At 68.3% G+C, this 53,973-nt stretch carries 52 protein-coding genes; 17 read left to right on the top strand and 35 right to left on the bottom strand.

Translation table 11 applies throughout. From position 1 onward, the window contains the following. Positions 1-117: 117 nt before the first annotated feature. The 3 genes from ACZ5IK_RS08175 to ddaH form a co-directional block, all read right to left on the bottom strand. Entirely contained in the window at positions 118-795 is a 678-nt protein-coding gene (locus tag ACZ5IK_RS08175; RefSeq protein ID WP_465487107.1) for a glycoside hydrolase family 75 protein, read from the bottom strand. A 116-nt stretch (positions 796-911) separates the two neighbouring features. Next, positions 912-1,568 carry a polysaccharide deacetylase family protein gene (locus tag ACZ5IK_RS08170; RefSeq protein ID WP_465487106.1) on the bottom strand — a complete coding sequence of 219 codons (657 nt, stop codon included), beginning with the start codon at positions 1,566-1,568 and terminating at the stop codon, positions 912-914. A gap of 91 nt (positions 1,569-1,659) precedes the next feature. Next, on the bottom strand, positions 1,660-2,502 hold the full coding sequence (ddaH, locus tag ACZ5IK_RS08165; RefSeq protein ID WP_465487105.1) for a dimethylargininase: 843 nt from the start codon (positions 2,500-2,502) through the stop codon (positions 1,660-1,662). A 74-nt stretch (positions 2,503-2,576) separates the two neighbouring features. Here ddaH and ACZ5IK_RS08160 point away from each other — a divergent pair, with 74 nt between their 5' ends. From ACZ5IK_RS08160 to ACZ5IK_RS08145, 4 genes are all read left to right on the top strand, one after another. Beyond that, on the top strand, positions 2,577-3,023 hold the full coding sequence (locus tag ACZ5IK_RS08160) for an Lrp/AsnC family transcriptional regulator (RefSeq protein WP_005151923.1): 447 nt from the start codon (positions 2,577-2,579) through the stop codon (positions 3,021-3,023). A 13-nt stretch (positions 3,024-3,036) separates the two neighbouring features. After that, entirely contained in the window at positions 3,037-3,789 is a 753-nt protein-coding gene (locus ACZ5IK_RS08155) for an enoyl-CoA hydratase (RefSeq protein ID WP_465487104.1), read from the top strand. A 289-nt stretch (positions 3,790-4,078) separates the two neighbouring features. Next, complete coding sequence (locus ACZ5IK_RS08150; RefSeq protein ID WP_465487103.1) at positions 4,079-5,986, top strand: 2-oxoacid:acceptor oxidoreductase subunit alpha; 1,908 nt, start codon at positions 4,079-4,081, stop codon at positions 5,984-5,986. Continuing rightward, complete coding sequence (locus ACZ5IK_RS08145) at positions 5,983-7,050, top strand: 2-oxoacid:ferredoxin oxidoreductase subunit beta (protein ID WP_465487102.1); 1,068 nt, start codon at positions 5,983-5,985, stop codon at positions 7,048-7,050. The genes ACZ5IK_RS08150 and ACZ5IK_RS08145 overlap by 4 nt, the downstream gene beginning before the upstream one ends. A gap of 70 nt (positions 7,051-7,120) precedes the next feature. Here the strand turns inward: ACZ5IK_RS08145 and ACZ5IK_RS08140 are convergent, their stop codons facing one another. Together ACZ5IK_RS08140 and ACZ5IK_RS08135 are read right to left on the bottom strand one after the other, a co-directional pair. Next, positions 7,121-8,434, bottom strand: coding sequence for a sunset domain-containing protein (locus tag ACZ5IK_RS08140; protein ID WP_465487101.1), 1,314 nt, complete (start codon positions 8,432-8,434; stop codon positions 7,121-7,123). Positions 8,435-8,447: 13 nt separating this feature from the next. Continuing rightward, positions 8,448-9,473: a polyprenyl synthetase family protein gene (locus ACZ5IK_RS08135; RefSeq protein WP_101612072.1), complete on the bottom strand. Its 1,026-nt coding sequence runs from the start codon at positions 9,471-9,473 to the stop codon at positions 8,448-8,450. A 159-nt stretch (positions 9,474-9,632) separates the two neighbouring features. Between ACZ5IK_RS08135 and ACZ5IK_RS08130 the strand changes: the two genes are divergently transcribed. Together ACZ5IK_RS08130 and ACZ5IK_RS08125 are read left to right on the top strand one after the other, a co-directional pair. Next, on the top strand, positions 9,633-10,571 hold the full coding sequence (locus ACZ5IK_RS08130; RefSeq protein WP_465487100.1) for a neutral zinc metallopeptidase: 939 nt from the start codon (positions 9,633-9,635) through the stop codon (positions 10,569-10,571). A 152-nt stretch (positions 10,572-10,723) separates the two neighbouring features. Then, positions 10,724-11,836: a Fic family protein gene (locus ACZ5IK_RS08125; protein ID WP_465487099.1), complete on the top strand. Its 1,113-nt coding sequence runs from the start codon at positions 10,724-10,726 to the stop codon at positions 11,834-11,836. On the opposite strand, the gene ACZ5IK_RS08120 is transcribed toward ACZ5IK_RS08125, so the two are convergent. Further along, positions 11,808-12,122 (bottom strand): DUF6204 family protein, encoded by a 315-nt coding sequence (locus tag ACZ5IK_RS08120; protein WP_465487098.1) that lies wholly within the window; start codon positions 12,120-12,122, stop codon positions 11,808-11,810. The two genes, ACZ5IK_RS08125 and ACZ5IK_RS08120, sit on opposite strands and share 29 nt — an antisense overlap. Before the next feature lie 180 nt (positions 12,123-12,302). Between ACZ5IK_RS08120 and ACZ5IK_RS08115 the strand changes: the two genes are divergently transcribed. Together ACZ5IK_RS08115 and ACZ5IK_RS08110 are read left to right on the top strand one after the other, a co-directional pair. After that, complete coding sequence (locus tag ACZ5IK_RS08115) at positions 12,303-12,962, top strand: hypothetical protein (protein ID WP_465487097.1); 660 nt, start codon at positions 12,303-12,305, stop codon at positions 12,960-12,962. A 114-nt stretch (positions 12,963-13,076) separates the two neighbouring features. Beyond that, positions 13,077-13,712 carry an SRPBCC family protein gene (locus ACZ5IK_RS08110; protein ID WP_465487096.1) on the top strand — a complete coding sequence of 212 codons (636 nt, stop codon included), beginning with the start codon at positions 13,077-13,079 and terminating at the stop codon, positions 13,710-13,712. Here ACZ5IK_RS08110 and ACZ5IK_RS08105 read toward each other — a convergent pair. The 3 genes from ACZ5IK_RS08105 to ACZ5IK_RS08095 are packed head-to-tail and all read right to left on the bottom strand — an operon-like array spanning position 13,688 to position 16,787. Further along, the gene (locus ACZ5IK_RS08105) at positions 13,688-14,428 is read right to left on the bottom strand and encodes an HNH endonuclease (RefSeq protein WP_465487095.1); all 741 of its coding nucleotides are present in this window, start codon (positions 14,426-14,428) and stop codon (positions 13,688-13,690) included. The two genes, ACZ5IK_RS08110 and ACZ5IK_RS08105, sit on opposite strands and share 25 nt — an antisense overlap. Beyond that, positions 14,425-15,612, bottom strand: coding sequence for an AAA family ATPase (locus tag ACZ5IK_RS08100; RefSeq protein WP_101612066.1), 1,188 nt, complete (start codon positions 15,610-15,612; stop codon positions 14,425-14,427). The genes ACZ5IK_RS08105 and ACZ5IK_RS08100 overlap by 4 nt, the downstream gene beginning before the upstream one ends. Before the next feature lie 26 nt (positions 15,613-15,638). Continuing rightward, complete coding sequence (locus ACZ5IK_RS08095; RefSeq protein ID WP_465487094.1) at positions 15,639-16,787, bottom strand: hypothetical protein; 1,149 nt, start codon at positions 16,785-16,787, stop codon at positions 15,639-15,641. A gap of 305 nt (positions 16,788-17,092) precedes the next feature. Here ACZ5IK_RS08095 and ACZ5IK_RS08090 point away from each other — a divergent pair, with 305 nt between their 5' ends. Genes ACZ5IK_RS08090 through ACZ5IK_RS08075 form a run of 4 tightly spaced genes read left to right on the top strand, consistent with a single transcriptional unit; the run spans position 17,093 to position 20,226 of the window. Then, complete coding sequence (locus tag ACZ5IK_RS08090; protein ID WP_465487093.1) at positions 17,093-17,509, top strand: hypothetical protein; 417 nt, start codon at positions 17,093-17,095, stop codon at positions 17,507-17,509. Next, positions 17,509-18,135, top strand: a complete 627-nt coding sequence (locus ACZ5IK_RS08085) for a DUF3558 domain-containing protein (protein WP_465487092.1) — start codon at positions 17,509-17,511, stop codon at positions 18,133-18,135. Before ACZ5IK_RS08090 ends, ACZ5IK_RS08085 begins: the two co-directional genes overlap by 1 nt. Then, the gene (locus ACZ5IK_RS08080; protein ID WP_465487091.1) at positions 18,135-19,445 is read left to right on the top strand and encodes a PPE domain-containing protein; all 1,311 of its coding nucleotides are present in this window, start codon (positions 18,135-18,137) and stop codon (positions 19,443-19,445) included. The genes ACZ5IK_RS08085 and ACZ5IK_RS08080 overlap by 1 nt, the downstream gene beginning before the upstream one ends. A 28-nt stretch (positions 19,446-19,473) precedes the next feature. After that, positions 19,474-20,226 (top strand): ESX secretion-associated protein EspG, encoded by a 753-nt coding sequence (locus tag ACZ5IK_RS08075; RefSeq protein WP_465487090.1) that lies wholly within the window; start codon positions 19,474-19,476, stop codon positions 20,224-20,226. Here ACZ5IK_RS08075 and ACZ5IK_RS08070 read toward each other — a convergent pair. From ACZ5IK_RS08070 to ACZ5IK_RS07960, 23 genes are all read right to left on the bottom strand, one after another. Next, positions 20,223-21,053 (bottom strand): helix-turn-helix domain-containing protein, encoded by an 831-nt coding sequence (locus ACZ5IK_RS08070; RefSeq protein ID WP_465487089.1) that lies wholly within the window; start codon positions 21,051-21,053, stop codon positions 20,223-20,225. The two genes, ACZ5IK_RS08075 and ACZ5IK_RS08070, sit on opposite strands and share 4 nt — an antisense overlap. A 56-nt stretch (positions 21,054-21,109) precedes the next feature. Further along, the gene (locus ACZ5IK_RS08065) at positions 21,110-21,706 is read right to left on the bottom strand and encodes a hypothetical protein (protein WP_465487088.1); all 597 of its coding nucleotides are present in this window, start codon (positions 21,704-21,706) and stop codon (positions 21,110-21,112) included. Positions 21,707-21,757: 51 nt separating this feature from the next. Next, positions 21,758-23,377, bottom strand: coding sequence for an alpha/beta hydrolase (locus tag ACZ5IK_RS08060; RefSeq protein WP_465487087.1), 1,620 nt, complete (start codon positions 23,375-23,377; stop codon positions 21,758-21,760). Next, on the bottom strand, positions 23,377-23,697 hold the full coding sequence (locus tag ACZ5IK_RS08055) for a hypothetical protein (RefSeq protein ID WP_465487086.1): 321 nt from the start codon (positions 23,695-23,697) through the stop codon (positions 23,377-23,379). The genes ACZ5IK_RS08060 and ACZ5IK_RS08055 overlap by 1 nt, the downstream gene beginning before the upstream one ends. A 137-nt stretch (positions 23,698-23,834) precedes the next feature. Next, the gene (gene nuoN / locus ACZ5IK_RS08050) at positions 23,835-25,400 is read right to left on the bottom strand and encodes an NADH-quinone oxidoreductase subunit NuoN (RefSeq protein WP_465487085.1); all 1,566 of its coding nucleotides are present in this window, start codon (positions 25,398-25,400) and stop codon (positions 23,835-23,837) included. Positions 25,401-25,403: 3 nt separating this feature from the next. Then, positions 25,404-26,954 carry an NADH-quinone oxidoreductase subunit M gene (locus tag ACZ5IK_RS08045; protein ID WP_465487084.1) on the bottom strand — a complete coding sequence of 517 codons (1,551 nt, stop codon included), beginning with the start codon at positions 26,952-26,954 and terminating at the stop codon, positions 25,404-25,406. Next, a complete protein-coding gene (gene nuoL / locus ACZ5IK_RS08040) occupies positions 26,954-28,852 on the bottom strand; it encodes an NADH-quinone oxidoreductase subunit L (protein WP_465487083.1) in 1,899 nt (632 codons plus the stop codon). Before nuoL ends, ACZ5IK_RS08045 begins: the two co-directional genes overlap by 1 nt. 12 nt (positions 28,853-28,864) lie before the next feature. Then, a complete protein-coding gene (nuoK, locus tag ACZ5IK_RS08035) occupies positions 28,865-29,164 on the bottom strand; it encodes an NADH-quinone oxidoreductase subunit NuoK (protein ID WP_101612053.1) in 300 nt (99 codons plus the stop codon). Continuing rightward, on the bottom strand, positions 29,161-30,006 hold the full coding sequence (locus ACZ5IK_RS08030; RefSeq protein WP_465487082.1) for an NADH-quinone oxidoreductase subunit J: 846 nt from the start codon (positions 30,004-30,006) through the stop codon (positions 29,161-29,163). The genes nuoK and ACZ5IK_RS08030 overlap by 4 nt, the downstream gene beginning before the upstream one ends. After that, positions 30,003-30,554 (bottom strand): NADH-quinone oxidoreductase subunit NuoI, encoded by a 552-nt coding sequence (gene nuoI / locus ACZ5IK_RS08025; RefSeq protein WP_465487081.1) that lies wholly within the window; start codon positions 30,552-30,554, stop codon positions 30,003-30,005. The genes ACZ5IK_RS08030 and nuoI overlap by 4 nt, the downstream gene beginning before the upstream one ends. Beyond that, complete coding sequence (gene nuoH / locus ACZ5IK_RS08020) at positions 30,541-31,878, bottom strand: NADH-quinone oxidoreductase subunit NuoH (RefSeq protein ID WP_101612050.1); 1,338 nt, start codon at positions 31,876-31,878, stop codon at positions 30,541-30,543. The genes nuoI and nuoH overlap by 14 nt, the downstream gene beginning before the upstream one ends. Further along, complete coding sequence (locus tag ACZ5IK_RS08015; protein WP_465487080.1) at positions 31,875-34,346, bottom strand: NADH-quinone oxidoreductase subunit G; 2,472 nt, start codon at positions 34,344-34,346, stop codon at positions 31,875-31,877. Before ACZ5IK_RS08015 ends, nuoH begins: the two co-directional genes overlap by 4 nt. Next, the gene (nuoF, locus tag ACZ5IK_RS08010) at positions 34,343-35,623 is read right to left on the bottom strand and encodes an NADH-quinone oxidoreductase subunit NuoF (RefSeq protein ID WP_101612048.1); all 1,281 of its coding nucleotides are present in this window, start codon (positions 35,621-35,623) and stop codon (positions 34,343-34,345) included. The genes ACZ5IK_RS08015 and nuoF overlap by 4 nt, the downstream gene beginning before the upstream one ends. After that, positions 35,623-36,495 carry an NADH-quinone oxidoreductase subunit NuoE gene (nuoE, locus tag ACZ5IK_RS08005; protein WP_465487079.1) on the bottom strand — a complete coding sequence of 291 codons (873 nt, stop codon included), beginning with the start codon at positions 36,493-36,495 and terminating at the stop codon, positions 35,623-35,625. The genes nuoF and nuoE overlap by 1 nt, the downstream gene beginning before the upstream one ends. Next, complete coding sequence (locus ACZ5IK_RS08000) at positions 36,492-37,823, bottom strand: NADH-quinone oxidoreductase subunit D (protein WP_465487078.1); 1,332 nt, start codon at positions 37,821-37,823, stop codon at positions 36,492-36,494. The genes nuoE and ACZ5IK_RS08000 overlap by 4 nt, the downstream gene beginning before the upstream one ends. Further along, positions 37,820-38,581, bottom strand: a complete 762-nt coding sequence (locus ACZ5IK_RS07995) for an NADH-quinone oxidoreductase subunit C (RefSeq protein WP_101613688.1) — start codon at positions 38,579-38,581, stop codon at positions 37,820-37,822. The genes ACZ5IK_RS08000 and ACZ5IK_RS07995 overlap by 4 nt, the downstream gene beginning before the upstream one ends. Positions 38,582-38,586: 5 nt before the next feature. After that, complete coding sequence (locus ACZ5IK_RS07990) at positions 38,587-39,135, bottom strand: NuoB/complex I 20 kDa subunit family protein (RefSeq protein WP_005151847.1); 549 nt, start codon at positions 39,133-39,135, stop codon at positions 38,587-38,589. A gap of 6 nt (positions 39,136-39,141) precedes the next feature. After that, a complete protein-coding gene (locus ACZ5IK_RS07985; protein ID WP_076164505.1) occupies positions 39,142-39,549 on the bottom strand; it encodes an NADH-quinone oxidoreductase subunit A in 408 nt (135 codons plus the stop codon). A gap of 526 nt (positions 39,550-40,075) precedes the next feature. Beyond that, positions 40,076-41,362 (bottom strand): geranylgeranyl reductase family protein, encoded by a 1,287-nt coding sequence (locus tag ACZ5IK_RS07980; protein ID WP_465487077.1) that lies wholly within the window; start codon positions 41,360-41,362, stop codon positions 40,076-40,078. A gap of 10 nt (positions 41,363-41,372) precedes the next feature. Further along, on the bottom strand, positions 41,373-42,062 hold the full coding sequence (locus ACZ5IK_RS07975; protein ID WP_465487076.1) for a demethylmenaquinone methyltransferase: 690 nt from the start codon (positions 42,060-42,062) through the stop codon (positions 41,373-41,375). A gap of 68 nt (positions 42,063-42,130) precedes the next feature. Next, positions 42,131-42,901 carry an AfsR/SARP family transcriptional regulator gene (locus tag ACZ5IK_RS07970; protein ID WP_465487075.1) on the bottom strand — a complete coding sequence of 257 codons (771 nt, stop codon included), beginning with the start codon at positions 42,899-42,901 and terminating at the stop codon, positions 42,131-42,133. A 67-nt stretch (positions 42,902-42,968) separates the two neighbouring features. Then, on the bottom strand, positions 42,969-44,072 hold the full coding sequence (locus ACZ5IK_RS07965; RefSeq protein ID WP_465487074.1) for a glycosyltransferase family 4 protein: 1,104 nt from the start codon (positions 44,070-44,072) through the stop codon (positions 42,969-42,971). A gap of 1 nt (position 44,073) precedes the next feature. After that, positions 44,074-45,192 carry a glycosyltransferase family 4 protein gene (locus tag ACZ5IK_RS07960; protein WP_465487073.1) on the bottom strand — a complete coding sequence of 373 codons (1,119 nt, stop codon included), beginning with the start codon at positions 45,190-45,192 and terminating at the stop codon, positions 44,074-44,076. 111 nt (positions 45,193-45,303) lie between these two features. On the opposite strand from ACZ5IK_RS07960, the gene ACZ5IK_RS07955 reads away from it, so the two are divergent. Next, positions 45,304-46,134 carry an inositol monophosphatase family protein gene (locus tag ACZ5IK_RS07955; protein ID WP_465487072.1) on the top strand — a complete coding sequence of 277 codons (831 nt, stop codon included), beginning with the start codon at positions 45,304-45,306 and terminating at the stop codon, positions 46,132-46,134. Between the two features lie 85 nt (positions 46,135-46,219). Here ACZ5IK_RS07955 and ACZ5IK_RS07950 read toward each other — a convergent pair whose 3' ends face one another. The 3 genes from ACZ5IK_RS07950 to menD all read right to left on the bottom strand — a co-directional run bounded on the left by ACZ5IK_RS07950 (position 46,220) and on the right by menD (position 50,019). Continuing rightward, positions 46,220-46,690 (bottom strand): DUF3592 domain-containing protein, encoded by a 471-nt coding sequence (locus ACZ5IK_RS07950; protein WP_465487071.1) that lies wholly within the window; start codon positions 46,688-46,690, stop codon positions 46,220-46,222. A gap of 22 nt (positions 46,691-46,712) precedes the next feature. Beyond that, positions 46,713-48,233 carry a M1 family metallopeptidase gene (locus ACZ5IK_RS07945; protein WP_465487070.1) on the bottom strand — a complete coding sequence of 507 codons (1,521 nt, stop codon included), beginning with the start codon at positions 48,231-48,233 and terminating at the stop codon, positions 46,713-46,715. A 109-nt stretch (positions 48,234-48,342) separates the two neighbouring features. Continuing rightward, positions 48,343-50,019: a 2-succinyl-5-enolpyruvyl-6-hydroxy-3-cyclohexene-1-carboxylic-acid synthase gene (menD, locus tag ACZ5IK_RS07940; RefSeq protein ID WP_168214481.1), complete on the bottom strand. Its 1,677-nt coding sequence runs from the start codon at positions 50,017-50,019 to the stop codon at positions 48,343-48,345. A 57-nt stretch (positions 50,020-50,076) separates the two neighbouring features. Between menD and ACZ5IK_RS07935 the strand changes: the two genes are divergently transcribed. The 4 genes from ACZ5IK_RS07935 to ACZ5IK_RS07920 all read left to right on the top strand — a co-directional run bounded on the left by ACZ5IK_RS07935 (position 50,077) and on the right by ACZ5IK_RS07920 (position 53,410). Next, the gene (locus tag ACZ5IK_RS07935) at positions 50,077-51,000 is read left to right on the top strand and encodes a 1,4-dihydroxy-2-naphthoyl-CoA synthase (RefSeq protein WP_101612035.1); all 924 of its coding nucleotides are present in this window, start codon (positions 50,077-50,079) and stop codon (positions 50,998-51,000) included. Between the two features lie 101 nt (positions 51,001-51,101). After that, positions 51,102-52,226 carry an o-succinylbenzoate--CoA ligase gene (gene menE / locus ACZ5IK_RS07930; protein ID WP_465487069.1) on the top strand — a complete coding sequence of 375 codons (1,125 nt, stop codon included), beginning with the start codon at positions 51,102-51,104 and terminating at the stop codon, positions 52,224-52,226. Between the two features lie 62 nt (positions 52,227-52,288). Then, on the top strand, positions 52,289-52,447 hold the full coding sequence (locus ACZ5IK_RS07925; RefSeq protein WP_168214479.1) for a hypothetical protein: 159 nt from the start codon (positions 52,289-52,291) through the stop codon (positions 52,445-52,447). 93 nt (positions 52,448-52,540) lie between these two features. Continuing rightward, positions 52,541-53,410 carry a 1,4-dihydroxy-2-naphthoate polyprenyltransferase gene (locus tag ACZ5IK_RS07920; protein WP_465487068.1) on the top strand — a complete coding sequence of 290 codons (870 nt, stop codon included), beginning with the start codon at positions 52,541-52,543 and terminating at the stop codon, positions 53,408-53,410. The last annotated feature ends 563 nt before the right edge of the window (positions 53,411-53,973 follow it).

Raw genomic sequence — 53,973 nt, 5'->3', positions numbered from 1 at the left:
GGGGGGGGGGGGGGGGGGGGGGGGGGGGGGGGAGAGGGGGGGGGGGGGGTGGGGGGGGGGGGGGGGGGGGTGACTCCCCTCCCCCCCCCCCCCCCCCCCCCACGACCACCCCGACCGTTACCCCTGGACGAACTTCGCCGCCAGGCCCTCCCCCACGGAGGTCGACTTTCCGTTGTCCTCGATCGGCGACACCTTCGAGTTCTTGAAGCAGATGTAGGTGACCCCGGAGTCGACGCCGCCGTTCGCCGGGTCCGGGTTGATGCCCAGCGCCTTCGCGGCCGCGTAGGACGCTTCGCCGATGATGTCGTTCGGGCCGGTGTCACCGATGACGGCGTAGAGCACCTTGTTGTTGTAGATCACCGCGCACGAGCCGGCGCCCTTGAGCCCGGAGTTCCCGAAGTTCCACGTGCTGCTGACGCTCGGCACGACGACGTAGGGCGTCTGGTCGGCGATCAGCGCTTTGCCGTCGGAGCGCGGGAACGCCGTGCCGTCCTGGAACCACGGGTCGGTGTTCTTGTTGCACCGCGCGGTCGGCTGCCCGTCGCAGTCGATGTCCATGTCGGCCTTCCAGAACACGGCGCCGCCCGCGTCGCAGACCGCGATGGTCCGGCCGGTTTCGTCGTCGGTCTTGTACTTGCCGTTCGAGACCTGCTTGCAACCGGTCGTCTTCGCCAGCAACTGCTGCGCGGTCGGGCCCGCCTGGATGGCGGCCGGAGCCGTCGAAGCCACGGCCGTCGCCGCGGGGGCCAGTCCTGCGGCCACCACCATCGCCGAGAACAGGAGCAACTTCCGCATACCGTGCACCCCTTAGTTAATAAGGCTTCTTATCGAGGGTGCCCAGGATGCAGTCGTCGGTGGCCGGACTCAAGGGCCGGCGGGGTGTTGTTTTCCCACTACGCAACGAAAACCGGTCAAAAGCGGACAAGCCTGGAGACTCGCGCCATCACCCGTCCCGCTCGGCGGTACAGGCCGTCCCGATCACCGAGCACGCCGTCGATCCAGTCCTGGTCGACGTCATGCCTGATCTTCGTCCGCGGTCGCACCAAGCCGTCGCGTGACGCCACGCCACCTTCCGCGGCGTAGACCCTCGTCGCACCGGAACGCCGGAGCCTGCTGAGCACCCGCCGGTCGTAGGCGCCGAACGGCGGCACATACGCGCGGACGGGCTTCCCGCTCAAGTCGGCGAGCAGGTTCGGCGCGGTCTCCAGTTCACGCCGGGCGTGCCTGTCGTCGAGTCGCCGCCAGTCGCGGTGCTCCCAGCCGTGCGAGCCGATCGACATGCCCGCCTCGACCAGTTCGCGCAGGCCGTTCGCGTCGAGGAAGCCCCGCTGGCCGATCCGGCCTGCCAGCGGGAAGAACTCCGCCGTGAGATCGCGCTCCACCAGTCTGGGGAGCGCGATCTCGACGTCGGACGAATTGCCGTCGTCGAAGGTGAGCCCGACGTCTTCACGTCCGGCCACCGCGTCGAGCACCCGCTCGAACTGCTCGACCGTCACCCAGGTTTCGTTTTCGCCTGGATCCAGCGCGCGCACGGGCCTGCCCACGCCGCCAATCGCCAGGATCACCATCCGCGCCTCATTCGGGACCGAGTGTGTTTCCCGATTAATCGAGTTGGCGAATGGAGTAGTTACATGATCGAGCAAGATGGCCACGAACGGATTATTTGCGGATCTCCAGGGTGCAGCACTTCGGGCCGCCGCCCGCCTTCCTGAGCTCGGAGATGTCCAGGAAGACGACCTCGTAGCCGCGTTTGGTCAGCCGCGCGGCCAAACCGGTCGCTTCGAGCGGCAGGACGACGTTGCGGCCGTCGGACACCCCGTTCAGGCCGAAACACTCCGCGTCGGCCCGGTCCGCGATTACCGCGTCCGGGAACATCCGCGCCAGCACCTTCCGCGACCCGGCCGAGAACGCCTCCGGGTAGTAGGCGATCTGGGCGGGCGTGGCGTCGGTGGCCTCGGCGAGCACGAACAGCGCGGTGTCGAGGTGGTAGTAGCTCGGGTCGATCAGCCGCAGCGAGACGACCGGGACGCCGAGGACCTCTTGCGCTTCGGCGTGCGCGGCCGGGTCGGTCCGGAAACCGGTGCCGGCGAGCAGGACCTTGCCGGTCCAGGCGAAATCGCCTTCGGCCTCGTTGATCTTCTCGGGCATGGTGATGTCGCGGTAGCCGTGCTCCACGAACCAGCGGCGGAAGTGCTCGGCCTCGGCGGTGCGCTGCGGGGCGCGGAACCGGGAGCCGAGGACCCGGCCGTCGACGACGGTGCCGGAGTTCGCGGCGAACACCATGTCGGGCAGGCCGGGCTGGGCGTCGATCTCCTCGACCGTGTGGCCGAGACGTCGGTAGGTGTCACGGAGTTCGGTCCATTGCGCCATCGCGGCGTCGACGCTGACCGGGACGGACGGGTCCATCCAGGGGTTGATGACGTAATCCACCGCGAAGTACCGCGGCGGGCACATGAGGTAGCGGCGCGTCGTGGGCACACGGGGCTGCTCTAGTACCGGCATACACGAAGGGTAAGGCTCACCTAATTCCGCAATCAATCGCTGTTCGCTGCGCGTATACCTGCTAAACATTGCGTGTGAACACCATCGACCAGCGAATCGTTTCATGTCTGATGGCCAACGCGAGGTCCAGCTACGCCGACATCGGGAAAGTCGTCGGCCTGTCCGCGCCCGCGGTGAAGAGGCGGGTCGACAGACTGCTCGAAACCGGGGTTCTGCGCGGCTTCACCGCGGTCGTCGACCCCGAGGCCTTGGGCTGGGGCACCGAGGCGTTCGTCGAGATGACCTGCAACGGCAACATCACCCCGGCCCGGATCCGCGCCAGGCTGGAGCCGTTGCCGGAGGTCGTCGCGGCCTACACGGTGTCCGGCGCGGCCGACGCGATCGTCCACCTGCGGGCGTCGGACATCCACCATCTGGAGACCGCGCTGGAGCGGCTGCGCGGTCTGGAGATCGTCGACCGCACGGTCTCCACCGTCGTCCTTTCCCGGTTGCTGGAGCGCCCGCCGACGCCCGAAGCGTGAAACCCTCGGCACCGTGACCGATCAGATCCGCTCCAGCCATGACGGCGGCGTCGCCGTGCTCACCATCGACGCGCCCAAGACCCGCAACGCCCTCACCCTCGACCTGTCCGCCCAGCTGGCCGACGCCGTCGCGCGTGCCGAAGCCGACGAGAGCGTCCACGCCGTGGTCGTCACCGGCGCGCCTCCGGCCTTCTGCGCGGGCGCGGACCTGGACACGCTCGCCGGCGCACGGGAGGACGGGCTCCGCGCGATCTACGACGGCTTCCTCTCGATCGCCCGCTGTTCCCTGCCGACGATCGCCGCCGTCGGCGGTGCCGCGGTGGGCGCCGGGCTGAACCTCGCGCTCGCCGCGGACGTCCGCATCGTGGGACCGAAGGCGAAGTTCGTGGCCAGATTTCTTGATCTCGGCATCCATCCCGGCGGCGGGATGACGTGGATGATCCAACGGCTCGTCGGCCCGCAGAAGGCCGCCGCGATGACACTCTTCGGCGAGGTCGTCGGCGCCGAAGCCGCTGTCGAATCCGGGCTCGCGCTCCGGCTCGCCGACGGAGATCTGCTCGAAGCCGCCCTTGAACTGGCGAAACCCGCCGTCGACGCCCCTCGCGACGTCCTCCTGGTGACGAAGCGCACGCTTCGGCACACCGCTTCACTGACCGACCATTCGGCCGCCGTCGACGCCGAGATCGAGCCTCAGCTGGCGTCGCTCACCGCGCCCGCCTTCACCGAGCGGCTGGCCAGGTTGAGGGCCGCAATGACCGGCCAATGACCGTTCCTCGAGCGGACTTCCGTACGCTTGAAGGAGATACGGCTCACAATCGGGACGTACTGTTAACCGTTACCATCGGTAACACATAAACCGGATAATCCCCGCTCAGCGCCGAGCTCAGGACACTCGAGGAGTAGGTCCAGGCCGTTGATACGGCAACCTGGGACGTGTGCCGGGGACTAACCTCGGGACACGGCACCTGTGACCTGGCCGACATCGCCGGGCGAGGCACCGGATCTCCGGCGCTGCCGGGGACGACGCACGTCGGGAGAGAGGGAATCCCTGACCTATGAGCACGAGTGCGAACGGCAACAGCTCTTTGTCGGCCGTGAGGCCCACTGAGGTCGCCAAGCTGGACCGGGTGGTCATCCGGTTCGCCGGCGACTCCGGTGACGGCATGCAGCTGACGGGCGACAGGTTCACCTCGGAGGCGGCCGCCTTCGGCAACGACTTGTCCACCATGCCGAACTTTCCCGCGGAGATCCGCGCGCCACAGGGCACCATCCCGGGCGTCTCGAGCTTCCAGGTGCACTTCGCCGACTACGACATCCTGACGCCGGGCGACCGGCCGGACGTCCTGGTCGCGATGAACCCCGCCGCGTTGAAGGCGAACCTCGCCGACGTCCCGACAGGTGGGACGATCATCCTCAACACCGACGAGTTCACGAAGCGGAACCTGGTCAAGGTCGGCTTCGAGAACGACCCCCTCGACGACGACACCCTTTCGGCCTATCAAGTCCACCGGGTGGCCATGTCGACGTTGACCAGAGGCGCGCTCGAAGAGACCGGACTGTCCAAAAAGGACGCCGAACGCGCGAAGAACATGTTCGCGCTCGGGCTGCTCTCTTGGATGTACCACCGGCCGACCGAGGGCACGGAACGCTTCCTGCGCGAGAAGTTCGCGAAGAAGTCCGACATCGCCGAGGCCAACATCCTGGCCTTCCGCGCCGGCTGGAACTACGGCGAGACGACGGAGTCGTTCGCGACGACGTACGAGGTCGCGCCCGCGAAGCTGAACCAGGGCACGTACCGCCAGATCACCGGGAACACCGCGCTGGCGTACGGGCTGGTCGCCGCCGGGCAGCAGTCCGGCCTGCAGATCCTGCTGGGCACGTACCCGATCACCCCGGCGTCGGACATCCTCCACGAGCTGTCCAAGCACAAGAACTACGGCATCCTCACCTTCCAGGCCGAGGACGAGATCGCCGGCATCGGCGCGGCGCTCGGCGCCTCCTACGGCGGTGCGCTGGGCGTCACCTCGACGTCCGGGCCCGGTGTCGCGCTGAAGTCCGAAGCCATCGGCCTCGCGGTGATGACCGAACTGCCGCTGGTCGTCGTCGACGTCCAGCGCGGTGGCCCGTCCACCGGTCTGCCGACCAAGACCGAGCAGGCCGACCTGCTGCAGGCGATGTTCGGCCGCAACGGCGAGTCCCCGGTCCCGATCATCGCGCCGCTCTCCCCCGCGGACTGCTTCGACGCGGCGCTGGAGGCGACCCGGATCGCGCTGAAGTACCGGACCCCGGTCTTCCTGCTGTCGGACGGCGCGATCGCGAACGGTTCGGAGCCGTGGCTGATCCCGGACGTCGAGACGCTGCCGGATCTGCGGGTGGAATTCGCCACCGAGCCGAATGCCGAGGACGGTTCCGGGGAATTCTGGCCGTATGTGCGCGATCCCGAGACCCTCGCCCGCGCGTGGGCGGTGCCGGGCGCCGCCGGTCTGCAGCACCGGATCGGCGGTCTGGAGAAGGCCGACAAGACCGGTCACATCTCCTACGACCCGGACAACCACGAGACGATGGTCCGCCTGCGGCAGGCCAAGATCGACGGCATCGACGTCCCGGACCTCGTCATCGACGACCCGAGCGGCGGCAAGGCACGGGTGCTCGCGCTCGGCTGGGGCTCTTCCTACGGGCCGATCGGCGCCGCGTGCCGCCGCGTCCGCAAGGAAGGAATGCCGATCGCGCAGGCGCATCTTCGGCATCTCAACCCGTTCCCGGGCAACCTCGGTGACGTACTCCGTTCGTACGACACCGTGGTCGTCCCTGAAATGAACCTCGGCCAGCTTTCGATGCTCCTAAGGGCGAAGTACCTCGTAGACGTGAGGTCGTACACGAAGGTCGCCGGGCTGCCTTTCAAGGCGGAGGAGCTGCAAGGCGTGTTCACGGAGATCATCACCAGTACGGAGGCGGCGAAGTGACCGCGATTGACCTGGGGATTCCCACTCTCGGCGGCTTAGACCTTGTACCGACCGAAACCGAGCCGCAGAAGGCGAAGGACTACAAGTCGGACCAAGAGGTCCGCTGGTGTCCCGGCTGCGGGGACTACGTCGTCCTCAACGCCGTGCAGTCGTTCCTGCCGACGCTCGGCCTCAAGCGCGAGAACATCGTGTTCATCTCGGGCATCGGGTGCTCGTCCCGGTTCCCCTACTACCTGAACACCTACGGCATGCACTCGATCCACGGCCGCGCGCCGTCGATCGCGACCGGGCTCGCCACCGCGCGGCCCGATCTGTCGGTGTGGGTCGTCACCGGTGACGGCGACGCGCTGTCCATCGGCGGCAACCACCTGATCCACGCGTTGCGGCGCAACGTGAACATCAAGATCCTGCTGTTCAACAACCGGGTCTACGGCCTCACCAAGGGCCAGTACTCGCCGACGTCCGGGCCGGGCATGGTCACCAAGTCCACCCCGATGGGCTCGGTCGACACCCCGTTCAACCCGCTCTCGCTGGCGATCGGCGCCGAGGCGTCGTTCGTGGGCCGCGCGCTCGACTCGGACCGCAAGGGCCTGACCGAGGTACTGGAGGCCGCTGCGAAGCACCGCGGGTCGGCGCTGGTGGAGATCTACCAGAACTGCCCGATCTTCAACGACGGCGCTTTCGACGTCCTCAAGGACAAGGACGAAGCCGCGTCCCGGCTGATCCCGCTGCGGTCCGGCGAGCCGATCAAGTTCGGACCGCAGGGCGAGTTCGGCGTCACACGTGGCGGCTGGGGCGGGCTCGAGGTCGGGAAGGTCGCGAACATCGGCGAGGAGAACCTCGTCGTGCACGACCCGGCGATCGAGGACACCGCGTACGCGTTCGCGCTGTCGCGGATCGGCGACCAGAACCTGAACCACGTGCCGACCGGCATCCTGCGCCAGGTCGAGCGGCCCACCTACGACGACCAGGCGCGTGCCCAGGTCGAGGCCGCGCGCGCGACTCGCAAGCCGGACCTGCAGGGGCTGCTTCGCGGCAAGGACACCTGGACCGTCGTGAGCTAGCCGGTCCCGAACGCTATGAAAGGCCCGTTACTTGCAAAATTTGCAAGTAACGGGCCTTTCATAGCGTTTGTCAGCTGAGAGGCCGGAACCCCACGCGCTCCGCGTCGGTGGCGGTGCGGAACCAAACCTCCGCGACCATCTTCGGGAACTGCGGCGAGTCCTCGGTGCAGTACCGCAGGGCCGTCACGCTGGCCTTGACCGCGAAGTCGTCGGCGGGACGGCCACCACCCGGCCGCGGCATCGCCGAACCGGGACCGAACGGGCCGGGCGGAACGGACTCCGCGACAGGAGCGGCGGCTTCCCGCGCGGGCGGGGGCTCCGGGGCGGGCATCGCGTCGCCCGGCTGGACGGCGGGCTCGAACAGCGAACCGCTCTGACCGCCGGACAGGTCCGGCTCACGACGTTCGATCGCCCGCATCGACGGCTGGATCGGCTGCGGCGGCTCGAAACCGCCGCGCACCATGCCCCTCGGCGTGCGCTTGGGCAGCACCTGGGTGGCTTCGGCGGGTGTCTCGGGCTCCGAGTCGAGGAGGCCGGCCCGCGCCTCTTCATCGGAACCGAAGGCGTACGCGGGCGGATCCTGAAGCTCTTCTTCCCGCTCGAACCAGTTGGTCTCGACGGGCGCCTGCTCCGTGTCCACGCGCGAGGCGGGGCTGAACAGCGAGACCGGCTCCGGCTGCGTCTCGACGCCTTCGGGGTCCAGCTGGATCTCCAGGCGGGACCGGTACGGCCCTTCGCCAGGCAAAACCGGCTGCGGTTCGGGCTCGGGCTCCGGTTCGGGCTCGACGTCCAGCTTCGACGCGGGCTGGAGGTACTCGGTCGCGGCGGCCGCGTACGGGTTCTCCGGCTCGGGTTCGGGTTCGGGCTCCAGCTGGGCCGCCGGGATGAACTGCGTCCGCTCGGCCGCGGGCTCCGGCTCCGGCTCGACTTCCACGTCGGGCGCGGTGCGGTACTCGGCCTCGTACTCGTCTTCCGGCTCGAAGGTCTGCGTTTCGGCGGGGGGCTCTTCGACGACGTGCTGGACGGGCTCCGGGGCCTGCTCCTGGACAGGTTCGGTCCACACCTGCGCGGGCTCGTGCTCGGTGAGCGTCTCGGGGTAAGCGGGCTTCGGCGCTTGCGGCTCTTCGGCGGCCGCGAACTCCTCGTCCAGCTCGTCGTCCGTCGGCTTCGTGAAGTACGCGGTCCCGCCCGCGGCGGCCGCGGCCCCCGCGCCGAGGCTCACCCCGGCGGGCAGCCGGGACGTCTCGGCGTGCACGGTGGCCAGCGAGCCTTCAAGCTCACGGATGCGCTTGCGCGCGGGAAGCACTAGTACCAGCCAGGTGAGCAGCGCGCCGACGACGAACGCCAGCAGGCTCCACAGCCAAACCTGTCCGAAAATGGACATCTATCTTGCCCCTTTAATGCGTTCGCGCGACCAGGTAGTCGGCGACCGATTCGCAGGCGTCCCGGGCTGGCGACGCGGGCAGCGACGCGAGCTCGGCACGCGCCCGACGAGCGTAGTCGGAAAGAGTTTCGCGTGCGCGTTCGAGTCCGGAGGAGGCCCGCAGCAGGTCCAGGGCCTCGGCGACGAGTTCGTCGTCGGAGATCGGGCCCGACAGCAGCTCGACCAGACGCGGGTCGGTGGCCGGGTCGGCGAGCGCGTACAGCATCGGCAGCGTGCTGACACCTTCACGCAGGTCCGTGCCCTGCGCCTTGCCGAGCTCGTCCGAGGCCGACGCGATGTCGATGACGTCGTCGGAGATCTGGAACGCCGTGCCGATGATGTCGCCGAAGCGGCGAAGCGCGTCGATGTGCTCGTCGGCGGCGCCGGACATCATCCCGCCGAAGCGGCCGGATGTGGCGATCAGCGAGCCGGTCTTCTGCGCGATGACCGTGAGGTAGTGCTCGACGGCGTCGTCGCCGTCGGCCGGGCCGACCGTCTCGCGCATCTGGCCGGTGACCAGCTCGCCGAAGGTCTCGGCGATGATCCGGGCGGCGTCGGTGCCGAGGTCCGCGACCAGCCGTGAGGCGTGCGCGAACAGGAAGTCGCCGGTCAGGATCGCGATGGTGTTGTCCCAGCGGGCGTTGACGCTCTCCGCGCCGCGGCGCATCGTCGCCTCGTCCATCACGTCGTCGTGGTACAGCGTCGCGAGGTGCACCAGCTCGACCGCCGCGGCGGCGATGACCACCTGGTCGCCCTGCTTCGGCCCGAACTGCGAGGCCAGCAGCGTGAACAGCGGACGGAAGCGTTTGCCCCCCGCCTCGACCAGGTGCGAAGCGGCGTCCTCGACGGCCTTGACGTCACTGCGCACGACGTCGCGAAGCAGCGTCTCGACGTCGGCGAGGCCGGCCGCGAGGGTGCGCAGGAGCTGTTCATCGGCGATCTGGAGCCCCACGGACGCGCGCAGGTCCTCGATGGCACCACCTGGGGCAGGTGAAGACACAGACACGTCGGCTCCGCTCTCTTTGACACCGTTCGGGATTGCTTCCAGCGTAGTGGCTACCCACTGAGGCCTGTTGACGTGCTGTCCAGGGGAAACGGTGACGAACATGACACCCCCGCCGAGTATCCTGCTGCTCTTCACGCGAACTGGGGAAAAAGCATGACGACACCGGATGATTCCGGCGAAAGACCGGCGTGGGCGCCTCCCGCCGAAGACCACCGGGAGCGGCGTTCGACGGTGTGGATCACCGTCATCCTGTTCGCCGTGTTCATGACGGTGATGCTGGTCGTCGCCGCGCTCGTGGTGGGCGGCATGAAGGACTCGAGGGCGGGCGCCGTCCAACCCCGGCAGCAGCCGACCGTCTCGCCGTCCTCCGCGCCTTCGGTCTCACGCCCGCCCGTACCGACCCGCAAGTACGAGACGGCGAACAATCCGCTCGTCGCCCCCGGCGCGACCATGCCGAAGGTGACCTGCGAGCTGCCGAAGCTCGGCCGTGCGAAGGAGAAGCTGGAGGCCTTCTACCTGGCCTTGGTCCCCTGCCTGGAGCAGGCGTGGCACCCCGTCCTGACCCAGGTCGGCGAACCGCGGATCCCGGTCAAGGTCAACGCGGACGACGTCCAGAACACCGCTTGCGGCCCTCCTCCGCCCGCCTCGGAGGCCATGGGCTTCTACTGCTCGGACGGCGCGACGATCTTCGTCCCGCTGCCGAGGCAGCTCGAGGACCGCGGCCCCGACCTCCTGACCCAGCTGTTCCTGCTCGCCCACGAGTACGGGCACCACGTCCAGGAGCAGTCCGGCATCCTTTCGAAGCACGACTCGCTCTACCGCGAGGCGGACGGCGACCAGCCGAAGATCCTCGACTTGAGCAGGCGACTCGAACTCCAGGCCGACTGTTTCAGCGCGATGTTCCTCGCCAACGCGGCGGGCCGCGGTTCGATCGGCGCCGGGATGGTCTCCGAACTCAGGCGAAGCACGTTCGAAGACAGCGACACCCACGGCTCGTCGAAGAGCGCCGCTTTGTGGCAGAAGCGCGGCTTGAACGCCAAGGACACGTCGGCGTGCAACACCTTCGCGGCCCCGACGAGCGAGGTGTCCTGACCGGCGAACTCAGCGGCGCCGGAGGCGAAGCCAAGTAGCACACTCTCTTCACTGTGATACTTTTGACGCTTCAAGTATCACAGTTGGCTAGCCGGGAGAGGTAAGTATCAATGCGGACAGCGACCGTCTCAGAACGCCAGAGGGTGAACCTCGTGCGTTCGGAGCGCGGCTATAACGCCTTCGTCCCGCCGCCTCTCCCCCCGGACATCGACTTCGACCTCGGTCTGGCGAGCGCGCTTTCCGCCGCGGACCGTGCCGTCGGGGAGCTCGCGGGCGTCGGGAGCACCCTGCCGAGCGCGGCGTTCCTGGTCCACTCGATGATGCGTCGCGAGGCCGTGAATTCCAGCCGGATCGAAGGCACGGAAGCGACCATGTCCGAACTCGTGCTGTTCGAACTGCAGCCGACAGCTTCGAAGCAGGGCTCCGACGTGGAGGAAGTGCTCAACTATGTGAACGCGCTGGGACACGTACTCGCCCCCGAACGCAGGTTGCCACTGAGCCTTCCCCTGCTCCGCGAAGCCCATCAGGTCCTGCTCACCGGAGTTCGCGGTGGATACGCCACACCGGGCGAGTTCCGCAGGTCACAGAACTGGATCGGCCCTCCTGGCTGCGTACTCGACACTGCGAGCTATGTTCCGCCGCCACCGGAGCAGCTCTGGGGCTGTCTCGACGCCTTCGAGAAGTACTTGCACGCGGAGCATGTGCTGCCACCACTGATCACGATCGCCTGCCTGCACTACCAGTTCGAAGCGATCCACCCCTTCATCGACGGCAATGGCCGCGTCGGACGGCTTTTGGTGACTCTGCTGCTCGTCGAATGGGGCCTCTTACCCGCCCCGCTCCTGGACCTGTCCGCCTACCTGGAGCCGCGACGCGACGAGTATCACTCTCGACTGCTCGCGGTCAGCACCCAAGGGGATTGGACCGGCTGGATCCACTTCTTCCTTTCGGTACTGGAGAACCAGGCGATCGACGCGCGCAACCGGGCCGTCGCACTGCACTCACTCCGGCAGGACTATCGGACGAGGGCGACCTCCGCGCGCACTTCCAGCCTGCTCCCACAGCTGGTCGACGCGCTTTTCGAGACGCCAGCGATGACGATCAACCGGGCAGCGGGGATCCTCGGAGTCACACATCGGGCCGCGACCCAGAACGTGCTCAAGCTGGTCGACGCGGGAGTGCTGACAGAGATCGAGTCACCGGGCCGCGTGCGACTCTTCCTGGCCGCGGAAATCCTCAGGACGCTGGACGGCGCCGGATCTTGATGTCGTCCATGCAGGTCGCCTTCCCCGCGACATCGCGGTACGGGTAGCCCTTGGCGTCCAGCAGTTCCATCACCTTCAGCTCGGCCTCGTCGAGCACGTCGCGTTCCTCTTCGCCCACCAGCGTGACGCGGAAGGTGAACGCGCCGAGGTGCGCGCTGTAGGTGAGCAGCCCGTCCTCGGTGAAGCCGATCGCCTGGTGCTGATCGAGCCCGGCCACGAGCCGGGCGCGGGTGTCGGCGTCGGGGTGGTCGAACTTGCCGTTGACGAGGACGCGGTAGGTCGGCATGCGCTCGAATATACAGAACTGTATCCGGATACGAACCCGAATATCCAACGGGTGCCCATGATCCACGGTCGAGTGAAACGACCGTCACGCGCGCAACGGTCGAATCCGACACGCAGATAGTGATCACAAAGGGAAGAACGGCCGATCCGGCTCGCTCTCCATCACGTGAGGAGGAAGCCCATGCGCATCACCATCGCAAGCCGGGCCGGCCTGGTCGGCGCACTGCTGCTGGCGGGTCTCGGCGCCGGAGTGGCACCGGCCGCCGCGTCGAACCCCGCGGGCGTCGCCTCGCTCGGCTCCGCCGCCTTCACCAAGGGCAACTCGGCGCCGATCTCGGTCTCGTCGCTCGCCGACTGCGCGGTCGAGGGACCGACGAGCAACTCGTCCGGGGTCGTGACCAGGACCGGGATCACCTTCGGTGGCGGCACGTCGACCTGCACGACCACCGTCGTCGACCCCGAAAACGACGTGACCACGACGAAGTCGGTCGCCGAAGGCAAGAACTTCGAGCTGTCGGCCCTCTTGTCGTCGAGCGGGCCGCGGATCAAGATCAAGACCTACAAGGTCAGCTGCGACGCGACGCAGAACACCACCAACGCGAGCTGGACCTACGGCGGCGCGACCGGGCTCGGCACCCTGCCGTCGCCGGTGCCGGTCGGCTACGTCAAGCCGATCACCAAGTCCAACGGGACCCTGCTCGCCGAGGCGGTCTTCAACGAGCAGACCTTGCCGGGTAACGGCAGCATCGGGCTGACCATGCTGCGGATCAAGTTCGCGCCCGCCTCCGGCATCACCGGTGAAGTGGTCATCGGGCGCACAGCCTGTTCCCCCACTCCGTAATCCATCCCACCAGGGAAAGGGGCGCCCGGAGCCTTGCCGGGCGCCCCTTTTCTGTCCTGGCTTATATAAGCCTACGCTGATACTTTGGCGGAACCCGAGCAGAGGAGGGCACCGATGGTCGACGTGACCAGCCACATCGACTCCGTCCAGCGCAAGCTGGGCAACCGCGTGATCGAAGCGGGCGAGGCGGTGACGGCCACCATCAGCCAGGTCTACGACACCGACCTCGACGACCTCTGGGACGCGTGCACCAGCGCCGAACGCATCCCGCGCTGGTTCCTCCCGGTCAGCGGCGAACTGCGGGCCGGCGGCAAGTACCAGTTCGAAGGCAACGCCGGCGGGACGGTCGAACGCTGTGATCCGCCGAAGAGCTTCGCCGCGACCTGGGAGTACGACGGCGACGTCAGCTGGGTCGAGGTCCGGCTGAGCGCCGAAGCCGACGGGCGGACGCGGTTCGAACTCGACCACACCGCCATCCCCAACGAGCACTGGAACCAGTTCGGCCCGGGCGCGGTCGGCATCGGCTGGGACATGATGCTGCACGGCCTCGCGCTCCACCTCGCATCCGGTGAGGCCAACGACCCCGACGCCGCCATGGCCTGGATGACGAGCGAAGACGGCGTCCGGTTCATGACCTTGAGCAGCGAGGCCTGGTACGAGGCCGACGTCGCCAACGGGACCGACGCGGCCACCGCCCGCACACGCGCAGACGCGACTCTCGCCGCTTACACCGCGCCGCCGGAGAGCTGAAGGTCTTCGGCGAGCTCCGGGGCGCGAAGCAGCTCGATGAGCTCGTCGTCCTTGCGGAACACGGCGCGGGCCCCGGGCATTTCCGCCTGGCGGAGCATCGCCTGCAGGACGTCGGCATGCGGCTGGTCGAGCAGCGTCCAGGCCATCGCGCGCCGCCGCACGTCGTCTCCCAGCTCGCGCGCGATCCACCATCCTGTGACGAGCGCGCTCACCTGGTTGACCGCCGTTTCCCGCCCGCGCGCCAGTTGCGCGCGGTTCAGCCCGCACACCTTGATCGTCTGCTCACCCTTTTCGGTCAGTGCGCGGTAGGTCCCGATGGACAACACCAGGAACAGGTGCTCCAGCGGGTCTTCGGCGGTCGGGTCGATCAGCAGGCTGTCGCCGTCGTCGTCCACGGGGAACAGGTCGCGCTTGTGGTGGCTGTTGCAGTACTCGCACGCGAGCACGTGATTGAGCCAGTCGAACGCGCGCCCAGGATTCCGCGCGATCGGCTCGAAATGGTCCACAGTGGACCCGAGCCCGTCACCGCAGTACATGCAGTACCCGCGCCCGGCGGCCATGGCGTCGAGGCCCGCCCGCAAAGAGCGCCGCACGGCACGGGAAACCCGCCAGAGTCGTCGCGCTTCTTTGCTGTCACCGGAAGGGATTCGCGCGGTCAGGTCTTCGAGATCGGCCACCACCCGCTCCGGCAGCGCGATCCGGCGGATCCCGATCACCGATCGTCGGCCTCGAACCGCCTGGCCACCTCGTCCACCCGGCTCGGCGGCGAGCTGCTCAGCATGTCCCGGAGGCGTTCCCATTCCCGGACACCGTTCGCGTCCGCCCGGCCGGAAGCCACCTGGAACTCGAGCTCGGCGAGGTGTTCCCGCAGTTCGACCGCCTGCGGCGAATAGGGCGTGTCCAAGCCGAAGAGATCGGACAGTACGGCGTCGTCCCCCGTGCCGAACACGACCCGTTCGTACAGCTCCTCGGAGACCACCCGCGGCGGAACCTCTTCGTCCGGCCCGGAAAGCCGGATGAGCCCGCCGGGATCGGCGGCCTGGCAGACGTAGGGACTGTGCGTGGTGACGATGAACTGGATCCGCGGGAAATGTGCCTTGAACCAAGGTCCCATGCGTTTCTGCCACGACACATGGAGATGCGCGTCGACCTCGTCGATGATCACGACACCGGGGCTCTCGTGATCGAGCCCCGCGCTGTCGAGTTGTTTGAGCAGGTCGACCACGAGCGCGGTCACCGTGCGATAGCCGTCGCTCATCTCGCGCAGCGGGAACCTGTCACCCCGGTACTCGACCCAGAGGCCGTCCGAATCGACGTCCCGGATCCGGTAACCACCGGGCAGAAGGCCGTCGCCGAGGATCTCCAGCGCCGCGTCCTTCAGCTCACGGGCACCCGCTTTTCCTTCCAGGGCGCGGAGATGCTGGTTGATCAGCCAGGTGACACCCTCGGCGAGCGAGGCGTCCTCGTGGAAAAGGCTGGCCATCCGCGCCAATGACCCCGCGCCGCGCATCCACGACTCGGCCTCGCCACTACCGCCCGCGAGCCGCCGGAAGGGCCCGTAGGCCGCGCAGAACGGCTGGCCCGGCGGAAGTCCGGAGATCGGCAGCAGGCCGGAGTCGAGCCAGCGGACCTCGACCGGCGCCGGCCCCTCCTCGCGCATCACCGACAACTCGATCGATCCGGAGGTCTGGTCCATCGAGATCCAGCTCCCGGCGTCCGACAGCAGCCCCCAGGCCACGTCCGGCGCCGCCGCGACCGCGATGGCGCGCAGCAGCGACGTCTTGCCCGAGCCGTTGCGCCCGGCGAGCACCACCCAGCCGGGGCCGGGCAACCGGAGGTCGACGGTGCGGGCACCGCTGAAGCCGCGGATGTTCTCCAGCCGGACCCGCTCGATGTACATGGAGAAAGCTTACGACGGCGCGGACGTCACCTGGTCGTCCGAAAGTGGGTCGCCATCGCCAGTTCCATCACAGCGTGTGCCTTGGCGACGTCCACGGCGGTGACCGCCTTCGACCGGTCCCAGTCGTCGATACCGCGTTCCCGCTGGGGTGCGATCCGGAGCCGAACGTGCCCACGTGAGTCGAGGTTGCCGAGCGGCGAGACGTAAAGGGAGAACTCGCGGTCGTCCGTCGAGCGGAACGTGACGCCAGGGTTTCCGCTGAACGTGACCTTCCGATGATCCGCCCAGGTCTTCTTCGAATCGGTGAGCCACATCCCCGGTGGGTCCCCGAGCCCGGTCGCCCCCGCTTCGATCTGGAGTCGATGCCGCGGTTCGACGAAGTAGCAGGAGCCTGGCGTGGCGATCGGCTCGAACTCCGGCCCGAAGGTCTTCTTGACCGCGTCGCGGAACACCGCGCATTCGACATTCGGATCGGCGGCACCGGCGGCGAGGACCGACTCGGCGCCTGTGGGCACCTGGGCGCCGACCGCCGGATCGCAGTTCTCGCCCTTGCTGGTGACGACCCAGTCGGCGCAGGCCCCGACGCGGCCGCTGTCCTGACCGCCCGGCGGATAGACGAGGTCGCGGGGAAGCTTCGCGGCACCGGCGGTGGCGAAATCTCGGAGGAGTCCGCAGTCCTTGCCACGGCTGCCACTGCCGATCTCGAATCCGATGGCCCGCTCGAAACTGACCGGAACCGTGATCGCGCACCCACTGATCCCGCCTTGCCTGCGCGTTTCGACCTGGTATGCCTTCACTCCGCCCAAGTCGATGGCGGCTCCGTCGACCCGGCGAAGAACAAGGTGGCTCGGCTCCACATCGCGGACTTCGACGAGGTCGTAGCCACCGCGGAACAACGTGCACCGCTTCCTGCCGTCCTTGACCTCCGTTTTCCGCTCGACCGGGCGGGTGTCACCTCCCCTCCTGCGCTCGTAGGCGGCCTGGTCGATCAGTGGACAGAAATCGAGTGCGGCCAGCGCCGCATCGACGACCTGTTCGTCGCGGTCGGCGGGACGCGGTTGTTGCGGATGCCATTTCGGAAACTGCGGTCGCGGCGGGGGTGTATCTACGGAATCCGTACAAGCCGCCAACAGGCCGACGAGTACTGCGCCGAGAATCACTCTTCGGAACTTCATTACGCAGAGTATGCGAAGTCAGCGTGTCGACTACCAGGTAGAACCCTGTTCCCCGAGTCGCATTCACACGAATGGTTTTCACGGATAGTCACCAGGGTCGCTGACGCTATTCAGTGGGGAGCGAGACTTTATGCGGACGGGTTCCCCGCCTCGGGAACCCTGGTAATCTTCCCGGCGTCGGATTACGCAGGGTGCATCGGGGAGACGCGCCTTGTAGCCACGGGAGGGGCACATGACGACGGTGACTTCGGGGCGGCTTCGTCCATTCAGCGGGGTTCGATTCGCGGTGCCAGGGGTGCATGGCCATGCCTGAGGGGCAGCCTGTCTACCAGCCGGGGTTCAACCCGGACGCGATCTGCAAAGCCCCGCCGACCGGCGGCTCCTATGGGACGCCGGTCGCGGAGGGTGCGGGGTTCAAGTACGACGAGGCGACTCTTCATGAGCTGGCGGCGGAGTGGAACGGTCTGGCCAACGAGTACATCGACGACCTCGACGCCGCAGGCAAGATTGCGAGGGCCATGCCTCCAGGAAAGGAGTACGCCAGCGGAAACAACGCCAAGGTCACTCGGCTGTCTGGCGCCGCACTCGAGGGGACCCTAAGGCAACGCATCACTTATTGCGAGAACATGGCGAAGAAGTACATTGCCGCCCTCGGCAAGTATGCCACTGCGGAAGACCACGCCACTTCAGTCATCAACCAACAGCCGAAGGGCATCGCCTGATGCGACGTACCGTCCTTGTCCTCAGCGCGGCCGCACTTACCCTCTCAGCGTGCTCGGCATCTACTACCAACGGCAACCCCGCACCCACCAGTGGCAGCAGCAGCCCGACCACGTCGAACACAGCCGGTCAGCTCCCTGGTCCCGGTGTGCCAAAGGTCGCAAACTCAATCGACCTGACACAGATCAAGCAAGCACCCTGCAACGCCCTCACTGAAATACAAGCCAAGGAAATCCTTGGCTCCGGCGCAGAAACCACGGACCGGCCAGATGGCGCTTCCGGTCCTTCCTGCAGGTGGTCCCCACCAGCCGCCACCCGCCCTCGGGTCAACGTGCTCTTCAGCAAGTCACCCGACCGAGGCATGACAAGTGTCTACGAAGCCAAGGGGAATCCCTACAAACTCTTTGAACCGCTCGAAGCGATCGCCGGATACCCGGTAACCGCGTACGGCACGGAAGATGAGCGGACATCTCGAGGCCGATGCTCAGTCGCATTGGGGACCAGCGACAACGAGACCATCGATATCGTGCTGGAGCAGTCCGAAGCCAACATCGGCAAGAAGGACCCCTGCGACGCTGCCCGCGAAGCTGCGATCAGAGTCCTCGCCACCATCCGAGGGGGCAACTGATGGTCGCCGAAGGACCGCTCACCGCTGCTCAGATCTACGAACAGGTCACCGGCGGCGAAGGCACCGGCTCGCTCTCCGACGCCCAGCAAGGCGCCTACAACCTCACCAAACGGCACCACGAGCGTATGCAGCGGATCACGGCGCTCAGCCAGAAGACGGCCGCAGGTTGGCAGGGCGGGGCTAGCAGCGCGGCCGTGGACGCGACCAAGCCGCTCGTCGAGGCATCGATGGACGACGCCATGCACCTCGCCCGCGCCCAGAGCGCCATCACCTCGCAGATGGACGCGTTCGGGTCGGCGAAGAACTCGGTCAAGCCGGTGCCGCCGGAGCAGCCCCAGCCCACCGCTCAGGACGCGCTCGATCTGATGCAAGGCAAGCCTGTCGGCTACTTCGACAAGCTCAAGGGCTACCAGGCCGACAGCCAGCACAACATCGACACCTTCGCGACCTACCACTCGGCCAGCACCTCCAACGGCGACGAGCTGCCTGCCCAGTACGCGCAGCTCACCGACCCCGGAGGCAGTGTCACCCTGGACGACGGCGGCTCCGGGAAGCCGTCGGCGAAGGGGTTCGGCGACGGCGCGGACGGGCGCGACCCCGGCATCGGCGAGCCCTATCGCGGCACGAGCGGTCCGAACGGACCCAGTGGACCGAACGGGCCAGGCGCCTATGCGCCGGGGCCTGGCCAGGGCGGCCCCGCCGACAGCGGCCCGCAGCCCGGCCAAGGCCCCCAGCCGGGCCAGCACCAGCAGGACCCGGGCACACAGCACCGCCAGCCCGACGACGGCACACGCGCGAATTCGTACACGCCGCCTCAGACCACACCGGTCGTACCGCCGGCGGCGAACCTCGACTTCGGGCCGAACGGCAGACCGCCCACCGGCTACAACCCGCCCGGCACGTTCCCACCTGGGTACGGCCCGTTCGGTCCGGGAACAAGCGGACCGAACGGCCCCGGTCTCGCCGGTCCGGGAACCGGCGGCAAATCGCCCGGTGTGCCCGGCGGCGGGTTCCGAGGCGGCGTTCCCGGAGGCCCTGGCGGTTCCGGGCAGCCCGGGATGGGTGGCCGAAGCGGCGCCGGGATGCCGGGTGAAGGCGTCGGTGGCCGTGGCACGGCGGGAGCGGCGGGTGCCGCCGGTCGTGGCGGGGCGAACGGGATGCCGATGGCGCCTGGCGCGGGTCGCGGGAAAGGCGAGGAGGACAAGGAGAAGAAGGCTCCGGCGTACCTCCAGAACCCGGATCCGGACGAGACCTTCGGCGGCTACACCGAGAAGCCGACGCCTCCGGTGATCGGCGAGAAGAAGAGCTAGCGCCACAGTTCCCAGGGGAGGGAGACACGTGGTGCTCGCGCGCCCGGTCGAGATCACGCTCGACACCTTGTTGACCGCGTTCCGTCACGCCGGCTGCGGAGATCCGCATCTGATCTTCGCGGGCGGCCTGCGCTACATCCCGCCGTCGTCGCGAAACGGCGAAGACCGGGCGGCGTTCGAGGAGCTCGGCGGGCTCGGGTTCACCGAGGGCAAGCGGTTGACCAGCGACTTCGAAGACGTCCTGCATGTACTCGACCGGCCGAACACCGAGTACTACGCGACCGTGCGGACGGAGACCGAGCAGTACGGCGTGCTCGTCGCCGTCCGCGGGCGCGCCGCGGTGACCGCGATCTGCGAAGGAAGCCGGGTGTGGCTGAAAGGCGTGCGGACCACCGACCGCGCGGCGGCCCTCGTGATGAACCTGCCCGAGTACCCGCCGGCGCGGTTCGCCCCGTTCTCGTTGCCCCAGGACGACTTCAAGCTCGACGCCGGGAACGACCTCTACGACGAACCCGAGTCACGAAGCCGGGACGCGCGTCGCTTGGACGAGGTCTTCGACCAGCCGTACTTCGGCGTCGGGTTCTTCGCCGCGGCCAAACGCCCTGACGGGGGAAGGCGCACCGAGGCCATCGACGGCCTGACGTATCTGGACCTCGACGCAGGACGGGTGGCCATGCACGTGACCGGTTCGCCCCGGAACCGGTACATCACCGTCCTGCCCGGCGAACCCACGTTGCTGGCACAGAAGGTCGCCGCGTTGCGGGCGAGCCTCGACCACTAGCCGGACGGCACCAGACTCTCGATCAGGCGCACCGATCGCGCCGGGTCCAGCGCCATGGCGTTCGACCGCAGCATCGCTCGCGCATAGGGCTCGACATCGGCCGCCCGGTGCAGGAAGACACCCGACCGCTGGTGTTCCAGCCGCACCACCGGCGGGCCGCCCGCGAAATCGAGCAGGGCGTAGGCGCCACTCATCCCCGGGTGGCCACCGACGTCAAAGGGGAACACCCGGAGCTCGACGGACGGCCGTTGCGCCATCGAGACGAGGTGCCGAAGCTGGTTCGCCATGATTCGCGCGCCGCCGATCTGCCGTCGCAAGGCACCCTCATCGAGGTAGGCGATCATCTTCTTCCGGCCCAGCACCTTCTGACGTTCCAGCCGCGCCTCCGCCGAGGCTTCGATCTCCGCGGTGGATGCGCCGACAGCGACAAGCGCGGCCCTCGCATAGGAGGGCGTTTGCAGCAGGCAAGGCACCATCGTTGTGCTGGACTCAATGATTCTGGTGGCCTCTTTTTCGTACTGTGCAAGGGTCCTCACCTGATAAGGCACACCGCTCTGGCAAGTTTCGAGCCAGTTCAGCCGGTCGACGTCGCGAGCCATCTCGAGCAGCGCGTCCCGGCGTTCTCCGGTGACTTGGTAGACCGCGAGCAAGGCCGACACCTCTTCGGCGGACGCCGAGCGAACGCCCGTTTCGATCCGGCTTATCGTCGACTGGGACCACGCCAGTTTGTCGGCCACTTCAGTTATCGCCAGCCTGCTGGTCTTCCGCGCGGCGCGGAGGCCGTCGGCAAGTCCTCGAGCCAGCGGCGTGGGCTTCGGTTTCGGCATCGCTCCCCTTCTTCAGGCGAGCGACCTTGCCACGTGCGCGATGGCAATTCGCCTACTCAGTAGGTGTCTTCGTCGGTCCAATCGGTCTGCGCGAAGTCCTCGTCGTCCACGGGCGGACGGGTCTTACGCGGCTTCTGAACCGGTGGTGTCATGACTGTCTGCGCGACGATTTCAGGTTCTGGCGCGGCGTTAGCCGCGGCTTCGGGAATGGGTGTTCCATCAGGCCAGACGCACGGCGACGACGCGATCAGATACAGCTTTCCCAAGTGGTTGGCCTTCATCGCCATCCGGAAGGAATCAGTATTGTTCTCAAGCCACAGATACTCGTTGGGCGGGTTATTGTCGAGTACCCGAAAGTCATGATTCCCGGCCCAGGTCTTCACCGCGGTGAAGTACGACGGAATGTTCTCCTTGGGCAGACCGAGGACTTCGTAGCTTCGATTCGCGACGACACGTTCGGCCGACCCGCCGTCCGTCGGATCGAGGCAAGAACCACGCTCTTCTGCGTAGTCCAGTTGGTAGCGCGCCTCAGCGGGCAGGGCCTCGCGCACTCGGCTCAAGTGGTCTTCAACCCTCTGGTTCGCTTGCTTGATGGTCATCGTGGGCTTCATGTCGCTCCCTCCCGAACCGCACCCGGCCACCAGCGTGGCCAAGATCGCGAATGTCGCCATTGTCATCGAGTACCGCATGATGTCCGATCCATGTCAGTAGGTTGGCTGACCGGCGATGATTCGCCCCATGTTGTCCAACGCCTTGTTCTCGATATCCCAGTACTGCGAATGCGCGGCGTTGTCGTACCCCTCCCAATAGGATGGTGGCGGCTCATTCTGCCGTCCCGAGGAGAACACATCCGCCCCCTCGAAGTGCTGAGGTTCGATGCCATGGACCGGTACCAGCTGGATCGGATCTTTCCGGTCCACAGTCGCATGGACGCGATCCGCGGGCAGGCCGAGTTCGTGGGCTTCGTTCACTCCGACACCTGGACTCGCGACGAACACGATGTCGTCGACCGCCAGTCGCTCATCACGTGCGGCATGCCCGATGACGGTAGTGCCGTAGCTGTGCCCGATCACCGTGTTGTGCGATGGGGTGCCTTCGTGTGTCGCTCGCAAACCGTCCTGGAATCGGTCCAGATCTTTCTTCGCGTTGTCCGCGTAACTCTCGCTCATCGCGTTAGGTAGGACCTCATCCGGGGCGTCATAGCCGACCCACGAGACAACGGCCGTAGACGGTGATCCGGCTTGTCCGGCAGCTTTGGCCATCCGGTCCGAACGCACCATCTCACCGCTGATCCCCGCCAGATCGGCACCGGTCCCAGGAACATAAGTCGCGACATTGGTCGCCTTGTCCGGATTCCCCGCCGAAATGATCGCCTTGCCGTCCCCGCCGACATCCAACCCGAGCAGGAACGCCTGCTGCTGCCCCGGCCCAGGATGATCCAATCGCCCCTGAATCGCCCGCAGCCCGTCCAGTTTCGCCGCGATCTCGTCGAGTTTCTCCTTACCCGCCCAGTCGCCCTGGTTCGGTGTGCGCGGGTCGTTCGGGTTGGCGCGCGAGATCTCGGTCGCCTCGCTTTGCAGGCGGTCGATCTCCCGCTGCAGAACGGCGCGGTTGGCCGCGTCGCGATCGACCGCCGGGACACCGTCCAGGTTGCGGATCAGGTCCGGCGCGTTCTGCAGCAGGGCGACCTTCGCCGTGTCGGACAGGCTGTCCCACCACGCCTTGTTATCGCTCGGCGTGCCGCCTTCGGGCGGTCCGATGATCGACAGTCCGCTCTGCGCGGCACCGACGTCGGCGGCTTGGGCGAGGGTGCCGACGCCCTGTTCGCTGATCTCGCCGCGCATCGCCCTGGTCATGATCGCGGCGAAATCCGCGTCCACGTCCGTCGCCCGGCGCAGAATCTGCTCGACCTTGTCCGCGATCTCCGCTTGAACCCGCTGCCGGATCGCCAGCACTTCCGGCGCGAGAGGCGGCTGTACCGGGATCGGCACCACACAACCGTCGCCGATCGTCAGCCCGTGACGGTAGGCGAGGTCTTCGGTCTCCCGGACGAACGCGCTGATCCGCTCGAGCGCGATCTGCACCTCATGGGCACCACGGCGGACGGCCGACGCCTGCGCGACCAACTGTTCCGCGGTGGTGATCAGCGAGTTTCCCCGCGTCGAAGCGGCGACGGACGCGTCGCCGGTCCAGCCGTCGAACCGCGCCATCGCCTCGACGTCGTCGTTCGCGCCGATGATCCGGGTGCACCACGCGTTGAGGTCGTCCGCGACCCGCCCCACCGCCACCGGATCCCATCGCCGGACGTCGGCCCACGTGACCATCAGACCGGCCTCCGCCCACCGCCGGGGGCCATCGGGTGCAGGTCATGGACCGCGGACTGCTCGTTCGACCGGTATCGCGCCACGGCCTGGTCCAGCTGGGCCGAGTAGGCATCGACGTTCTCGACCCACGTCGGCACCGCCCGGCCCCAGGCGTCGGCGAGCAGCCTGGCCGCTTCACCGGAGACCCCGCCGGGCAGTCCTGCCGCGACGCCGGTCAATCCCGCCGCGAGATCCGTCGGCCGGACCACCTCGGCCGCGCGCTTCGCCGCACCGGCCGAAGACTCGATCGCCGTCAAGACGACCTCATACCCGCCTGACATCGCACCCCTCCCCAAGCGTGACAACGTGACCACACTATGACGCACGGAGCGTGCTCGCGGACCCACTCACCGGGCAAGTACCCGCATACGCGTGAAGGCCCCCTCACAACAGCGAGGGGGCCTTCACGCGCGAAGAACTACTTGAGGGCGAAGCCGCCCGAGCCCGCCCAGTCGAGGGCGAACGCCGGGATCAGGCCGAGCACCAGCGTGACGATGACGCCGAGCGTGATCGCCGTCGTGGTGAACGCGCCGGGCACGGTGACGGTCGGGCCGTCGGGGGCCGGCTCGGAGAAGTACATCAGCACGATCACCCGCAGGTAGAAGAACGCGGCGACGGCACTGAAGATCAGGGCGATGACGACCAGCGGCGCCATCCCGTCGGACAGGGCCGCCGAGAACACCACGAACTTGCCGACGAAACCGCTGGTCAGCGGGATACCGGCCAGTGCGAGCAGCAGGAAGGTGAACACCCCGGCCAGCACCGGAGACCGTTTCGCCAGCCCCGCCCACGCGGACAGGTGCGTCGCCTCGCCGTTCGAGTCCCGCACCAGCGAGACGACACCGAACGCGGCGAGCGTGGTGAAGCCGTAGGCCAGCAGGTAGAACAGCGTGCTCGACAGGCCTTCCTCGGTCATCGTGATCGCACCGATGAGCAGGAAGCCGGCGTGCGCGATGGACGAGTAGGCGATCATGCGCTTCACGTCGGTCTGCGTCAGGCCCAGCACCGCGCCGATCAGCATCGAGATGATCGCGACGCCCCAGAGCACGCCGCGCCATTCCCAGCTGGTCGACTCGAACGCCACCGAGAACACCCGCAGGATCCCGCCGAACGCGGCGACCTTGGTGCAGGCGCCCATGAACGCGGTGACCGGGGTCGGCGCGCCCTGGTAGACGTCCGGGGTCCAGGTGTGGAACGGGCCGACCGAACCCTTGAACAGCAGGCCGACGGCGAGCAGCCCGAGCCCGGCGAACAGCAGCGTGTCCGAGCGGTCCGAACCGGCGGCGGCGTTGGCGATGTCCGACAGCTTCACGGAGTTCGCGTAGCCGTAGAGCAGCGCGAGGCCGTAGAGGAAGAACGCCGACGAGAACGCGCCGAGCAGGAAGTACTTGACCGCGGATTCCTGCGAGAGCAGGCGGCGCCGCCGCGCCAGACCGCACATCAGGTACAGCGGCAGGCTCAGCACTTCGAGCGCGATGAACATGGTCAGCAGGTCGTTGGCCGCGACGAACGCCATCATGCCGCCGAGCGCGAACAGCGTCAGCGGGAAGACCTCGGTCTGCATTCCGGTGGTGCCGACCTGCGCGCGGTCCTGGACGGTGCCCGGGCGGATACCGGCCTGCGCGACGAACGCGCCGCCGGGTTCGACCGAGCGGTCCGCGATCAGCAGCAGCGCGCCGAGCGCCAGCGCCAGCAGGGTGCCCCAGAGGAACAGCGACGGCCGGTCGACGGCGATCGCGCCGCTGAAGGTCGTGACACCGCCCTTCGGCGCGGACGAGCTGGCGTACCAGACCAGGAAGACGCCTGCGGCCCCGATCCCGACCAGGGACAGGAAGACCTGCGACGGCCACCGCATGTGCTTGGGCAGGAAGGCTTCGAACAGCACGCTGACACACGCCGCGCCGAGGATGATCAAGATCGGCGTGACGGCGAAGTAGTCGATCGACGGCACCTGCACCGCCGGCGCCTGAGTCAAGAAGTGCACGGTTTACTTGCCTCCCTGTACGGACGACATCGTCGCCTGCACCGACGGGGTGATCGTGTCGAGCACCGGCTTGGGGTAGAACCCGAGCGCGATGATCAGCACCACCATCGGCGCCAGGATCGCGATCTCCTTGCCGCCGAGGTCCTTGATGGCCTTGGTCGCGCCCAGTTCGGGCGCGATGGCAGTGCCCGGGCCTCCACCGGCGCCCATCAGGGCGTCACCGCGGACGGGGCCCTGCATGACGCGCTGGTAGAGCCAGAGCACGTACGCCGCGGCCAGCACCATGCCGACCGTCGCGATGATCGTGTACACCGGGTAGTCCACAAAGGATCCCAGCAGCACCAGGAACTCACTGATGAAGGAGTTCGTGCCCGGCAGGGACAACGTGGACAGACCGGCGATGAGCAGCATCCCGCCGAGCAGCGGGGTCACCTTCGCCATGCCGCCGTAGTCGGAGATCTTGGTGGATCCGCCGCGCATCACGATGAGCCCGACGACCACGATCAGCATCCCGGTGGCGAGGCTGTGGTTGAGCATGTACGACACCGAGCCGACCATCGCCTGCTCGTTGAAGGTGAAGATGCCCAGCGCGATGAACCCGAAGTGGGCGATCGACACGTAGGCGATGAACCGCTTCATGTCGCGTTGCCCGGCGGCGAGGATCGAGCCGTAGAGGACACCCGCGACGGCGAGCACCAGCACCCACGGCGCGAGTTCCTTGCTGGCCTCCGGGAACATCGGGAGGCAGTAGCGCAGGAACCCGAACGTGCCGACCTTGTCCAGCACACCGACCAGCAGCACCGCGACGCCGATGGGCGCCTGGCCCGCGGCGTCCGGCAGCCAGGTGTGGAACGGCACCAAAGGGGCCTTGATCGCGAACGCCAGGAAGAACCCGAGGAACAGCCAGATCTGGGTGCCCGTCGGGGCGTCGCGGACGACCGTGACGAGCGTTTCCCAGTCGAAGGTGCCCTTGCCGAGTTCGTCCGACGCCATCGAGTACGCCCCGATGGCCGAGGCCAGCATGATCAGGCCGCCGAGGAACGAGTACAGGAAGAACTTGACCGCCGCGTACTGCCGGTTCGCGCCGCCGTAGCCGCCGATCAGGAAGTACATCGGGATCAGCATGATCTCGAACAGCACGTAGAACAGGAAGACGTCGGTCGCGGCGAACACCGCGATGGTCAGCGACTGCTGCACCAGGATCAGCGAGAGGTACCCGCCCGCCGAGCGCCCGGCCGGGAGCTTGTCGGTCAGGCCGAGCGAGCCGACCACGATCGGCACCAGCAGCCCGATGACCGCGATCATCACCAGCGCGATGCCGTCGATGCCGAACGAGATGTGGATGCCGAAGTTCGGGATCCAGTCCATCGAGGACTTCTGCTGGATCCGGTCCCCCGTCGGCGAATAGCTCGCCCACAGCGGGATCACCAGCAGAAACGTCAGGATGGACACCCCGAGCGCGGTGAGCGTCGCCAGCCTGTCGTTCTTCTTCATCCCCGCCACGACCGCCGCGCCTACCAGCGGCACCAGGATGGTTGCCAGGAGCCAAGTCATCAGGAGAACCTCACCAGCAGGAGTGCCGCCAGAAGCAGGAATGTGCCGCCCAGCATGGACAGTGCGTACGAGCGGACGAAGCCGGTCTGCAGGCGGCGCAGGCGCCCGGATCCGCCGCCGAGCGCGGCGGCGAGGCCGTTGACCGCGCCGTCGACCCCGCGGTTGTCCACGTAGACCAGCGCGCGGGCGAGCCAGGTGCCCGGACGGGCGACCAGCGTCTCGTTCAGGGTGTTGCCGTAGAGGTCGTTGCGCGCGGCCTTGACCACGGCGGAGACCCGCTCGGGGCGTTCCACCGGGACGTCCTTACGACCGACGAAGAGCCAGGCCGCGAGCGCGCCCACGACGGACAGCGCCACGGTGAGGAACGGGACCAGCAGGTGCGGGATGACACTGTGGCCACCCTCCTGGAGCGGTCCGACCACCGGCGAGAGCCATTCGGCGAACCGGTCGCCGAGGGCGAAGAACGCGCCGGCGCCGATCGAACCGACGGCCAGGATGATCATCGGCCACTTCATCACCGCGGGAGACTCGTGCGGGTGGAAGTCGCGGCCGTCGCTGGACTTGATCTCCTTCCAGCGTTCCTTGCCGAAGAAGGTCATCACCATCAGGCGCGTCATGTAGAACGCGGTGAGCCCGGCGCCGAGCAGTGCCGCGCCGCCCATCACCCAGCCGCGCCAGCCGCCCTGGGACAGCGCCGCTTCGATGATCGCGTCCTTGGTGAAGAAGCCGGAAAGCGGCGGGATGCCGATCAGGGCGAGGTAGCCGAGCGCGAAGGTCCAGAAGGTGACCGGCAGATGCTTGCGCAGCCCGCCGAACTTCCGCATGTCGACCTCGTCGTTCATGGCGTGCATGACCGAACCGGCCCCGAGGAACAGCCCGGCCTTGAAGAAACCGTGCGCCACCAGGTGCATGATGCCCAGCGCGTACGCGATCGGCCCGAGGCCGACGGCGAGCATCATGTAGCCGATCTGGCTGACCGTGGAGTACGCCAGGACCTTCTTGATGTCGTCGTAGGCGCAGCCGATGACGCATCCGATCAGCAGCGTGACCGTACCGACGAGGGTGACGATCAGGCGGCCGTCCGGGGTGGCGTTGAAGATCTCGTGCGCGCGGGCGACCAGGTAGACGCCGGCGGTGACCATCGTCGCCGCGTGGATGAGGGCCGAGACCGGGGTCGGGCCCTCCATCGCGTCCGGAAGCCAGGCCTGCAGCGGGAACTGGCCGGACTTACCGCAGGCGCCCAGCAGCAGCAGGATCGCGATCGCGGTGACCGCGCCGGTCGGGATCTGGCCGACGGCGCCGAAGACCTCGGCGTAGCCGGTGCTTCCGACGTACTTGAACATCAGGAAGATCGCCAGCGCGAGCCCGACGTCACCGACGCGGTTCATCAGGAACGCCTTCTTCGCCGCGGTGGCCGCGGACGGGCGGTCCTGGTACCAGCCGATGAGCAGGTACGACGCGAGGCCGACGCCTTCCCAGCCGAGGTACAGCGTCACGAAGCTGTTGCCCAGCACCAGGATCAGCATCGAGGCGACGAACAGGTTGAGGTACGCGAAGAACCTCGACCGATCGCGGTCCTCGGACATGTAGCCGATCGAGTAGAAGTGGATCAGCATGCCGACGCCGGTGATCAGCAGCACGAACGTCAGCGAAAGCGCGTCGATCCGGAGCCCGAAGTCGACCTGCAGTGCCGAGACCGGGATCCACGAGAACAGCTTGACGTCCGCGATGTTCTTCGTGTCGGCGGTGAAGAAGAGGATCAGGCCGTACACAAAGGACAGTGAGACGGTCGCGCTGCCGAGGAGGTGTCCCCAGCCTCGGGCTCGTTTACCGGCCAGCAGAAGGATAAGGGCGCCGAGGGCAGGGAAGGCCACCAGCAGCCACGATGATGCGGTCAACTCCGTGCTCCCTTAGTACTTCAGCAGGTTGGTGTCGTCGACCGAGGCCGAGCGCCGGGTGCGGAAGATCGCCATGATGATCGCGAGGCCCACCACGACTTCGGCGGCGGCGACGACCATCACGAAGAACGCCATCACCTGACCGTCGAGCCCGCCGTTGATCCGGGCGAACGTGACCAGGGACAGGTTCGCCGCGTTCAGCATCAGCTCGATGCACATGAACACGACGATCGCGTTGCGGCGCACCAGCACCCCGACAGCGCCGATGGTGAACAGCAGCGCGGACAGGAGCAGGTAGTACGTCGGGGTCATTCCTCGTCCCCTTCTTTCTTACCTACGAGCGCGTGGGCGTCCGGGCCCGGTTCCGAGCCGGACACCTGCTTGCGCTCGTCTTCCAGCCGCGAGGCCGAAGTGGACTCGATGATGTCCGAAAGCGACTCCGGGGCGATCGAGCCGTCCGGCAGCAGGGCCGGGGTGGCGATCGAGTTGGCCGTCGCGAAGACACCCGGGCCGGGCAGCGGCGAAGGCCTGTCGTGCTTTCCGGTGAACCGGTCGACGACGAGTTCCTTCTGCGACTTCTTGCCGCCCTTGGCGTGCCGGTCGGTAAAGGCGAGCACCATCGCGCCGAGCGCGGCGGTGATCAGCAGTGCCGACGTGAGCTCGAACGGGAACAGGTACTTCGTGAAGATGAGCCGTCCCAGGCCGCCGGGGCCACCGCCGTCGACGTTCGCCGGGTCGAGCGGCATCGCCGGGGTGACGTTGGCCAGCGAACGGGCGAGACCCGCCGCGAGCAGGCCACCGACGCCGATGCCGAGCAGGGTCGCCATGACCCGTTGCCCGCGCAGGACTTCGACGACCGAGTCGGAACTCTCCCGGCCGACCATCATCAGCACGAACAGGAACAGCATCATGATCGCGCCGGTGTAGACGATGATCTGCGTGAAGCCGAGGAACGGCGCCTGCTGGATCATGTACAGCGCGCCGAGGCACAGCATCGTGAGCACCAGCCACAGCGCCGAGTGCACGGCGTTGCGGGAGAAGATCATGCCGAGCCCGCCGAGCAGCGCGAGCGGGCCGAGCACCCAGAACGCGATGGTCTCGCCGGTGGTGATCCCGGCCGAAACGTCGGTCTGGGCGAGGAAAGCCGTGATCACTTGACGGCCTCCGTCGACTCGGTGGCGCCAGTGGGCTGCTGCCGTGCGAGTTCCGGGCCGTTGACGTAGTAGTCCTGCTCGTTCTCGCCGAGCCGCATCGGGTGCGGCGGCTGCTCCATGCCGGGCAGCAGCGGCGCGAGGAGGTCTTCCTTGGTGTAGATCAACCGCTGCCGGTCGTCGTCGGCCAGCTCGTAGAAGTTGATCATCGTCAGGGACCGGGTCGGGCAGGCCTCGACGCACAACCCGCAGCCGATGCAGCGCAGGTAGTTGATCTGGTAGTCGGCGCCGTACCGCTCACCGGGCGAGAAGCGTGCCTCTTCGGTGTTGTCGCCGCCTTCGACGAAGATCGCGTCCGCCGGGCAGGCCCACGCGCACAGCTCGCAGCCGACGCATTTCTCCAGCCCGTCCGGATGCCGGTTGAGCTGGTGCCTGCCGTGATAGCGCGGAGCGGCGGGGGCGCCGGCCTCCGGGTACTCCTCGGTGGCGACCTTCTTGAACATCATCCCGAAGGTGACACCGAAACCCTTGATGGGATCAAACATCCCCATCGCCGGCCTCCCTTCCACTGGAAACCGCCGCGGGCTTGCGCTTGGCCGCCCGGGCTTCGGCCTTCTCTAGGGCCTTCTGACGCGGAGTCTTGTCCGGAACCTGGAGGTCGAGCGGCGGCACCGGGAACCCGCCGCCGGTCACCGGGACGTAGTCGTCGTCGGGCACCTTCTTGTCCGGCAGCAGCAGGCTCAGGATGACGACGACGAGGATGAGCGCGCCGCCGCCGATGAGGATCTGCGGCGTGGAGAGCCCGCCCGAGTTCTTGATCGCGCGAACCGAGACGATCACCACGATCCAGACCAGGTTGACCGGCACCAGGACCTTCCAGCCCAGCCGCATGAACTGGTCGTACCGCAGCCGCGGCAGCGTGCCGCGCAGCCAGATGAAGCCGAACAGCAGGATGAACAGCTTCGCGGTGAACCACAGCAGCGGGAGCCAGCCCTGGTTGAGCGCGTGCTCGGCGCCGACGAACGGGAACTTCCAGCCACCGAGGAACAACGTGGTCGCGAACGCCGAAACGATCACCATGTTGACGTACTCGGCGAGGAAGAACATCGCGAACTTCATCGAGCTGTACTCGGTGTGGAAACCGCCGACCAGCTCGGATTCGGCCTCGGGGAGGTCGAACGGCGCGCGGTTGGTCTCGCCGACCATGGAGATCAGGTAGATCACGAAACTCGGCAGCAGCAGGTAGAAGTACCAGCCGGTCTGCTGCGATTCGACGATCTGCGAGGTCGACATCGAACCCGCGTAGAGGATGACGCCCACGATGGACAGGCCCATCGCGATCTCGTACGAGATCACCTGAGCCGCGCTTCGCAGTCCACCGAGCAGCGGATACGGGGAACCGGAAGACCAGCCGGCCAGCACGAGGCCGTACACACCGATCGAGGAGCAGGCCAGGATCACCAGCACGCCGACCGGCAGGTCGACCAGCTGGAGCGTGGTCCGCTCACCGAAGATCGAGACCACCGGGCCGAACGGGATCGCCGCCAGCGCGATCAGCGCGGGCACCGCGGAGATCACCGGCGCGAGGAAGTACACCTTGCGGTCGGCGGTGTCCGGGATGATCTGTTCCTTGAACGGCAGCTTGATCGCGTCCGCGAGGGACTGCAGGTAGCCGCCGGGCCCGACCCGGTTGGGGCCGGGGCGGTTCTGCATCCGGCCGACGGCCTTGCGCTCCCAGACGATCAGGAAGATCGTCAGGATCGGGCCGATCAGCAGGATGACGACCGTCTTGATCAGGATCAGCCACAACGGGTCGTCCGCCAGCAGCGCCGCCCGCTCGGCGGCGTCCGGCATCTGGGTGAGCAACGGAGTCACTTCTCACCTCCGGTGAGGGTGACGGCCGAGCCGTGTCCCGCGGCCAGTGCCGCGCGGACGGCTGAGCCGTCGGAGTTGCCCGGGAGCCACACGACGCCGTCCGGCAGGTCCGCGACCTCGATCGGCAGCGTGATGGAGCCGCGTTCGGTGGAGACCTTCACGGTGCCGCCCAAGCCTTCGGCGGTCTTCGCCGAGAGCTTCGCGACGACCTCGCGCTGCGTGCCCTTGAGGTGCGGTTCGTCGTCCTGCAGCGAACCGTTGTCGATCAGCTGACGCCAGGTGGCCAGCAGGACCTTGCCGTTCCCCGCGACCGAGGCCGCCGCGGCGGCGATCGGCTCGAAGGCCGCGGGCTCGGTCTTGCCTTGCAGCTTGGCCAGATCGGCGGCGGAAGCGGCCGGGGTCTGGGTGAAGATGTCCGCGTCCATCTCGACGGCGAGGGTGTCGAGCACCCGGCAGTCCGGCAGGGCGCCGGTGCCTTCGAGGGTGACGGCGAACTCGCGGCGGCGGCCTTCCCAGTTCAGGTAGCTGCCCGCCTTCTCGACCGCCGGGGCGATCGGGAGGACGACGTCCGCGTGCTCGGTGACCGCGCTGTGCCGCAGTTCCAGGCTCACCACGAACTTCGCGTTCTCGAGGGCGCGACGGGCCAGATCCGGGTCCGCCAGGTCGTCCGGGTCGACGCCGCCGACGAGCAGGCCGTCGAGGTCGTTACCGGCAGCGGCCTTCAGGATCGCGGTGGTGTCGCGGCCCGCCGTGGCGGGAAGCGTGACGCCCCAAGCCTTTTCGACCTCGGCACGAGCCGAGGCGTCGGTGACCGAACGGCCGCCGGGCAGCAGCGCCGGCGTCGCGCCCGCCGCCAGGGCACCGCGCTCACCCGCACGACGCGGGATCCACGCGAGCCGGGCGCCGGTGCGCTCCACCAACCGGTGCAGGGCCGAGAACAGGCCGGGGACCTCGGCGGCACGCTCGCCGACGAGGATCACCGAACCTTCGGCCGTCAGTGCGACGTCGACGTCCTGCGCGTGCTGCGCGATGCCGTCGAGCGCGGCGGCTTCGCTGCCCGGCGCGCAGGCCAGCAGCTCACCGAAGGTCTTGCGGACCGAGGAGGTGGTCCACTGTCCCAAGTGGACGACGCGGGTGCGGTTCTTGCGAGCCGCCTTGCGCAGCCGCAGGAACACGATCGGCGCCTCGTCCTCCGGCTCGAACGCGACGCACAGCACCGTGCGCGCCCGCTCGATCTCGCCGAAGGTGACACCGCTTTCCGGCGTCGTCCCGACCACGTGCGACGCGAGGAAGTTCAGTTCCTCGGCCGAGTGTGGGCGGGAGCGGAAGTCGATGTCGTTGGTGCCCAAGGCGATCCGCGCGAACTTCGAGTACGCGTAGGCGTCCTCGACGGTCAGGCGGCCGCCGGTCAGCACCGCGGCGCCCTTGCCGTCCCGCGCCTCGGCGAGCCCGGCGGCGGCAGTGCGCAGCGCGTCGGTCCAGGAAGCCTCTTCCAGGACACCGTCGGCGTTGCGGACCAGCGGACGACGGATGCGGTCTTCGGCGGAGGCGTAGCGGAAGGCGAACCGGCCCTTGTCGCAGAGCCACTCTTCGTTGACCTCGGGGTCGTCGCCCGCGAGCTTCCGCATGACCTTGCCGCGACGGAAGTCGGTCCGCTCGGCGCAGCCGGACGAGCAGTGCTCGCACACGCTCGGCGCGGACACCAGGTCGAACGGCCGCGAGCGGAACCGGTACGCGGCCGACGTCAGCGCGCCGACCGGGCAGATCTGGATGACGTTGCCGGAGAAGTACGACTGGAACGGCTGGCCCGACGTCGTCCGGGAAGCCAGGTCCAGCACGTCGGCGGTCTCGGCGGTGCCGATCTGCTGGTGGGCACCGCGTTCGAGCAGCTCGATGAACGGGTCGCCGGCGATCTCGCGGGAGAACCGGGTGCAGCGCTGGCAGAGCACGCAGCGCTCCCGGTCCAGCAGCACCTGCGAGGAGATCGGCAGCGGCTTCGCGAACGTCCGCTTCGTGTCGACGAAGCGGGACTCCGCGCGGCCGTGCGCGAGCGCCTGGTTCTGCAGCGGGCACTCGCCGCCCTTGTCGCAGATCGGGCAGTCCAGCGGGTGGTTGATGAGCAGCAGCTCCATCACACCCTGCTGGGCCTTGTCCGCGACGGCCGAGGTCAGCTGGGTCTTCACGACCATGCCGTCGGCGACCGTCATGGTGCACGAGGCCTGCGGCTTCGGCATCGGACGGCCGCCCATTTCGACCTCGACCAGGCACTGGCGACAGGCGCCGGCCGGGTCGAGCAACGGGTGGTCGCAGAAGCGCGGGATGACCGTGCCGAGCCGCTCGGCGGTGCGGATCAGCAGCTCGCCCTTGGGCGCGATGACCGTTTCACCGTCGATGACCAGCTTGACGTGGCCTTCGGGAACCGGAATGTCCTCTGTGGACGTTTCGGGCTTGTCGGGTGCGATCGTCATGCCTGCGCCCCCACCAGTTCGCGCTTGTTTGCGTTACACAAAGCCAGGAATTCATCCCGGAAGTACTTGATCCCGCTCTGGATCGGCGAGACCGCGCCGTCACCGAGTGCGCAGAACGACCGGCCGAGGATGTTGTCGCAGACGTCGAGGAGGGTGTCGATGTCCTCTTCGGTGCCCTTGCCCTCGACCATGCGCTCCAGGATCTGCGCCAGCCAGTACGTGCCCTCGCGGCACGGCGTGCACTTGCCACAGGACTCGTGCTCGTAGAACTGCGTCCACTTCATCACGGCCCACGGCACGGAAACGGTCTCGTTGAAGACCTGCACGGCCGTCGTGCCCAGCATCGACCCGGCTTCCGCCGCGCCTTCGAAGTCCAGCGGAACATCGAGGTGTTCCTTGGTGAACATCGGCGTGGACGAACCACCCGGCGTCCAGAACTTCAGCGGAACGCCGTCCTTCATGCCGCCCGCCATGTCCAGCAGCTCGCGCAGCGTGGTGCCGAGCGGGCATTCGTACTGGCCGGGATTCTCGACGTGGCCGGAGATCGAGTAGATCTTCGGGCCGGGCGACTTCTCGCGGCCCATCTGGCGGAACCAGTCGGAGCCGCCGTTGATGATGTACGGCGCGCTGGCGATGGTCTCGACGTTGTTCACCGTGGTCGGCGCGGCGTAGAGACCCGCGGCGGCGGGGAACGGCGGCTTGAGCCGCGGCTGGCCACGACGGCCTTCCAGCGAGTCCAGCAGCGCCGTCTCCTCGCCGCAGATGTACGCCCCGGCGCCCGCGTGCACGGTGATGTCGAGGCCGAATCCGGAGTCGAGGATGTTCGGGCCGAGGTAGCCCGCTTCGTAGGCCTCGCGCACGGCCGCGTTGAGACGGCGGATGCAGTGCAGCGCCTCGCCGCGGACGTAGATGAAGCAGTGGTGCGAGCGCATCGCGTACGAGGCGATGATGCAGCCCTCGATCAGCGAGTGCGGGTCCGCCATCATCAGCGGGATGTCCTTGCAGGTGCCCGGCTCGCCCTCGTCGGCGTTGATGACGAGGTAGTGCGGCTTGTCCTCGTTCGGCGGCATGAAGGACCACTTGATGCCCGCCGGGAAGCCCGCGCCGCCTCGGCCGCGGAGGCCGGAGTCCTTGACCAGCTGGACGATCTGCTCGGGAGTGCCCTTGAGCGCCTTGCGGATCGCGGTGTAGCCCTCGAGGGCTTCGTAGGACTGGATCGTCCAGGAGTTGGGCGAAAGCCAGCGCTTCGTGAGGACCGGAGTGATGGGATCTGCCATTACTTCTTCTCCACTTCAGGCAGTGGGACGTCCTTCAGCGCGGGCGCTGTCCAGCCGCGGTCTTGCGCGACCTGCGCGCCCCGCAGGGTTTCGACGGCCTGCGAAGGACCGTCGACGTCCGTGCGGTACTGCTGCGCGTCTTCGGGGAAGAACCCGGCGAGCTGCAGTTCGGCGCCCTTGAAGCTGCTCAGCGGCGCGCCGCGCGTCGGGGCGGGCTTCTTGCCCGCCTGCAACGCGTCGACCAGCGCGACGGCCTTGTCCTCGGTCTGGTTGTCGAAGTACTCGTAGTTGACCTGGATGACCGGGGCGAGGTCACAGGCCGCGAGGCATTCGGCGTGTTCGAGGGTGATCGAGCCGGGCTCGTTCGGCGTGCCCGCGGTCTCGTTGTGCCCCAGCGGCTTCTCCTCGGAACCGAGGTGCGTCTGGAGCTTCTTGTAGATCGCGTCGCCGCCCATGGCCGCGCAAAGGGTGTTGGTGCAGACGCTCACCAGGTGCTCGCCGCACGGGCGGCGCTTGTACATGGTGTAGAACGTCGCGACCGCGCTGACCTCGGCGTCGGACAGGTCCAGCTGCGCGGCGCAGAAGGCGATGCCCTCCTGGCTCACGTAACCCTGCACCGACTGCACGAGGTGCAGCAGCGGCAGCAGCGCCGAGCGCGACTGCGGGTAGCGCGAGATCAGGTTCTGCGCCCTGGCGTAGGTGTCGGCGTCGAAGATGTCTTCGAGCTTCGCGTTCTCCAGGATCCCCTCCGCTTCGGCGGGATCCGGCGCGATCGCGATCACGTCGACGTCACCACCGGCGGCGACGTGGGTCTGCTCGGCGAAGCTGGTGCCGGGCTCGGGTGTCGGTGTCGTTCCGGGCTGGGTGCTCAACGGTCCACTCCCCCCATGACGGGGTCGATCGAGGCGATGGCGGCGATGACGTCCGCCACCAGGCCGCCTTCGGCCATCGCGGGCATCGACTGCAGGTTCACGAAACTCGGTTCGCGCACGTGGACCCGCAGCGGCCGGGTGCCGCCGTCGGACACGAGGTGCACGCCGAGTTCGCCGCGCGGCGATTCCACGGTCGTGTACGACTGGCCCGCCGGGACCTTGAAGCCCTCGGTGACCAGCTTGAAGTGGTGGATCAGCGATTCCATCGACTGGCCCATGATCTTGCGGACGTGCTCGAGCGAGTTGCCGAGGCCGTCGCTGCCGAGCGAGAGCTGCGCGGGCCAGGCGACCTTCTTGTCCTCGACCATGACCGGGCCCGGCTCGAGCTTCTTCAGGCACTGCTTGATGATCCGCAGGCTCTGGTGCATCTCCTCGACGCGGATCAGGTACCGCGCCCAGCAGTCCGCGTCGGTCGAGGTCGGGATGTCGAACTCGAACTCGTCGTAGCGGGAGTACGGCTCGGTCTTGCGCAGGTCCCACGGGAGACCGGCGCTGCGCAGCACCGGGCCGGTGACACCGAGCGCGAGGCACGCGTCCACCGGCAGGTAGCCGACGCCCTTGAGCCGGTTGCGCCAGATCGGCTGACCGGTGAAGAGCTTGTCGTACAAGGGAAGCCGCTCGTCCATCGTCTTGACGAACGCGCTGACGACCTCTTGGTAGTCGTCCGGCATGTCCTGCGCGAGGCCGCCGGGGCGGATGAACGCGTGGTTCATCCGGAGACCGGTGAGGTGCTCCAGCAGGTGCAGGACCTCTTCACGCTCACGGAAGCCGAGCGTCATCGCGGTGGTCGCGCCGAGTTCCATGCCGCCGGTGGCGATGTAGACCAGGTGCGAACCGATGCGGTTGATCTCCAGCAGCATCACGCGCAGCAGCTCGGCGCGGCGCGGGGCCTGGATGCCGAGCAGCTTCTCGACGCCGAGGCAGTACGCGAGTTCGGTGGAGAGCGGCGCGAGGTAGTCCATGCGCGTCACGAAGGTGACGCCCTGGGTCCACGTGCGGTACTCGCAGTTCTTCTCGATCCCGGTGTGCAGGTAGCCGATGACCGAGCGGAGCTGGGTGACGGTCTCGCCCTCCATCTCCAGCACGAGCCGGAGCACGCCGTGCGTCGACGGGTGCTGCGGGCCCATGTTGATGACCATGCGCTCGTCGTGGCGCGAGTCCTCGATGACGTCTTCCCAGTCACCGCCGGAGACGGTGTAGACGCGACCTTCGGTGGTGTCCCGGGAATCGGCCTCGGGAACTTCGGTTGCTTCGTCGTGAATGCTCACGAGTAAGACCTCCGCTGATCCGGCGGCGGGATCTCCGCGCCCTTGTACTCGACCGGGATCCCGCCGAGCGGGTAGTCCTTGCGCTGGGGGTGGCCGTCCCAGTCGTCCGGCATGAGGATGCGGGTCAGGGCCGGGTGACCGTCGTAGACGATGCCGAACATGTCCCAGGTCTCCCGCTCCTGCCAGTCGGCCGTCGGGTAGAGCCCGACCAGCGACGGGACGTGCGGGTCCTCGATGTCGAGGGTGACCTCGATGCGGATGCGGCGCCGGTAGGTCATCGACGTGAAGTGGTAGACCGAGTGCAGCCGCTGCGGGACGTCGACGCCGTAGTCCACGCCGGACACCGAGCTGAGCAGCTCGAACCGGAGACCGGTGTCGTCGCGCAGGGTCCGCGCGATCTCGACGAGGTGCTCGCGGGCGACGTAGAAAGTGATCTCGCCGTGCGCGACCGTCGTCTGCAGGACCGCGCTCGCCGGAACCTTGTTGTCCGCCAAGGCCGCGTAGAACTCGTCGGCGAACTCGTCGAACCAGCCGCCGTACGGGCGCTCCGCCGGGGGCGGGTTGTACGCGGGGAGGCGGACGCCGCCGTAGCCGGAGGTGTCACCGGTGCCGTGCACGCCGAACATGCCCTGGCGCTCTTTACCGGTGACGACCGGTTCGGCCGGGCGGACGCCTTGCGGCTCCAAGCCGCCTTCGGGCCGGTCGGCGCTGGACTGCTCGCCGCCGGTCTCCGGGGTTTCGGGGGTCTCTTCAGGCACGTCGCTCACTTCTTCGCGTACTTGATCGAGGAGGCGATCAGCTCGGTGCGCTCACCACTCGCGGCGCGGATCGCGGCGCGGCGGGCGTTGATCGGCTCGTCCTGGATCTTGGCGTGCAGTTTCAGGATCGCGTCGAGGAGCATCTCGGGGCGCGGCGGGCAGCCGGGGAGGTACATGTCGACCGGGACGATGTGGTCGACACCCTGCACCACGGCGTAGTTGTTGAACATGCCGCCGGACGAGGCGCAGACGCCCATCGCCAGCACCCACTTGGGCTCGGCCATCTGGTCGTAGATCTGGCGGAGCACCGGCGCCATCTTCTGCGTGACGCGGCCGGCCACGATCATCAGATCCGCCTGGCGCGGCGTCGCGCTGAAGCGCTCCATGCCGAAGCGTGCGATGTCGTAGCGGGAACCACCGACGGTCATCATCTCGATCGCGCAGCAGGCGAGACCGAAGGTGGCAGGCCACATCGAGTTCTTGCGCGCCCAGTTGACCAGGCCTTCAAGACTCGCGAGAAGGATGCCGTTGGGGAGTTTTTCTTCGAGGCCCATGCTTCTCTAGTTCCAATCCAGGCCGCCGCGACGCCATACGTAGGCGTACGCGAAACCGACCGTCGCGATGAACAGCACGATCTCCACCAGGCCGAACATGCCCAGCGCGTCCGCGGAGACCGCGAACGGGTAGAGGAAGACCATCTCGATGTCGAACAGGATGAACAGCATCGCGGTGATGTAGTACGCGACCGGCATCCGGCCGCCGCCGACGACCGGCTGCGGCGACGGTTCGATACCGCATTCGTAGGCCGCGGTCTTCGCCCTGTTAGGACGGCTCGGGCCGACCAGCGGGCCGAGCAGCACCGAGAGCACCGCGAAACCGAGAGCGAGGACGAACAAGAGGACCAGGGGGAGGTACATGTTCAGGTTGGGCACCGAAGGGGTGCCTGCCTGGGTCAGCACGGGCAACATCAGCACGGGGTTTTCGCCATCCTTTCCGCGCCGCTGCGGTTTTCGAGTCGGGGTTCACCGCTTCCCTCGGTCGGCACCCTAAGTCACCTGGGTCACACCGCCGAGGGTTAGGCAACCCTTACGGGCCGTGCATGACGGCCCCCTTGCTTGTGAAATAGTTCACAAGCCTCCCGTCGAGGATGTGAAGCGATTCACAAAGCATGGGGCGAGTGTAGGACGTGACTCACATTCTTGTCCCTAGGCCCCGTGCTATAAGGCTGCCCTAACTTGGCCGCACGGCCAGTACGGTTACTTCCGGCGTGCGATACCGGTGACCTGCGACGTCGTTCCGAAGATCGACTCCGATGCGGGTTTTGACCGGTTCTGTCCTGTGACCGATACCACTGCGCGGAGTACCCGGGATTGGTCCAGACGTGTGCGAGTCCCCGCAACTAGAGGACTACTTGCGGCCGTTCCCCAAGCGCGTGAAGGCCCCCTTCCCTCGGCTCAGCCGAGGGAAGGGGGCCTTCACGCGAGTTCCCGAGCGTCAGCGCGGAGTGGGCGTCGCCCGAGCCAGCGCGGCGATGAGGCGGTCCACGCCGTCCCCGCCCTTGGCGTCGTAGCAGCCCGAGAGTCCCTTGTAGACCAGCGGAAGGATCGAGTTGATCCGCAGCCCGTACTTCGTCGCGGCGTGCATGATCTTCGGCTTGCCGATCAGCTTCGCGAACACGTTGCCGAGCCGGTAGTAGCCGCCCATCAGCTCCCCGACGGCGCGCGGGTAACCCTCCAGCGCCCGCTCGCGCGAAGGTCCCTCACGCCGTGCCAAGGCCTGCACGACGAACTCCGACGCCAGCTGCGCGGACTCCATCGCGGCCGAGATGCCCTCGCCGTTGAACGGGCTGACCATGCCGCCCGCGTCGCCGAGTAGCAGCAGGCCGTCGCGGTAGTGCGGGGTGCGGTTGAAGCCCATCGGGAGACCGGCGCCGCCGACCTTGCCGATGGCGTTCTCCTCGCGGTAGCCCCATTCCTCGGGCGTCCCGTCGAGCCACTGGCGCAGCAGCGCGCGGTAGTCGGTGCTGCGGAACGCGGCCGACGTCGACAGCATGCCGAGGCCGACGTTCACCGTGCCGTCGCCCAGCGGGAACGCCCAGCCGTAGCCGGGCAGCAGCTTCGGGTCGCGCGGGTCCGAGCGGTCCCACAGCTCCAGGTGGCCCTCGATGAACGGGTCGTCGTGACGCGGGCTCTTGTAGTACTGCCGCACCGCGACGCCCATCGGGCGCTTCTCGTTCTTCTGGATGCCGACGCTCAGCGCGAGCCGCGCGGAGACGCCGTCGCAGGCCAGGACCAGCGGAGCGCGGTAGCTCACCGGCGTCTTCTCCGGGCCGACCTTCGCCTCGACGCCGATCACGCGGCCGGTCGGGCTGGTGATCGCGCCGGTGACGGTGGTGCGCTCGTAGAGCCGCGCGCCCGCCTTGACCGCGGTCTTCGCGAGCAGGTCGTCGAAGTCCTGACGAGTGCGCGAAACGCCGTACGGCGGGTAGCTGGTCAGGTCCGGCCAGTCGAGTTCGAGCGTCAGCTCGCCGGTGAGGATGCGCAGGCCGCGGCTGTGCACCCAGCCCGCGTCCTCGCTGGTGTCGATGCCGAGGTCGATGAGCTGCTTGACGCCGCGAGGGGTCAGGCCGTCGCCGCACACCTTCTCGCGCGGGAACTCGGTCTTCTCCAGCAGCAGCACGTCGACGCCCGCGCGGGCGAGGTACGTGGCGGCGGTGGAGCCGGCCGGTCCGGCACCGACGACGATGACTTCGGCGTCGTGGTCTGCGTTGCGACGGGTCATGTCCGCGAGTTTATGCGGGCTTCTTCGCGCGGTGGATGGCGACGACGCCGAACGTGAGGTTCAGCCACTCCACCTCGGTCCACCCGGCGCTCGCGATGATCTCGCCGAGCGTGCGCTGATCCGGCCACGCCAGCATGGATTCGGCCAGGTAGGAGTAGGCCTCGGGGTTCGACGAGGTCCGGCTGCCGACCCAGGTGAGCAGCTTCGCGATGAACGTCCGGTGCAGGAACCGGATCGGCGGGAATGTGGGCGTCGACACTTCGCAGATGACCAGGCGCCCACCCGGTTTGACCACGCGCGCGATCTCGGTGAGGGCGGCCTTGGTGTCGACGAAGTTCCGCAGCGCGAGCGAGATGGTCACCGCGTCGAAGCTGTCGTCGGCGAACGGCAGCTTCAGCGCGTCGGCGGCGACCATCGGCACGCCGCGGTGCTTGCCTGCCTTGAGCATGCCGACCGAGAAGTCCGCGGCGAGGCACCAGGCTCCGTTGCGCGCGTACTCGACGGTGGACACGCCGGTGCCCGCCGCGAGGTCGAGCACCTTCTCGCCGCGTTTGGCGTCCAGCACCCGTGCGGTGGTGGTGCGCCAGCGGCGGTCGAAGCCGAAGGTCATGAACGAATTCGCGCGGTCGTAGCCGTCCGCGACGTCGTCGAACATGGCGGCGACTTCGTGCGGATCCTTGTCAAGACTCGCTCGGGACATGTCCGAACCCTAGCTCGCCATTCCTGAGGCATCTCGGCCAAGCGGGAGCAAAGCGGCGCGCCGTAGGGTCACCTGGTCCGGTCGAGCAACGCCGGGGCACGGTGCGCACCGGCCCCCGCGACTCCACCGGCGAGGATCCGCCGCTCCAGCAACCGCAGTTCCGGCCCCGGTTCGAGGCCGAGCTGATCGACCGAGACCCGGCGCGCGCGCCGGTACGCCGCCAGGGCGTCGGAGGTGCGCCCGGCTCGCCAGAGAGCGTCCATCAGGAGGTACTGGGCACGCTGTCGCAACGGGTGCCGCCGCACCAGATCCGCCAGTTCGACGGCCGCGCTCGCGTGCCGCCCGAGGCTCAGTTCGGCCTGGTAGAGCTCTTCGAGCAGGACCAGGCGGTGCTCCGAGAGGCGCATCGTCTCGTCCGAAAGCAGCGGGACGTCGAGGCCGTCGTAGGGCGCTCCATGCCAGTGCGTGAGAGCCTGCCGGATCAGTGACGCGCGCTGCGCGGGGTCCGCGGACTTCAGCGCCTGGCTTCCGAGCGTCTCGAAGGTCTCGACGTCGAGTTCGCCGGGGTGGACCTCCAGCCGGTAGCCACCGTTGTCGAAGCCGAGCCGGTCACCCTCGGGCAAGGCCTGCCGCAGCTTGTGGACGTGCCAGTGCAGCTTCGGCACCGCGCGCGGCTCCCACCGGCTGTCCCACAGGGCCTCGGTGAGCACGTTCACCGGCACGAAGGTGTTCGCCCGGACCAGCAGAACCCCGAGGAGCGTTCTTCTCATCCGCCCGCGCAACGGGATCGACCGCGGACCGGAAGAGATGCTGAACGTGCCCAGTACTTCGAACCTCACGTGCCGTCCTCTCGCTCGATGGCTGAGGGGACGATGAATGCCGGTTGTACAAATTGGATACAAAAGCTCAAATGAGGACGGAGAGCATCCCCTGAACCGACTGTGGCCAGGCGAATTCCTCCGCCCGTGCCCGCGCCGCCGCCCGTCGGGTCCCCTCGGGACACTCCAGTAATCCGGTGACGGCCCCCGCGAAAGCCGAGGCCCGGTCGTCGACGGCCTCACCGCAGCCGGGGCGCACGATCTCCCGCAGCGCCGACGACGCCGAGACCACCACCGGCGTCCCCGAAGCGAGCGCCTCCAGCGCGGCCAGCCCGAACGTCTCGTGTGGACCGGGCGCGAGGGAGACGTCGGCGCTGGCCAGCAGGCGCGCGACGTCGCCGCGTCCGGACAGGAAGCCGAGGAAGGTCACCGGGAGCCCGCGCGCCCGCCGTTCCAGCGCTCGCCGCCGGGGCCCGTCGCCCGCGATCACGAGCCGCACCCGGTGTCCGGCGTCGGTCAGCTCGGCGACCGTGTCCACACTGCGCTCGACGTGCTTCTCCGGCGACAAGCGTCCACAGTGGACGATCAGTGCGTCGGCGTCGCCGGACAACGTGTGCCGCCAGCCGTCGTCGCGGCGGGCCGGAGCGAACGTCGTGAGGTCGACACCGAGCGGGACGCGCCGCACGTTCGGCGCGGCGATCCGGTCGAACTCCGCGCGGGCGAACGCCGTCGTGCAGACCACCGTGTCGTAGTGCCGCGCCATCCGCCGGTTCGCGACGTCGGCGACGCGCCGGGCGACGGGTTCCGGCATCAAGAACTGCTCCAGCAGCTTGTCGAGCCGCTCGTGCGAGATCACCATGCTGGGCACGCCGTTGCGCCGCGCCCACCCGCCCATACCGCGCAGCGTGAGGCGGTCGGACACCTCCAGCCTGTCCGGTTCCAGCCGGTTCAACACCGCCCGAACCCGGTGTGGATCGACCGCGCGATAGCCGCCCGTACCCGGGATCCGGGGTGCCGGAAGGGAAAACCGGCGGACGCCGGAAGGCAGCGTCTCGTCCGCGTAGCGCCGTCCGGGCACGACGAGGGTCACCTGATGACCGCTCGCCACGTACCCGGCGCCGAGATGATGGAGCGCCGTCCGCAATCCGCCCGAGCGTGGCCCGTAGAAGTTGGCCAGCTGGACTATATGCATTTCAGGCCGCGCGAGCGATTTTGCCTTGAACGGCCTCGTAGTGGCCGACGAGTTCCCGGCAGACCGCGGGCCAGGTCCGGTTCAGCACCACCTTGCGTGCCTTCTCCCCCAGCCTGGCGCGCAACGCGTCGTCACGCAGGTCGTTCACCTTCTCCACCAGCGCCGCCGAGAACCCGGCGCGGTCGGCGGGCAGCAGGTAGCCGGTGCGACCGGGCAGGACCAGGTCCTTCGGGCCGCCCGCGTTCGGCGCCAGCACCGGCAGCCCGGAGGCCATTGCCTCCTGGATGGCCTGACAGAACGTCTCGTGCGGTCCTGTGTGGACGAAGACGTCAAGGCTCGCGTACGCGGCGGAAAGCTCTTCGCCGTATCGGGCGCCCAGGAACGCGGCCCCCGGGATCCGCTCGCGCAGCATCGGCAGCTCGGGCCCGTCGCCGACGACGACCACGCGGATCCCGTCGACCCCGGCGAGCGCGGTCAGCCGCTCGACCTCCTTTTCGGGCGCGAGCCTGCCGACGAAACCGACCAGCAGCTCGCCGTTCGGCGCCAGCTCGGCGCGCAACGCGGGATCGGCGTGGACCGGCGAGAACCGCTCGATGTCGACCCCACGCGCCCAGCGGTGCACCCGCGGGATCCCGTGCAGCCTCAGCTGTTCCACCGAATCCGACGAGGGCGCGAGCGTGCGGTCGGCCCGCGAGTGCAGCCGTCGTACCCAGCGCCAGGCCGCGCGGGCGGCGAGACCGAAGCCGTACGCGGAGGCGAAACCGGCGATGTCGGTCTGGTACACCGCGACGCACGGCACCCGCAGCCGTCTCGCCGCGGCGAGACCGCGGGCGCCGACCACGAACGGCGACGCCAGGTGCACCACGTCCGGCCCGAAATCGGCCAGCGCGGTGAGCACCGTCCTGGTCGGCACGCCGACCGGGAGGGAGTTCACCCCGGGGAAGTCGAGGGCGGGAATACGCACGACCGGGGCGCCGAGGTACTCGACGGGACCCGGTCCCGGGGCGATGATCAGCACGTCGTGCGCGCGGTCGCGGAGGTGTTCCACGACGCGGAGCACGGAGTTGGTCACGCCGTTCACCTGGGGCAGGAAACTTTCGGTGACTATCGCGACTCGCACGATGCTCACTGTCGCATCCGGTTGTGACGCCCATGCCAACAAAAACGGAACAGACGACATGTCATCTCAAGGTCGTGTTCCGGAAACCAGCTTCGGCCACACTAGGCAGGCATGACCCTCCTGTCGTCAAGGCCGCCGCAACCCGTCGAGCCCGGGTTGCTGTCGAGGGCCCTCGAAGTGGCCGGGCGGCTGGCCAACGACGCGACCGACGTGATCACCGCGACCGCGGGCCGGGGCGCCCAGCCGGATCCGAACGACTCGCCCTTCGACTGGGTCACCGACACGGACCGGATCCTCGAACGCCACACCCGCCGTGTCCTGACCGCCGAGTTCCCCGGCATCCCCGTCGTCGGTGGTGAATTCGGCGCCGACCACGGTGCCGACGTCGCCGAGTACCGCTGGGTCGTCGACCCGGTCGACGGCACCGCGAACTACGTCGCCGGCGTCCCCTGGTGCGCCTACAGCCTCGCCCTGATCGACGCTTCGGGGCCGGTGGTGGGCGTGGTCGCGGACCCGTACCGCGCCCAGATCTACGCCGCCGCGCGCGGCCGCGGCGCCCGGGCGAACGGCAAGCCGATCACGCTGACCGACCGCTGCGGGGTCGCCGGGGCGATCGTCTGCACGGAACTCACGCGCAAGGGTGTCTGGCCCGGGATGGGCCACTTCATCGAACGGGCCGCCACCGCGCACGCCGGGGTCCGGGTGCTGGGCTCGGCGGCGCTGGCGATCGCGCAGGTCGCACTGGGACACGCGGCAGCGGCGGTGCTGCACAACTACCGCGAATGGGACGTCGCGGGCTCGGTCGCGCTGGCCATCGAGGCGGGGGCCGTGGTGCTGGACCGGCACGGGGAGGGCTCGGCGCTGCCCGTCGACGCGCTACTGGTGGCGGCGCCGGGGGTGGCCGACGAGGTGCTGGGGTGGTGGCAGGAGTCGGTCGGCTGAGGGCCGTCTGCGCACCGTGTCACGAAAGGGGCTTTCAGGACAAAATTTGTCCTGAAAGCCCCTTTCATGACACTTGAGCGTCCGATCAGGCGAAGTGCTCCGCCGCCGGAGGCGCCTCCGCGAGCGAGCGCCGGTGAGCCAGCCGCTGCCGCCGGATCCACCACAGCAGCGGCCCGGCGACCAGCCAGGTGAAGAAGATCATGCTGCCCAGCGGCAGCAGCGTGTTCGCCGCCGAGCGCCCGGCCACCCGCGCGAGTTCCGGGTCGCCGACGTCGTACTCGATGTTCACGAGCTGCCCGGCGGCCAGCCCGGCCGGGTAGAGGACGCCGTTGGCCGGGCTGTGCACGATGCCGTCGGGGGTGGCGTAGTTGATGATCGTGCGGTCGAACGTCACCGACTCGACCTGCGCGGTGGCCTGGCCGAGTTCGGCTTCGATCGCGCTGTCGTTGCGGAAAGCGGCGAACAGCAGCGAGACGCCGAGCACGGTGACGAGTGAGGCGACAACGAGGGCGGCATACCACCCGATGCGCCTCACCCGCTCCGCTTTGGCCGTCACGCCGCGAGCGTAGCGCTACCCGTCAGTGGGCGTGTCGCTCGCCGAGGAATTCGTGCGTCGCCTTGATCTGCGGGTAGGACTTCGGCGCGACCGGGGCCGCGGCGGCCCGAAGTGCCGAGGCCGGGGTCCCATTAGGACTCACCGACGGCTTGCCCTTGGTGTAGAGCCAGGTCTGGAACAGGTCGTAGAGCGGCTTGCCCGAGATCTTCTCCGCGAGCGCGATGAACTCCGGGATCACCGCCGACTTGCCCTTCTTGACCTGCTGCCAGGTCTGCAGGATCCGGAAGAACGTGTCGTCGCCCACAGCCTTGCGCAACGCGTGCACCGCGAGCGCGCCGCGATCGTAGACGGCCGCGTGGAACTGGTTCGGCTCACCGGGGTCGGCGGGCAGGACCTGCCAGAACGGGTCCTCGGCGGGCGCCGAGTCGTAGATGTACTGCGCGAGTTCGTCGGCGGTGCCCTCGCCGGTCTCCTCCGACCACAGGAACTCGCCGTAGGAGGCGAAGCCCTCGTTCAGCCAGATGTCGCTCCACTTGCCGAGCGTCACGTTGTCGCCGAACCACTGGTGCGCCTGCTCGTGCGCGACGACCGAGGTGTTCGAGCCGGACCGGAAAGCCCGGGCGCCGTACACCGGCCGCGTCTGGTTCTCCAGCGCGAAGGTGATGCCGGTGGTGGCGACGCCGCCCTGCGCCTCGAACGGGTAAGGCCCGAACTTCGAGGCGAGCACCTCGGTGATCTCCGGCGTCCGCTCGATGCTGGCCTTGGCCGCGCCGAGCGATTCGCCGAGGTCCGCGCCGTAGGCGGTGATGAACGGCTTGCCGTCCGGCGTGGTCTGCTCGTTCACCTCGAACTTGCCGACCTCGAGCGACGTGAGATACGTCGCCTGCGGTTTGGTGCTGCGCCAGTTCCAGCGCGTCCAGCCCGGACGCTGCACCGTCTTGCGCACGAGGGTGCCGTTCGACAGCGCGGCGACGTCGTTCGGGACCTCGACCGAGATGTCGTAGGTGGCCAGATCGGTCGGGTGGTCGTTGGACGGGAACCACCAGGCCGCGCTCTGCGGCTCGTCGACGGCCAGCGCGCCGTCCGGGGTCTTCTTCCAGGCGGTGAAGCCGTCGATCTTCACCTTCGACGGCGTGTCCGCGTAGGCCACGACGACGGTCGCCGTCTGGCCCTTCTTCAGCGGCGTCGACGGCGTGACGGTCAGCTCACCGGTGCCGTCGGTCGACGTCGCGAACTGCGCGGGCCGGTTGTTGACCCGGACGCTCGACACCTTGAGGCCGAAGTCGAGGTTGAACCGCGACAGGTCCTGCGTCGCGGTGAGCAGGATCGTCGTGGCCCCGGACAGCAGGTCGGTCGAGGGCTGGTAGGTCAGTCTGAGGTCGTAGTGCCCGACGTCGTAGCCGCCGTTCCCGGCGTGCGGGTAGTACGGGTCACCGACGCCGATCGAGCCAGGCGCGGGTGCGGCGGCCGCGGAGCCCACGAGCAGCACCGAGACGACGCCCGCGGTCAGTCCGGCGAAGCCGGCGCGAGTCTTCAAGCGCATTGCGAATCCCTCCCAGGATTTGTCAGCGCGCTCGAACGTAGCCAGATGATCACCACGCAGACACGTCCGAAGGAGGGGTTCCTACCCTCTGGACTGAGACGGAAATCGGCTAGACAGCCCGCACCGCGGAGGAAACCGCCGTACGGAGGCGCCCGTGCAGCTCGCGGTGGCGCGTTCGGTCCACCCGGACCTCCACCACCCGCAGACCCGGCGCGGGCTTCAGCGCGGCCCGGAACTCGGTGAGCGTCTCGGCGACGACGTGCGGGACGCGGTAGCCGGCGCACAGGGCGCCGAGATCGGCGCCGTGCGGCGTCCCGAACACCCGCTCGAAGCTGGCGTTGTGCTCGGGCGCGCCCTGCTCCAGCAGCGAGAAGATGCCGCCGCCGTCGTCGTTGAGGACCACGATCGTCAGGTCGGGGCGCTGTTCGGCGGGTCCGGTCAGCAGGCCGCTCGCGTCGTGCAGGAACGTGAGATCGCCGAGCAGGGCGTACGAATGTCCCCTGTGGACGGTCGCGGCGCCGATCGCGGTCGAGACCATGCCGTCGATCCCGGCGACGCCGCGGTTGCGGTGCACGAGGACGTCGGGCCGCAGCCGTCCCGCGAGCGCGACGTCGCGGGTCGGGTTGGACGAGCCGACGACCAGCAGTGATCCCTCCGGGACCGCGTCGACCAGCTCGGTGGCCAGGCGCAGCCCGCTCGGCCACGGTTCGTCGGCGAGCACCTCGGCCACCGCCGACGACGCCGCCTTGTCAGCGCGCTGCCAGCTGGCGAGCCACTCCGGATCGGCCGGTTTGGTCGGTTCGTCGAACCACTGGCCGACCTGACGGACGTTGTGCGCGGGCGCGGGCCAGTCGGAATCGGGCCGGACCAGCAGCACCTCGACGTCCGGATCGGACAGGACCCGCTGGACCTGCCGGAACACCGTCGGACGGCCGATGCAGAGCACCTGCTCGGGCTTGTGCCGCGAAATGAACTCCTCGACGCCGAGCAGCCACGCGCCGGACGAGATCGCCGTCGCGCCCGCCAGCCCGATGCCGCCGGTCTCGGAGACGACCGGCCAGCCGTGCAGCTCGGCCCATTCGCTGGCGGCCTGCACGCCGGTGTCGCACGCGATGACCAGCCCGTGGCGGGCCGAGGGCACCACGAACGAGGGAAGCGCGCCGAAGTCGGGGAGCTCGGTCCAGCGAGCGCCGTCGGGGCGCCCTTCGAGTGACTCGTACCACTCGCCGTCATCGTCGATGTCCGGCACGAGCGGCTCGCGGAACGGGATGTTCAGGTGCACCGGCCCGCAGCGCCACTCGCCGTACGCGGCGTTCCAGGCCCGGCAGATCTGACCGCGCCAATACGAGTTCTGCCCGGCGCGGCGTTCGGCGACGGCTAGCTCGTCGAAGTAGCGGATGGCGTTGCCGTAGAGCTGGTGCTGGTCGATGACCTGGCTCGCACCCGCGGCCCGCAGCTCGGGCGGGCGGTCGGCGGTCAGCACGATCAACGGGACGCCCGCGCGGTCGGCCTCCAGCACGGCGGGGTGGAAGTTCGCGGCCGCGGTGCCCGAGGTGCACAGCACGGCGACCGGGCGGCCGGTGCGCGCGGCGATGCCGAGGGCGAGGAAGGCGGCGCCGCGTTCGTCGATGCGGACGTGCAGCTGGAGACGTCCGGCGGCCGCCGCGTCGTAGAGCGCGATCGACAGCGGGGCGTTCCGGGAACCCGGGCAGAGGACGACGTGGGAGACGGTGTTGCGAACGAGTTCGTCGACGATGACCCTTGCCTGCGCGGTGGAAGGGTTCACCGGCAGACCTCGGGTTTCACACTACGACTCACGGCCACACGTCCTATTCTCCCAAACGTGGATGACGCCCAGGTTTCCGAGCTGTTCGACCCCGCCTCGTGGACGGAAGTCGAAGGTTTCGACTTCACCGACATCACCTATCACCGCTCCTCTGAGAGCCGCTCAGGCAAACGTGTCGTGCGCATCGCGTTCGACCGTCCCGAGGTCCGCAACGCCTTCCGTCCGCACACCGTCGACGAGCTGTACCGCGCGCTCGACCACGCGCGGATGAGCTCGGACGTCGGCTGCGTCCTGCTCACCGGCAACGGCCCGTCGCCGAAGGACGGCGGCTGGGCGTTTTGTTCCGGTGGTGACCAGCGTATTCGCGGACGCTCCGGGTATCAGTACGCGGATGGGGAGACCTCCGACACGATCGATCCGGCCAGGGCCGGACGGCTGCACATTCTCGAGGTCCAACGGCTGATCCGGTTCATGCCGAAGGTGGTCATCGCGGTGGTCCCGGGGTGGGCCGCCGGTGGCGGGCACTCGCTGCACGTGGTGTGTGACCTCACGCTCGCCTCCGCCGAGCACGCGCGATTCAAGCAGACCGACGCCGACGTCGGCTCGTTCGACGGCGGCTACGGCTCGGCGTACCTGGCCAAGCAGGTCGGGCAGAAGTTCGCGCGGGAGATCTTCTTCCTCGGGCGCGAGTACACGGCCGAGCAGATGCAGGCGATGGGCGCGGTCAACTCCGCCGTCCCGCACGCGGAGCTCGAGGCCGAAGCGCTGGACTGGGCGTGGGCGATCAACGGCAAGTCGCCGACGGCGCAGCGGATGCTCAAGTACGCGTTCAACCTCACCGACGACGGCCTGGTCGGCCAGCAGCTCTTCGCCGGCGAGACCACGCGGCTCGCCTACATGCAGGACGAGGCCGTCGAAGGCCGGGACGCCTTCCTGGAGAAGCGAGACCCCGACTGGTCCGCCTTCCCGTACTACTACTGACCACCCCGCTACTGACCACCCGCGTTTCGTCCTCTAGTTGCGGTAGTTGGCAACACGAACCACCGCAACCAGAGGACGAATTGCGGGCATAGGCTGGCGGGATGCGCACGGTAGGGATGGACGGGAGTCCGGCGTCGATCACCGAGCTGACCTCGACACTGGCCGAGGCGCTCGGCGGCGGCCCGGCCGTCCTCCCCTATGCGTCGGAGGCCCTGCGCGACGCGATGGAGCCGGCACGCCCGGCCGAGCCCGGGACGGCCGTGATCATCGCCACCTCGGGGTCCACCGGCGAACCCAAGGGCGTCCTGCTCTCGGCCGCCGCGCTCGCCGCGTCGGCGCACGCGACCCACGCGCGGCTCGGCGGGCCGGGACACTGGCTGCTCGCGACACCGGCGCAGTACATCGGCGGGCTGCAGGTGCTGGTCCGCTCGCTCCTGGCCGGGACGACGCCCGCCGTGCTGCACGCCTCCGGATTCCGCCCGGACGACTTCGCCGAAGCCGCCGCACCGCTCCTGACGCTGGAGGGACCGCGCTACACCGCACTCGTGCCGACTCAGCTCGGGCGACTGCTGGACGACGCCGGGCCGGGACTGGCGGCGGCCCGGGCGTTCGACGCGATCATCGTCGGCGCCGCGGCGACCACCGCGGAACTCCGCGAACGCGCGGCCGAAGCGGGCGTGAAGATCGTGCCCGCGTACGGCATGAGCGAGACCGCGAGCGGCTGCGTCTACGACGGCGTACCGCTGGATGGAGTACACGTCGAACTCGAAGACGAGCGGGTCTGTATCACGGGTGACGTGCTCGCGCACGGCTACCGACTGCGACCTGACCTGACTTCGGAGGCCTTCGAGGGAGGCCGGTTCCGCACCTCCGATCGCGGCCGTTGGTCACCGGATGGACGGCTGGAGGTCCTCGGCCGGGTCGACGACATGATCAACACCGGCGGGGTGAAGGTGGCCGCCGCGGCCATCGAACGGATCTTGACCGCACAGCCCGGAATCCGGGACGCGTGCGTGGTCGGAGTACCTGACCCCGAGTGGGGCGAAGCCGTCGTCGCGCTCGTCGTCGGCGCTGGTTGCGACGTCGATTCCCTGCGTGCCGCGTGCCGCGAAGAGGCCGGTGCGGCGGCCGCTCCGAAGCGGGTCGAATTCACGGAAGAACTGCCCTTGCGGGGCCCCGGAAAGGTCGACAGGACAGCCGTCCGGAATCTCCTACGAAGGTCGTGAATTCTCCACCGATTACCGGGACGTTGTTGACACGATCATTACCCGCGGGTTTACGTCTAACCATGACGCGCTGGACACGCACAGTATTGGCCTGCACCGCCGTCACGATGGGACTGGTCGCTTTGGCCGGGCCCGCGCTGGCGGACGAACCGGAAACAGCCGTTCCGAACAGCGGCACACTCACCTGGACGCTCGAAGACACGATCAAGGATCTGAAGTAGCACGATTCGTCCCCTGCTCGCGGTGGCTCGGCACCGCGAGCGGGTGACGAGCCCCGCATACCGGCGGGTAGTCGCCAGGGCCAGAATGACGGAATGGCGACTGCTGGTGAATGGATCGAAGGGGCGCGCCCGCGGACGCTGCCCAACGCGGTGGCGCCGGTGGTCGCCGGAGTCGGCGCGGCGGTCGCGCTCGACGGCTTCTCCTGGTCCCGGTCGCTCCTCGCGCTGCTGGTTTCACTGGCCCTGATCGTCGGCGTCAACTACGCCAACGACTACTCCGACGGCATCCGCGGCACCGACGAGAACCGCGTCGGCCCGCTGCGGCTGGTCGGCTCCGGGGTCGCGAAACCGAAAGTCGTCCTGACGGCCGCTCTCGTGTCCCTCGGGCTCGCCGGAGTCCTCGGACTCGTGCTCGTCGCGATCAGCGGGCTGTGGTGGCTGCTGGCGATGGGCGCGATCTGCATCCTCGGCGCCTGGTTCTACACCGGCGGCAAGAAGCCTTACGGCTACTACGGTTTCGGCGAGATCGCGGTCTTCGTCTTCTTCGGGCTGGCCGGTGTGCTGGGCACGGTGTACGTCCAAGCCGGACAGCTCAGCTGGACGGCGTTCGGCTGCGCGGTCGCCGTCGGCTCGTTCTCGACCGGCGTGCTGACGGCCAACAACCTCCGCGACATCCCGACCGACATCGAGTCCGGCAAGCGCACGCTCGCCACCCGCCTCGGCGACAAGGGCACCCGGCGGCTTTACCTGGCGCTGATCGCGGTGCCGTACGTCGTGAGTGTGCTTCTCGCCTTCGTGACGCCGTGGGCGCTGCTGGGCCTGCTGACCGCGCCGCTGCTGCTGAAGTCGGTCAAGGCCGTCGGCGGCGGCCAGCAGGGACGGGCGCTGATCCCGGCGCTGCGGGACACCGGGTTCGCCATGCTGGGGTGGGCGATCCTGACCGCGGTCGCTCTCGCGCTCTGATGGCTCTTTAGTGGGTTGAAGGGGCCCTTCACCGAGTGTGATGCGGAGAAGGGCCCCTTCGCTGCGTCTGACGCGGGGAAGGGGCCCTTCAACCCATGTCGGGCTCGGGTGGGCAAGGAGGCGTGAACGGACCGTTCATGCCTTGGGTTTCCCGCTTCGACCCACTATCCGTGGGCGTCGCCGGAGGTGGCGCCCACTACCGGTGGCCCCGGCGATAGCAAAGGTCCCTCGCTCCTTTGGCGATCCCGCGATCTTGAGGTAGGCCAGGATCGTGAGTGGCGATTCGGCTAGAGCCAGGAGTGCCTTAGGTACCTACTGGATTCTGGGGGCGCCGGTCCGAAAGCCCAGCGGCTGTGTCGAGAAAGCCACTTTCGGGACGTCTGATGTCCCGAGAGTGGCTTTCGCGACACCCGAATCGGCTGGTGGGGCCGCACGGTAGCCCGGATCAGCGGCTACTCAGTCGTGAGTGGGGGTTTTTGGTTGGGACCCAAAAAACCCCCCCCCCCCCCCCCCCCCCCCCCCCCCCCCCCCCCCCCCTCCCCCCCCCCCCCCTCTCCCACTTC

This window comes from Amycolatopsis sp. NPDC031561 (assembly GCF_055580625.1).
This window is presented reverse-complemented; position numbering and strand designations above follow the sequence as displayed.

Bases quoted from the DNA above. Each gene is read 5' to 3' on its own strand.
- ACZ5IK_RS08140 (WP_465487101.1), bottom strand. From the start codon at position 8,434: ATGTCCATTTTCGGACAGGTTTGGCTGTGGAGCCTGCTGGCGTTCGTC.
- ACZ5IK_RS08045 (WP_465487084.1), bottom strand. From the start codon at position 26,954: ATGACTTGGCTCCTGGCAACCATCCTGGTGCCGCTGGTAGGCGCGGCG.
- ACZ5IK_RS07990 (WP_005151847.1), bottom strand. From the start codon at position 39,135: ATGGGCCTCGAAGAAAAACTCCCCAACGGCATCCTTCTCGCGAGTCTT.
- ACZ5IK_RS07965 (WP_465487074.1), bottom strand. From the start codon at position 44,072: ATGCATATAGTCCAGCTGGCCAACTTCTACGGGCCACGCTCGGGCGGA.
- ACZ5IK_RS07980 (WP_465487077.1), bottom strand. From the start codon at position 41,362: ATGACCCGTCGCAACGCAGACCACGACGCCGAAGTCATCGTCGTCGGT.
- ACZ5IK_RS08085 (WP_465487092.1), top strand. From the start codon at position 17,509: ATGCGACGTACCGTCCTTGTCCTCAGCGCGGCCGCACTTACCCTCTCA.
- ACZ5IK_RS07975 (WP_465487076.1), bottom strand. From the start codon at position 42,062: ATGTCCCGAGCGAGTCTTGACAAGGATCCGCACGAAGTCGCCGCCATG.
- ACZ5IK_RS08110 (WP_465487096.1), top strand. From the start codon at position 13,077: ATGGTCGACGTGACCAGCCACATCGACTCCGTCCAGCGCAAGCTGGGC.
- ACZ5IK_RS08060 (WP_465487087.1), bottom strand. From the start codon at position 23,377: ATGGTCACGTGGGCCGACGTCCGGCGATGGGATCCGGTGGCGGTGGGG.
- ACZ5IK_RS08090 (WP_465487093.1), top strand. From the start codon at position 17,093: ATGCCTGAGGGGCAGCCTGTCTACCAGCCGGGGTTCAACCCGGACGCG.
- ACZ5IK_RS07985 (WP_076164505.1), bottom strand. From the start codon at position 39,549: ATGTTGCCCGTGCTGACCCAGGCAGGCACCCCTTCGGTGCCCAACCTG.
- ACZ5IK_RS08115 (WP_465487097.1), top strand. From the start codon at position 12,303: ATGCGCATCACCATCGCAAGCCGGGCCGGCCTGGTCGGCGCACTGCTG.
- ACZ5IK_RS08070 (WP_465487089.1), bottom strand. From the start codon at position 21,053: ATGCCGAAACCGAAGCCCACGCCGCTGGCTCGAGGACTTGCCGACGGC.
- ACZ5IK_RS08095 (WP_465487094.1), bottom strand. From the start codon at position 16,787: ATGAAGTTCCGAAGAGTGATTCTCGGCGCAGTACTCGTCGGCCTGTTG.
- ACZ5IK_RS07925 (WP_168214479.1), top strand. From the start codon at position 52,289: ATGACGCGCTGGACACGCACAGTATTGGCCTGCACCGCCGTCACGATG.
- ACZ5IK_RS08120 (WP_465487098.1), bottom strand. From the start codon at position 12,122: ATGCCGACCTACCGCGTCCTCGTCAACGGCAAGTTCGACCACCCCGAC.
- ACZ5IK_RS08055 (WP_465487086.1), bottom strand. From the start codon at position 23,697: ATGTCAGGCGGGTATGAGGTCGTCTTGACGGCGATCGAGTCTTCGGCC.
- ACZ5IK_RS08015 (WP_465487080.1), bottom strand. From the start codon at position 34,346: ATGACGATCGCACCCGACAAGCCCGAAACGTCCACAGAGGACATTCCG.
- ACZ5IK_RS08130 (WP_465487100.1), top strand. From the start codon at position 9,633: ATGACGACACCGGATGATTCCGGCGAAAGACCGGCGTGGGCGCCTCCC.
- nuoK (WP_101612053.1), bottom strand. From the start codon at position 29,164: ATGACCCCGACGTACTACCTGCTCCTGTCCGCGCTGCTGTTCACCATC.
- ACZ5IK_RS08100 (WP_101612066.1), bottom strand. From the start codon at position 15,612: ATGTACATCGAGCGGGTCCGGCTGGAGAACATCCGCGGCTTCAGCGGT.
- nuoF (WP_101612048.1), bottom strand. From the start codon at position 35,623: ATGGCAGATCCCATCACTCCGGTCCTCACGAAGCGCTGGCTTTCGCCC.
- ACZ5IK_RS08170 (WP_465487106.1), bottom strand. From the start codon at position 1,568: ATGGTGATCCTGGCGATTGGCGGCGTGGGCAGGCCCGTGCGCGCGCTG.
- ACZ5IK_RS08150 (WP_465487103.1), top strand. From the start codon at position 4,079: ATGAGCACGAGTGCGAACGGCAACAGCTCTTTGTCGGCCGTGAGGCCC.
- ACZ5IK_RS08175 (WP_465487107.1), bottom strand. From the start codon at position 795: ATGCGGAAGTTGCTCCTGTTCTCGGCGATGGTGGTGGCCGCAGGACTG.
- nuoI (WP_465487081.1), bottom strand. From the start codon at position 30,554: ATGGGGATGTTTGATCCCATCAAGGGTTTCGGTGTCACCTTCGGGATG.
- ACZ5IK_RS08080 (WP_465487091.1), top strand. From the start codon at position 18,135: ATGGTCGCCGAAGGACCGCTCACCGCTGCTCAGATCTACGAACAGGTC.
- ACZ5IK_RS07920 (WP_465487068.1), top strand. From the start codon at position 52,541: ATGGCGACTGCTGGTGAATGGATCGAAGGGGCGCGCCCGCGGACGCTG.
- ACZ5IK_RS07945 (WP_465487070.1), bottom strand. From the start codon at position 48,233: ATGCGCTTGAAGACTCGCGCCGGCTTCGCCGGACTGACCGCGGGCGTC.
- ddaH (WP_465487105.1), bottom strand. From the start codon at position 2,502: ATGCCGGTACTAGAGCAGCCCCGTGTGCCCACGACGCGCCGCTACCTC.
- ACZ5IK_RS07955 (WP_465487072.1), top strand. From the start codon at position 45,304: ATGACCCTCCTGTCGTCAAGGCCGCCGCAACCCGTCGAGCCCGGGTTG.
- menE (WP_465487069.1), top strand. From the start codon at position 51,102: ATGCGCACGGTAGGGATGGACGGGAGTCCGGCGTCGATCACCGAGCTG.